The sequence below is a fragment of the Streptomyces sp. HB132 genome (assembly GCF_016909575.1).
Taxonomy (GTDB): domain Bacteria; phylum Actinomycetota; class Actinomycetes; order Streptomycetales; family Streptomycetaceae; genus Streptomyces.
The window spans coordinates 1-54963 of the sequence record NZ_JAFBGA010000003.1 but is presented as its reverse complement, the minus strand read 5'-3'; the positions used below and the strand labels follow the sequence as shown (position 1 = coordinate 54963).

Sequence of the window (54963 nt, the reverse complement as noted above, 5' to 3'; positions counted from 1 at the left end):
CCCCACACCAGGGCCCCCACGACGGCGTCGGAGGTGTTCTCGGCGACGGACTCCACCACCGCGCGGGCGATCCCGGGCCCGTCCAGTGCCTGGGGGTCCCGGCCGCACAGATGCGGCAGCCGCTCCCGGGCCAGCTCGATGTCCCCGGCGGCCAGCGCCCCGCCGACGGCACGCGCCTCGCGGCCCAGTGACGTGCCCCCGACGACGGACCAGGTGGCGGCGGCGGTCAGCGCCACGGCGGCGGCGGGACGGTTCCGTACGGCACGGGCGGCCAGCGCTGCGGCGCCCGTGGCGCCCCCGGCGCAGACCAGCGTGTGCAGGGCGCCCCAGCCGCGGTGATCGCGCCACAGCCGGTCCTCGGCACCCGCCGCGGCGCGCCCGAAGGCGGCCACGGGATGTCCCCGCCGGGGATCACCGAGCAGCAGGTCGCCGATCAGACCGGCGGCGGCGCCGTACGCGAAGATGCGGTCGGCTCGCACGGTTCAGCCGGCCGTCGCGCCTCGAAGGACCTCAGGGGCAGGTGGTGCAGCGACCGACGCAGGGCAGCCCGACATGGCGTATGTCCTCACTCAGGGTCCGCGCCCTGGTTCGACGTGACCGGCGACGAGAGTCTCCTGGCTTCCGGATCCGCAGTTCCTCCGGCCTTCCAGTCCGCTGCGGCGGACCGTGACTTCCGTGTGGAGGCTGCTCCCCGGTGACAGTGGCGGGACCGCGCCGGATTCGCACCGGCTTCCTCTTCTGTCGCCGTAATGGCTCCGGCAGTCCACCATGCTCCGCGAACGCCCGTCAACCTGCCGTTGACCTGCGAGGCTTCGGTGTGCCCGGACGCACACCGGGCCGGACACACACGTGGTGTGTCCGGCCCGGTGCGTGCCCGTGAGGTCAGGCGACGATCAGATAGATCCCGTACGCGACCGCGGCCACGCACAACCCGAAGCAGGCGTACGCGCCGACGCGCGCCGGGGCGTGGGAACCGCCGCCGCCCTGAGCCGTCGGCACCTGCTTGGCCAGGCCCAGGATGCCGAGGGTGAAGAGGCCGACGAGCGCGACGGTGATCACGAGGCTGACGCCGAAGACGGAGGCCAGAGCTGCCCAGTCGATGTTCATGCGGATCTGTCCTTACACCGTGGCCGGTCGGGCCGGGTCGGTCTGGGGGTCGGCCGGGGCGTGGATCGTGGTCTTGAGGTCCGTGTCCGCCAGGCCGACGGGCGGCGGGCTGACAGCCGCGATGGCGGTCGTGACGACGCCCGCGGGCTCGTTGACGTTGGTGTGGTCGACCGGCTTGCGGCGCGACAGCAGCCAGATGGCGGCGGAGCCGCCCACGAGCACCGCGGCCACCACGGCGACACCCCAGGGCCCCTGCTTCGTCAGGAACTCGGCCCCCGCACCGACCAGGCCGGCGGCAGGCAGCGTCAGGCCCCAGGCGATGAACATCCGGGTGGCGGTGGACCAGCGGACCACGCCCCCCTTGCGCCCGAGCCCCGCACCCATCACCGCGCCGGAGCAGGACTGCGTGGTCGAGAGGGAGAAGCCGAGGTGCGAGGAGGCCAGGATGACCGTGGCCGCACTCGTCTGGGCGGCGAATCCCTGCGGCGGACGCAGGTCGGTGAGGCCGCTGCCCATGGTGCGGATGATGCGCCAGCCGCCGAGGTAGGTGCCCAGCGCGATCGCGATACCCGCGGAGGCGATGACCCAGACCGGCGGGTTGGAACCGGGGGCGAGGACGCCGCCGGTGACCAGGGCCAGGGTGATGATGCCCATGGTCTTCTGCGCGTCGTTGGTGCCGTGGGCGAGCGAGACGAGACCGGCCGAGGCGATCTGCCCGGCGCGGTAGCCCTTGGCGGTCGACTTCAGCTGGGCCTCGTCCGTGATCTTCCGGTTGAGGCGGTACGTCAGCCTCGTGGCCAGCAGCGCGGCGACACCGGCCACCAGCGGAGCCGCGATCGCGGGCAGCAGCACCTTCGTGACGACGGTGCCGCCGTCGATCGAGGACCAGCCGGCCGACATCACCGCGGCGCCGATGAGACCGCCGAAGAGAGCGTGGGAGGAACTGGAGGGCAGACCCACCAGCCAGGTCAGCAGATTCCACAGGATGGCGCCGACGAGAGCCGCGAAGATGACCTCGGTTCTGAGGCCGTCCTCATTGATGATCCCGCCGGAGATCGTCTTGGCGACCTCGACGGACAGGAACGCGCCGACCAGGTTGAGGACGGCGGACATGGCCACCGCTGTCTTGGGCTTGAGAGCGCCGGTCGAGATGGTGGTGGCCATCGCGTTGGCGGTGTCGTGGAAACCGTTCGTGAAATCGAACACGAGAGCTGTCACGACCACAATCGCAAGCAGCAGCGTGATGTGTTCCATTTACCCAGGCAATCGTTCGACGTCATTGGCACGTGGAACGTAAGCAACCAGGGTGAACGGAAGATGAACTGGGCAGGGCGGCATGGTGACCCCAACCGCGTGTGCCGGTTCCGCTTGTGTGCGCGGTGGGTGGGTCGGACCTCCGCGGCCGGTGCGAGGCCCGGCTCCCGTCCCGCGCGGGCGGCTCCGGCGGCGACCGGTGCGCTGCACCGGCGAGACATGGGTCACGTGCCCCTAGGATCCCCGCATGACCGACGAGCACAGAGACGCGATCGAACAGGCATGGGACGGTGTCGTCGCGACGGCCCGGCGGACCGCGGCGGACGGCCTCGTCGTCGGCACCTCGGGCAACGTGTCGGCCCGGGTCGGCGACATCGTCCTGGTCACCCCCAGCGGGGTGCCCTACGACCGGCTCGGCCCGGCCGACGTGGTCGGCGTCGACCTCGAAGGACGTCAGGTACTGGGCGACCTGGCCCCGACCAGCGAACTCCCTCTCCACCTCGCCGTCTACCGGGGCAGCGACGCCGCCGCCGTCGTCCACACCCACGCCGTGCACGCCACGGCCGTCTCCACCCTCGTCACCGAGGTGCCGCTCATCCACTACGCCGCCGCGATGCTCGGCGGCCCCGTCCGTACCGCCCCGTACGCGCTCTACGGGACGCGGGAACTCGCCGACAACATGCTGGCCGCCCTGCGCGACCGCACCGGCTGCCTGCTGCGCAACCACGGCACCGTCACCCACGGGCCCACCCTCGACGAGGCCTACGACCGCACCGCCCAGCTCGAATGGATGTGCAGGCTCTGGCTCACCGCGAGCTCCGTGCCCGGCCACCGGCCGGCCCTCCTCACCCCGGCCCAGCTGCGCGACGTGCAGGAGGCCCTGAAGGGGTACGGCCAGCCCGGCTGAGCCCCGGCGCCGCACCGTACGGCCGACGCCCACTGGCCGACGACGCCGCCGCCCGGGACACTGGAGCCGTGCGCCCGGCAACAGTGGCGGCAGTGGCCGCAACCTCGATCCTCGGCGTCGGCGCGGCAGCGGTCGCCGCCGGCCGCTACGCCAGCGACGCCGCCCTCGGGGCGCCCTCGCAACGCCCCTTCCCGGCCGACCGCCGTCTCACCGTGCACGCCACCGCGGCCGGGCAGGTCACCCTGACCCGCTCCTTCCCCGCGCTGCGTCCCGGCACGTACGGACTGGCCGGCCGAGGCGTCCACGCGGTGGTCGGCCCGGTGGTCGCACAGCAGGGGGACGACGCGGCCTCCGCCGACACGGTCGTACGCCGGCTGGACCGCGTGACCCTGGGCAGCCTGCAGCCGGGTGCCAGGGTCCGCCTCACCCCCGAACTCCACCGCGGCGATCCGCTCACCGCGCTCGGCCTCGCGTACAAGGAGGTCGAGGTCCCCGGTGAACTCGGCGCCCTGCCCGCGTGGTTCGTGCCCGCAGCCCGCGACACCTGGGTGATCACCGTGCACGGCCTCGGCACCACCAGGGACCACCCCCTGAACGTGCTGGGGTTCCTTCACGCCCAGCAGTTCCCCGTGCTCGACGTGTCCTACCGCGGCGACGCGGGCGCCCCGCGCTCCCCGGACGGGCTCACCCACCTCGGCGAGTCCGAATGGCGCGACCTCGACGCGGCCATCCGCTACGCCGTGCGCTACGGGGCCGAGAACGTCATCCTGCACGGCTGGTCGTCCGGTGCGTCGATGGCCCTGCACGCGGCCGTCAACTCCGCGCTCCGCGACCGGGTCAGCGGTCTCGTCCTCGACTCCCCGGTCCTGGACTGGAGGACCACCCTGCGGGCCCTCGCCTCGGCCCGGGGCGTCCCCTCCGCGCTGCTGCCCCTCGCCGTCCGGGCCGCCCAGGGCCAGACCGGGCTGCACGGCGCCCCGCTCCTGGACACCTCGGTGCCGACGGCCCTGCACGCCCCCACCCTGATCGTCCACGGACCCGACGACGCGCTGGCCCCGTGGCAGCAGTCCCGGGAACTCGCGGCACGCCGGCCCGACCTGGTGACCCTGCACTCCGTACCGCAGGCTCCGCATGCGGCGATGTGGAACGCGGATCCGGCCGGTTACGAAGAGGCCCTCAGGCGCTTCCTCACGCCCCTGATGTGAGCTGATGGCCCGGAACCACCCGGTTGGTGCCCCCGTCCCGAAGCCCCGCGAATCCCGGTGACACGGCTTCCGTTTGGGCTTTCGGCCCGTCAGAGGCAAGACTGCTCCTCGTGACGTCCCGTACCCCGCGCGACTCCAGGCTGCGACTTGTCCGCCCGCGACCCCAGGCGACCGCCCGCAAGGCAGTGACGACCCGGCGCACCAGGCCGGCCCCCCGGCCACCCGAGGGCACCCCGCCCCCGGCGGAACTGGCGCGCCAGGCCAGGGCCGTACTGGCCGACGCCGTCCGGATCGCCCACTGGGCCGCGGACGGGACGAGCGCCGGCTCCGCCCCGCTCGCCGCCCCGGCCCTGGAGCGGGCCGCCGCCGCGCTCCATCTGTCCCCGGCCCAGGTGCGGGCCGGCTGGGACCGGGCCAGGCTGGCCGGACTCATCGAGATGCACGGCGACACCGCCCGCCGCGGCTGGCGGCTGCGCGCCTGGGACCGCGACGACTCCGCCGTGCTCCGCGGCTGGGTGGCGCTCTTCGACGCCTGGTCGCTCGTCCACGCCTCACCCGAAGGCGTCGAGGCGACCGCCGTGGCGGAAGCCGTCGAGGCAGTGCCCCAGGTGCTCTCCCTCCTCCAGCTCTCGGCGGGCGCGGTCACCGTGCCCGCACTCCTCGACCTGCTCGGCCAGCGCGTCGCGGAACTCCACGACGAGCGGTGCGAGGTTCCGTACGGGCCGCAGGAGCAGCCCGCCCCCGTCGGCGGACGACCCGCCGACCTGAACGCGCTGCTGCTCGACTGGGCCCTGGAGGGCCTCGCCTCCGTCGGCGCACTCACGCTCGGCGAGGGCCTCGCCACACTCACCCCGCTGGGCAACTGGGCGGTCTGGGTCAAGCTGGAGCAGATCTGCGTCGCCGCCCAGAGCCCGGCCGGCAACATCGAGCAGTCCGCGGCCGACATGCTGCTCGGCTGCGCGCGGCTCACTCCCGGTCCTGCCCGCGCCGAATACCGGGCCTGGCTCGCCGCACGCCCCGTCGGCAGCGCCGTGGCCGAACTGCTGGCCGTCGCCCGCGGCGAGGACGCCCTGCTGCGCGGCCTCGCCTTCGAGGCACTGCGCGTCGTGGGAGCCCCGGCGGAGCCCGTCGTCCGTTCCGTCGTCACCGAGGCGTCGCTGCGCCCCTACGCCCTGCTCTGGCTCGCCGAGTACGAGGGCACCGACCCGGACGACGCCCAGGACGTCCTCAGCCGTGAGGAGGCCACCTGGCTCTGGGTCGACACCGCCGCGGCCGTGGCCGACCACGGCGAGACCGGGCTGCTGGTCCGTCATCTCGACTCCGCCGTCCAGGGCACGGTGCCCGCGCTCCTGGACGAGGTACGGGCCGTCGGTCATCCGCGGACCGTCCAGGTGCTGGTCGCCCTGGCCGCGGCCCACCCGGACCCGGCCCTGGCCAAAGCCGTGCGCCGCGCGGCCTTCCAGGTGCACACCGGCGGGGTGTGAGCCGTGCGGGCCGCGCGGTGACCCGTGCGGGACCGTGCCGTCCCGGGGGCGCTCAGCCCGAGGACCCCGGGGCGTACGTACCGAAGCTCCACACGTTGCCCTCGGCGTCCCGCGCCATGTAGTCGCGCGAGCCGTAGTCCTGGTCGGTCGGCGGCATCAGGATCTCCACGCCGTGCTCCACCGCCCGGGCGTGGTGGGCGTCCACCTCGTCCACCACCACGTACACCCCGGCCGGCCCGGCGCCCGCCATCGCCTCGGCGAAGACGCCCCGGCCGCCCTTCGACCCGAGCATCACCCTGCCGTCGCCGCAGGACAGCTCGGCGTGCAGGACGCTGCCGTCCTCTCCCTCGTACACCGCTTCCTCGGTGAAGCCCAGGGCCTGGGTCAGCACCCTGATCGCCGCTTTCGCGTCGGCGTACAGAATCGTCGGAAAAACCGTGGGGACGTCCTTCGTGCCCGCCATCGCGCTCACCCTCTCCGCACACACACCGTGCCGATGTGATCTCCGTCTCGCTTCTCCATCGAGTATCGGCCGGGTCGCAGGGGGATGCCCGGCGGCGTGACGTGGCCGTGGGTGCCCTCGCAGGGCTCCCGTGGGCCGTGAGCATGCGGAAAAGCCGGTGGACGCCGCCAGTAGACTGGGTCCCATGGCAATTCTCCTTGTGCACTAGACGGCGTCGAGTCGTGAGTCCGCTGTCCCTCCGCCGTCCATTCCGCCCTGGAGTATTTCCGTGATCACCGCTTCCGGTATCGAGCTGCGCGCCGGCGCCCGCATCCTCATCGAGTCCGCCTCCTTCCGTATCGCCAAGGGCGACCGCATCGGCCTGGTAGGCCGCAACGGCGCGGGCAAGACCACCCTCACCAAGTGCCTGGCGGGTGAGGGGACGCCGGCCGGCGGCACCATCACCAACAGCGGTGAGGTCGGCTACCTCCCGCAGGACCCGCGCACCGGCGACCTCGACGTCCTGGCCCGCGACCGCATCCTCTCGGCCCGCGGGCTCGACGAGATCCTGCGCAAGATGCGGGAGAACGAGGAGCGGATGGCGAACGGCAAGGGCGCCACCCGCGAGAAGGCGATGAAGCGCTACGAACGCCTGGAGACGGAGTTCCTCACCAAGGGCGGATACGCCGCCGAGGCCGAGGCCGCCACCATCGCCGCCGCGCTGAGCCTGCCCGACCGGGTGCTCGGCCAGCCCCTGCACACTCTCTCCGGTGGTCAGCGCCGCCGTGTCGAGCTCGCCCGCATCCTGTTCTCGGACGCCGACACCCTGCTCCTCGACGAGCCCACCAACCACCTCGACGCGGACTCGATCGTCTGGCTGCGCGACTACCTGAAGACGTACCGCGGCGGCTTCATCGTGATCTCCCACGACGTCGAGCTCGTCGAGACCGTGGTCAACAAGGTCTTCTACCTTGACGCCAACCGTGCGCAGATCGACATCTACAACATGGGCTGGAAGCTCTACCAGCAGCAGCGCGAGGCCGACGAGAAGCGCCGCAAGCGCGAGCGCCAGAACGCCGAGAAGAAGGCCGCGTCCCTGAACTCCCAGGCGGACAAGATGCGCGCCAAGGCGACCAAGACCGTCGCCGCGCAGAACATGGCCAAGCGGGCCGAGCGTCTGCTCTCGGGGCTCGAGGCCGTGCGGGTCTCCGACAAGGTGGCGAAGCTGCGTTTCCCCGAGCCGTCCCCGTGCGGCAAGACCCCGCTGATGGCCGAGGGACTCTCCAAGTCCTACGGCTCGCTCGAGATCTTCACAGACGTGGACCTCGCCATCGACAAGGGCTCACGCGTCGTCATCCTCGGCCTCAACGGTGCGGGCAAGACCACCCTGCTCCGGCTCCTCGGAGGCGCAGAGAAGGCCGACACCGGTCAGATCATCGAGGGCCACGGCCTGAAGCTCGGCTACTACGCCCAGGAGCACGAGACCCTGGACCCGGAGCGCACCGTCCTGGAGAACATGCGCAGCGCGGCGCCCGACCTCGATCTCGTCGAGGTCCGCAAGACGCTCGGTTCCTTCCTCTTCTCCGGCGACGACGTGGACAAGCCCGCCGGAGTGCTCTCCGGCGGGGAGAAGACCCGGCTGGCCCTGGCGACGCTCGTCGTCTCCTCCGCCAACGTGCTGCTGCTCGACGAGCCGACGAACAACCTCGACCCGGCCAGCCGCGAGGAGATCCTCGGAGCGCTGCGCACGTACAAGGGCGCCGTCGTACTCGTCACCCACGACGAGGGCGCGGTCGAGGCGCTCCAGCCGGAGCGCATCATCCTGCTGCCCGACGGGGTCGAGGACCTCTGGGGTGCGGACTACCGGGACCTGGTCGCCCTCGCCTGACCCGCGGGAGGTCCCCTCCGATGCGGGACCCGGTGATCCAGTGCGTCTGGATCATTCGGCCCATCGGTGATCCATCATCTGGATGAGCGGGTCTCGTACCCCGGCGCGGCGCCCGGCGGATGCCTGCCGGGCGCACTCATTTTCCGATGCCCCCTCCCGCACGGCCCTGACCTGCCGGTATGTCCCGCAGATCGTCCGGCGCGGCCCCGACACCCCTTGGAATGCCTGACTCCGCTTGTGTCGGAGCGCTTCGGGATGCGGAATCCGGTCGTACGTACCTTGCCGAATGGGTGGCCAGGAAGCCGGGGAGGGGTGATCATGAGAGTCCAGAGCGCACTTCCTTGAGGAGGCACGGGTGGCCGAGACTCTGAAGAAGGGCAGCCGGGTAACCGGCGCCGCGCGTGACAAGCTCGCGGCAGACCTGAAGAAGAAGTACGACTCCGGTGCGAGCATCCGGGCGCTGGCCGAGGAAACAGGCCGCTCCTACGGATTCGTCCACCGGATGCTCAGTGAGTCCGGAGTCACTCTGCGGGGACGCGGCGGAGCGACTCGCGGCAAGAAGGCCGCTTCGGCCTGACGGCGGGGCGGCGGTCACGGACCGGCCCAGGCCGGCCCCGGGGCTCACCGGAACACGGGGTGGCCACCCGGCCGACCGTCAGGTCGTCCGGGTGGTTACTGTTCAGTTACTTGCCAGTAAGTGCTGACTGCACCCGATCCGGAGGCGCTCCATGACCTCGCTCGACTCTGTGCTCGACAAGGACGGCGTACGGCTCACCGTCGATGACGCGGTTGCCACGGTGACGCTCACCAATCCGGCCAAGCGCAACGCTCAGTCTCCCGCTCTGTGGCGGGCGTTGGCGGAGGCCGGACGGGCGCTCCCCGGCAGCGTGCGGGTCGTCGTGCTGCGTGGCGAAGGCAAGTCCTTCTCCGCGGGACTCGACCGGCAGGCATTCGCACCCGAGGGATTCGACGGCGAGCCGTCCTTCATCGACATGGCGCGTGGCTCGGAGGCCGAGCTCGAAGCGATCATCGCCGAGTACCAGGAGGCCTTCACCTGGTGGCGCCGCAACGACATCGTGTCGATCGCGGCCGTCCAGGGGCATGCGATCGGGGCCGGCTTCCAGCTCGCCCTCGCCTGCGACCTGCGGATCGTCGCCGAGGACGTGCAGTTCGCCATGCGCGAGACCAGCCTCGGTCTCGTACCCGACCTCACGGGCACCCACCCCCTCGTCAACCTCGTGGGGTACGCCCGCGCGCTGGAGATCTGCGCCACCGGCCGCTTCGTGCACGCGGAGGAGGCCGAGCGCACCGGCCTCGCCAACCTCGTCGTCCCCGCCGACCAGCTCGACGCGGCGGGGCACGACCTGGCCGCCGCCCTGCTCGCCGCCCCGCGCGACGCGGTCGTCGAGACGAAGGCGCTGCTGAGCGGCGCCCTCTCGCGTACGTACGAGGAGCAGCGCACCGCCGAGCGGGCCGCCCAGGGCCGCCGGCTCCGCGACCTCGCCGGCCTCGCCGACTGAGCCACGGCCAGCGCACCCCGCCCCTCACCGGACGGTGAGGGGCGGCCTCATGCCCGGTCGACAACGGCAGTGACCAGCACGGCGACCGTCGGGCCGCCCTCGACGGCGTCGGCCACCGCCCCGCGCACCGCCTGCGCCACATCGAGGGCCCGGTGGTCCCCGGCCGTCGCGACCTCGACCCGGACGTGACCGTCGGTGTGCTGGACGGCGCTGCCCAGCACCCGGGTCAGCGAGACGACGCCCGGAACGCGGGCCGCCGCGGTCCCGGCGGCCCCGTCCGGTTCCGCCGCCCGGAGCTCGGCGGCCGGCTCGGCGGCCGGCCGGGCCTCCTCCTCCAGCAGATCCGTCACCCGCAGGTCCACTTCGTCGATCACCAGTCCGAGCCGCTGGGCCGCCGCCGTCAGCAGGGCCGTGCGCAGCGCCTCCGCGGTGGCGGGCAGCGGCCGCCGTGCCGTCGCGGAGAAACCGGCCTCGATCCGCAGCGGCCCGGGTGGCAGCGCACTGGGAGGCCCGGGTGCGACCGGCTCCTGGACGTGGTCCGTGTCGGCCGGGGCGATCCGGAGCGTCCCCAGCACGGCCCCCGACCCGGCCGCGGCATCCCGCAGCACCGCCGCGGCCGCCCGTTCGGCGATCCACGAACAGTCGGAGGGGCCGCCCAGAGGGAGCAGCCTGCCCAGGCCGAGCCGTTGGCGTACGGCAGCGGTCCATCCGTCGGCCCCGTGCGGGCTGTCAGCCGTTGTCATTGCTCCACCCTGCCCCATCCACGGCGCGGGACCGGGCAAGCGCACTTAATGTGGGCCACGGAAGTTCAACCCGCCCCGAAGGGAAGAGCGGCGATGACCGAGAGCCCGCAGCAGAACAGGCCCGACAGCCCCGGTGCCGCGTCCCGTGGTGACGACGGCAGGCAGAACCAGCTCACCAAGCGTGGTGGGGGACCGCCCGCCACCCGTGGACGCACCACCATCGCCGACGGTGTGGTCGAGAAGATCGCCGGAATGGCGGCACGGGACGTCGTCGGGGTCCACGCGATGGGCAGCGGCCTCTCCCGGACCTTCGGGGCGGTGCGCGACCGTGTTCCCGGCGGCAAGTCGGTGAGCCGGGGCGTCAAGGCGGAGGTCGGCGAGTCGCAGACGGCCCTCGATCTGGAGATCGTCGTCGACTACGGAGTGGCGATCAGCGAGGTGGCCCGCGACGTGCGCGAGAACGTCATCGCGGCGGTCGAGCGGATGACCGGCCTCGAGGTCGTCGAGGTCAACATCGCCGTGAGCGACGTCAAACTGCCCGACGAGGACGACGACGAGGGCGAGTCCGAGACACGCGTCCAGTAGGTACCTCCCGCGCGGCAGTTGAGGAGCACACGATGAGCATGGCTGTGGTCGGCCTGGTGGCCGGCATGGCGCTCGGTTTCGCCGGGTACTTCGGCGGTTTCGGGGCCTTTCTGCTGGTGGCCGCGCTGGGCGCGGTCGGCTTCGTAGCCGGCCGCTTCCTGGACGGCGACCTGGAACCCGGCGACTTCTTCCGGAGTCGCGAGCGCGGCGACCGACGACGGTGACGGGCGGAACAGGCCGGGTCGACCCCGCGGAGCGCGGGCAGACCCGGATCGCCGACCGGGTCGTCGCGAAGATCGCCGCGCAGGCGGCGAAGGAGGCGGTCGACGAGCGGCCCGAGGACGCCGCCCCACCGCGCGCCACCGTCACGGTGCACAACGACACCGCCCGCGTGCGGGTCAGCCTCGATCTCGCCTACCCCTGCGACATCGGCCGGCAGTGCGGGTCGGTGCGTCGCCGTGTGGCCGAGCGGGTAAGAGCACTGGCGGGGATGGAGGTGCCCGAAGTGGCGGTCCAGGTCGAACGGCTGCATCTGTCGGGAGCGGGCACCGCACCGGAGGGGAGCATCCGATGAATGAGCCCCAGGACCCGGAGAACAGCACGCGGCGCCTGCCCACCGTCGAGGCGGCGCCCGCGGGCGGCGTGCTCGAGATGGACCAGTCCGCCTCGGGCTCGACCTACGAACCCGGCCCCGTGCCGGACGGGGCGGGCGGCAGGGCGGGCCGCTTCTGGTCGGGGCGCCGGATTCCCGCTGCGCTGACCGCCCTGGTCGTCCTCGGCGGAGCGGGAATTCTGCTCTACGACATCGCCGCCGTACGGGCCGACCATCCGGCCATGCAGTGGCGGCGCTCCGTCGCCGACGACCTGGCGAGCCGTCACCTCGACGACGTATGGGTCCTCGCGGGGTCGGCGTTGGCGGCCGCGCTCGGCCTCTGGCTCCTCCTCCTGGCTCTCACCCCCGGGCTGCGCGCACTGCTCCCGATGAGCCGCCGGCACCCGGGTGTACGGGCCGGACTCGACCGGACCGCCGCCGCCCTGGTCCTGCGCGACCGGGCCGTGGAGGTGGCCGGTGTGCAGTCGGTACGGGTGAGGATGAGCCGTCGCAAGGCGACCGTACGGGCGCTCTCGCACTTCCGTGAACTCGACGACGTCAGGGCCGATCTGGACACCGTCCTGTCCACGGCCGTCAGCGAACTGGGCCTCGCGCGGCCGCCCGGCCTCTCCGTGCACGTGCGCCGGCCGGCGAAGAAGGGGTGACCCCGTGATCAAGACCGTCAACCGGGTCCTGCTCGGCCTGGCAGGGCTGGTCCTCGTCGTCGTCGGCGGCGCCGTACTCGCGACGGGGCTCGGCCTGTCCGTGCCCTCCTGGTGGCCCTGGGACGGCACGGACGACGTGCTGCTCAGCAAGGGTGACCGGACCAAGTGGAGGGACGAGGGCTGGTGGTGGCCCGCCGTCATCGCGGCCCTCGCCGTCCTGGTGGTCCTCGCACTGTGGTGGCTCCTCGCCCAGCTGCGCCGCGGGCGCCTCGCCGAGGTGCTGGTCGACAGCGGCGACGGGGAGGGCGCAGTCCTGCGCGGCAGGGCGCTGGAAAGCGCCCTCGGTGACGAGGCGGGCACCCTGGACGGGGTGTCCGACGCCAAGGTGACGCTGACCGGCCGACGCACCGCCCCGAGGGCCCGGGTCCGGCTGATGATGGAGCCGCACGCGGCCCCGGGGCTGGCGTTGAGAGGGCTCTCCGAGGGGGCGCTGACCCACGCGCGGACCTCGGCAGGGCTGGAGGAACTGCCGGCCGAGGTCCGTCTGAAGGCGGTCAAGCACCGTGCGGAGCGGGTGAGCTGACGGGGCGCCCGGAGCGGCGGCGTCAGAAACCGTGCCGGGCGCCGCCGTCGACGGGCACCATGATGCCCGTCAGATACGAGGCGGCAGGGGAGAGCAGGAAGGCCGAGGTCTTCCCGAACTCCTCCGGGGTGCCGTAACGGCGCAGCGGGATGCGCGCCTCGTTGGCCGTACGGGACGCCTCCGCGTCACCGGACAGGGCGTCGAGCTCGCGCACCCGGTCCGTGTCGATGCGGGACGGGAGCACGCCGACGACCCGGATGCCGCGCGGGCCCAGCTCGTCGGCGAGGGACTTGGCGAAGCCGGCGAGGCCGGGGCGCAGCCCGTTCGAGATCGTCAGACCGGCGATCGGCTCGTGCACCGACCCGGACAGGACGAAGCCGATGACGCCGCCCTCGCCGAGCGACTCGGCCGCGGTACGCGCCAGACGCACGGCACCGAGGAAGACCGACTCGAACGCCGACTGCCACTGGTCGTCCGTGTTGTCGGCGAGGAAGCCCGGCGCGGGGCCGCCGACGCTGATCAGAATGCCGTCCAGCCTGCCGAAGCGTTCCTTCGCGGAGTCCACCAGCCGTCGGGCTGCCAGCGGGTCGGCGTTGTCCGCGGCGAGTCCGACCGCGTCGGGGCCCAGCTCGGCGGCGGCCTCGGCGGCGCTCCTCTCGTCACGGCCGGAGATGATCACCTTCGCACCGTCGGCGGCGAGAGCGCGCGCGGTGGCGTTGCCCAGCCCGCGGGTCGCGCCGGTGACGATGTACACACGGTCCTTCAGTCCAAGATCCATGGCCCTATCCTGCCAAGTCCTCCCCGGCGAGGTCGACCGCGCTGTTCACCAGACCGACGTGGCTGAACGCCTGCGGGTAGTTGCCCAGCTGGCGCCCCGCCACCGGGTCGTACTCCTCGGCCAGCAGCCCCACGTCGTTGCGCAGGTCCAGCAGCCGCTCGAAGAGCGCCTCGGCCTCCCGTCTGCGGCCCGTCCGCAGCAGGGCGTCGACCAGCCAGAACGAGCACGCGAGGAACGCCCCCTCGTCGCCGGGGAGACCGTCGACCGACGGGCCCTCGGTGCTGTAGCGGCGGATCAGGCCGTCGTGGGCGAGCTCGTCCCGCACCGCGTCGACCGTCCCGACCACCCGCGGATCGTCGGGCGGCAGGAAGCCGGTGCGCACGATGAGCAGCGTCGAGGCGTCCAGCTCCCGGGAGCCGTAGTACTGGGTGAAGGTGTTGCGCACGGGGTCGTAGCCCTTCTCGACGACCTCCGCGTGCACGGCGTCCCGCATCGCCCGCCACCGGTCCGCGTCGCCCGGCAGACCGGGGTTCTCCTCCAGGGTGCGCACCGCACGGTCGGCCGCGACCCAGGCCATCACCTTGGAGTGGACGAAGTGGCGGCGCTCGCCGCGCACCTCCCAGAGGCCCTCGTCCGGCTCGCGCCAGGTGGACTCCAGGAAGCCCAGCAGACTGAGCTGCAGATTCCAGGCGTGCGGCTTGTCGTCGAGCCCGGCGGCCCGAGCCACCCTGAGCGAGTCGATGACCTCGCCGTACACGTCGAGCTGCCGTTGCCGCACCGCCGCGTTGCCGATGCGGACCGGGGCGGAGTTCTCGTAGCCGCTCAGCCACGTCAGTTCCGACTCTGGGAGTCTGCGCTCCCCGGCGAGCCCGTACATGATCTGGAGGTCCGCCGGGTCACCTGCCACCGCCCGCAGCAGCCAGTCCCGCCAGGCTGCCGCCTCCTCCACGTAGCCGGCCGAGATCATGGCGCCCAGGGTGAGGGTGGAGTCCCGAAGCCAGCAGTAGCGGTAGTCCCAGTTCCGTACGCCGCCGATCTCCTCCGGCAGTGAGGTCGTGAGGGCCGCCACGATCCCTCCGGTGGGGGCGTACGTCAGTGCCTTCAGGGTGATCAGTGAGCGGAGTACCGCGTCCCTGTGCGGGCCGTGGTAGGTGCACTTCGCCGACCACTTCGCCCAGTCGCTGAGGGTGTGCTTCAGCGACTTGTGAGGGTCGATCAGCTTCGGGCGGGGGGAGTGCGAGGGGTGCCAGGTGAGTACGAACGCCACGGACTCGCCCTCGGCGACCGTGAAGGAGGAGCAGGTACTGAACTGCTGCCCCCACGTCTTGACCGGGGGCTCGCTGCGCAGCCAGACGGAGTCGGGGCCGGCGACGGCCACCCGGTGGCCGTGCGAGCGGCGCATCCACGGGACGATGGAGCCGAAGTCGAACCGCAGCCGCAGGACGGAACTCATGTCGACGCTGCCGCTGACGCCCTCGACGATCCGCATGACGTCGGGCGACTTGTCGCGCTGCGGCATGAAGTCGATGACCTTGACCGTCCCGGTCCTGGTCTCCCAGAAGGTCTCCAGGACCAGGGAGTCGTCCACGTAGGCGCGCCGGGTGCAGACGTCCGTGCTGTCCGTGTTCTGGGGGGCGATGCGCCAGTGTCCGTTGTCCTCGTCCCCGAGCAGCGCCGCGAAGCAGGCGCCCGAGTCGAAACGTGGCAGACACAGCCAGTCGACAGAACCGTTCCTGCCGACCAGGGCGGCGGTCTGGAGATCGCCGATGATGGCGTAGTCCTCGATACGTGGGGTCACGCTCTGGCGTCTTCCCGAACCAGGGCTCCGCTAAGCAGCGAAACCGGTGCGAACAGAACGGGCGTGACCGCCGTCAGGCGCTCGCCGGTTCCGGCTGAGCCGCCGTCCCGCTCTCCTCGGCCGCCTCTTCGCGGTCGCGCTTCTCACGGCGCACGAGGATGACCCAGCCGACGGGTACGCCGGCGGCGAAGAGCCACCACTGCACGGCGTAGGCCATGTGGGGGCCGATGGAGCCGTCGTCGGGGGCGGCGATCGTCTCGGGGCTGCCGTCGGCGGGCGCGGGGTCCGTCAGCTCGAGGTATCCGCCCAGCACGGGACGGCCGAGCAGATCCGACTGCTGGGAGCTGTTGATGAGCATCACCTGGCGGTCGGGCAGACCGTTGAGGTCCTTGATGCCGCTGGCGCTCGTCGTCTCGTCCGCCTTGAGCCGGCCCGCGACGGTGACCTCGCCGCCCGGCGGCGCGGGTACCTCGGGGAAGGCCTGCTGGTCGTCCGCTGCCGGGACCCAGCCGCGGTTCACCAGGACGGTGCCGCCGCCCTTGAGGTCGAACGGGGTCAGTACCAGTACGCCGATGCGCTCGTCCTGCGAGGTACGGCGGCGTACGACCACCTCGTGCACGGTGTCGAACGTCCCCGTGGCCGTCACGGCACGCCAGTAGTCGGAGCGGGGGACGGTGTGCCCGGGAGAGGTGAGGCGGGTGACGGGGACCGGGTCGGCCTCGAGGTTCCGCGTGATCAGCGCGTTCTGCTCGACCCGGTGTTCGTGCCGGTGGAACTGCCAGAAACCCAGCTCCACCATCGTGGGGATCATGACGAGGACGAGGAGGGTGAGGATCACCCACTGCCGGGTCAACAGGAAGCGGTACACCCCATGACCGTACAACCGGGGCCATGGGGTGCCGCACGGCGGGTCCCCCGGTGCGGACGGGGCGGCCCGTCACACTTTGTCCACGATGCCCGCCCTTCCCTCGGCTCGGGCGCAGTGGCCGCCGCAGTACCAGTGGCCGTCGACCTCGACGCCCTGGCCGATGACCTGGACCCGGCAGTGCTCACAGATGGGTGCCATGCGGTGGATGGCGCAGGAGAAGCAGTCGAAGACATGCACGGCGCCCTGCGCGTGCACCTCGAAGGACATCCCGTAGTCGTTTCCGCAAACCTCGCAACGTGCCATGCGCCACAGGGTGGGGCGCCCGGCGGCGGCGGACGAGCCGATGGCGGGTGAATCGCCGCCGGTTCACTCCGATGACGGTGACGGCTTCGGCACGGTGGTCCCCCTGGCCGGTGCCACGTCACGCAGCAGATGGGTGAAGGCGCTCTCCTCCAGGACCGGGGTGCCGAACGACTTCGCCTTCACGGTCTTGGACGTCGCCGAGTCCGGGTCGTTGGTGACGAGCAGACTCGTCAGCCGCGACACGCTCGTCGCCACGTGCAGGCCCGCCTCCACGGCGCGGTCCTCCAGGAGCTCACGGTCGATGGAGGTGTCCCCGGAGAAGGCCACCCGCATGCCCTGCATGAGAGGTTTGTCCGACTCGTAGCGGCCGGGGTTCGGATACGGACACGCGGGGCGCTTACGGGCGGGACGCCAGCTGCCCTGACTCTGCGACGGCCGGTAGCCGGCGCGCGGGACGACCGGGGAGTCGTACCACTCCGTCAGCGGGCGGCACTCCAGCAGAGGCAGCCGCACCCCGTCCCGGGCCGCCGCGTGCAGGCTCGGCCGGAACGCCTCGGCCAGCACCCGCGCGTCGTCCAGCGCGTGGTGGGCGCGCTGCTGCACCACTCCGAAGTGCGCGGCCAGCGACTCCAGCTTGTGGTTGGGCAGGGGGAGCCGGAGCTCCTTGGCGAGCGCGATGGTGCACAGCCGCTGCTCCACGGGTGCGGTGACTGCCGCCCGTGCGTACTCCCGGGCGATCATCGACCAGTCGAACGCGGCGTTGTGCGCGACGAGCACCCGGCCGGCGAGCCGCTCGGACAACTGCGCCGCGACCTCCGGGAAGAGCGGCGCGCCCTCCAGGACGTCGCTGGTCAGCCCGTGGATCCACACGGGGCCGGGATCGCGCTCGGGGTTGACCAGCGTGTACCAGTGGTCCTCTACATCACCTCTCGCGTCCAGCCGGTACACGGCAGCGGAGATTATCCGGTCGTCGCGGGCGAGTCCGGTGGTCTCCACGTCGACGACCGCGTACCCCTGGGGATACGCGGCCGGCCACGGCGCTGCGGTCTGACGGTCGTCGAGCATGGTCACAGAGAATACGGGCCGGGACCGACAGCGACCTATCCGGGCACCTTCGGGGGGTGAACCCGGACGAGGCGTCGCGGAGTTGACCGCGGCGCCGGAAGCGCGGGTCGGGCAGGCGCGCGTGCACAGCGCGGTGAGACGCTCGCGGGGTGACGGACACACAGGCGCACGACGAACCACACGGAAGCGGGCTCGGCACCCGGCTCAACTGGCTGCGGGCCGCGGTGCTCGGTGCCAACGACGGGGTGGTCTCCACCGCCGGACTCGTCGTCGGCGTGGCAGGGGCCACCGGGAGCAGGTCGACCCTGCTGACGGCGGGCCTGGCCGGGCTGTTGGCCGGCTCCATGTCGATGGCGGCGGGCGAGTACGTGTCGGTGTCGACCCAGCGCGACTCCGAGGAGGCGGCGCTCGCGACGGAGAAGCGGGAACTGGAGGAGACCCCGGAGGCCGAGCTCGCCGAGCTGACCGGGCTGCTGGAGGAGAAGGGGCTCAGCCACCGGCTCGCGCGGGAGGCCGCGGTCCAGCTCACGAAGCGCGACGCGCTGCGCGCCCATGCCGAGGTCGAGCTGGGTATCGACCCGGACGAACTGACCAACCCGTGGCACGCGGCGGGGGCGAGCTTCCTGGCCTTCACGGTGGGCGCGCTGCTTCCCCTCCTGGCCATCGTGCTGCCCCCGACCTCACTGCGGCTGGCCGTCACGGTGGTGTCGGTGCTCGCGGCCCTGGCGCTCACCGGCTGGTGGAGCGCGCGGCTGGGTGAGGCGGCGGTGGGACGTGCGGTGCTGCGGAACATGGCCGGGGGAGCGGTGGCGATGGCGGTGACGTACGGGGCGGGGGCACTGCTGGGGGCCGCGGGGGTGTGAGGGCGGCCGACCCCGGCCCGCTGCCGACCCCGGCCCGCGGCCGGCAGCGGGCCGGCGGCCGCCTGGTGGCGGCCCGGGGATCGCCGCAACATCCCTCTCCGGAAAGCGCGTTCCTCCTTGTGGGGGACGTGCGTGGCGGAAATCCGAGCACGGAGCTCTTGGTGGAACCCACCAAACACTCATGACGCCACGTCTCACATACTTGTCGGTAACAACATCTATGCCCGGCGCCATGAGCGGCCCTACGGTGCTCGCATGGAGCCGAACCTGCCCGATGTCGTGCTGTGGTCGATCCCGGCCTTCGTCCTGCTCGCCGTCCTCGAAATGGTGGTCCACCGGCTTCACCCGGACGAGGACGCCGCCGGGTACGAGGCCAGGGACGCCGCCACCAGCGTCACCATGGGGCTCGGCAGCCTGGCCTTCGACCTGCTGTGGAAGATCCCCGTCGTCGCGATCTACGCCGCGGTCCACGAACTCACGCCGCTGCGCGTCCCCGTCCTGTGGTGGACGGTCCTGCTGATGCTGCTCGCACAGGACTTCTTCTACTACTGGTCCCACCGGGGCCACCACGTCATCCGGATCCTCTGGGCCTGCCACGTGGTCCACCACTCCAGCAGGAAGTTCAACCTCACGACGGCGCTGCGCCAGCCCTGGACCTCCCTGACCGTCTGGCCGTTCTACGTACCGCTCATCGCCTGTGGAGTCCACCCGGCCGCGCTCGCGTTCTGCTCCTCGGTGAACCTCGTCTACCAGTTCTGGGTGCACACCGAACGCATCGACAAGCTGCCCCGGCCCTTCGAGTACGTCCTCAACACCCCCTCCCACCACCGGGTGCACCACGCCTCCCAGGGCGGATACCTCGACCGGAACTTCGGCGGGATCCTGATCGTGTGGGACCGGCTCTTCGGTTCCTTCACCGCCGAGACCGAGCGGCCCGTCTTCGGCCTCACCAAGAACATCGCCACCCACAACCCGCTGCGCGTCGCCACGCACGAGTACGCAGCCATCGCCCGCGACGTACGGGCGGCCGCCACCTGGGGTGAGCGCGCGGGCCGGGTGTTCCGGGGGCCGGGCTGGCAGCCGTCGGACAGCGGCACCTCCGTGCCCCTTCCCGCCCCGGCGCGGCGGGGTGCCTCCCCGGAGCGCACCGTATGACGCCCGGTGCCGGTGCGCCCCGGTTCGTGCGTCCGCTGCTCGTCGCCTTCCTGTCCGTCGCGGCCGTCCATCTGACTGGGCTCCTCGTCGGTGTCCCCGTCGTGCACGTGGCGACCAAGCCGCTGCTGATGCTGCTGCTCGCCGCCTACGCCGCCGCCCGCGGCGGCTCCCGGCTGCTGATCGCCGCACTGCTGTGCGGCTGGGCGGGGGACGTGCTGCTGATGCCCGACGCGGAGCCCGCGTTCCTCGCCGGGATGGGCTTCTTCGCCGCCGGCCACGTCTGCTATCTGCTGCTCTTCGGCAGCGCCCCCGTGCGACCGGTCAGCGGCCTCGTCTACGCCGCCGTGCTCGTGGCCTTCGTCGTGCTCCTGTGGCCCGGGCTGCCGGACGGACTGCGCGTCCCGCTGACCGGATACAGCCTTCTGCTCACGGCCATGGCCTGGCGGGCGGGCACCCTCGGACGGTGGGCCGGAGCCGGGGGCGCGCTCTTCCTGCTCTCCGACGCGCTGATCGCCACCGGCATCGCGGAGTGGCCGCAGCTTCCCGCCCACAACTTCTGGATCATGCTCACCTACATCGCGGCGCAGTACCTGCTCACGCAGGGGGCGCTCACCGTACGCACGGATTCCACCGGCGCCGCCCCTGGGGCGTACCGTGGGAGGCGTATCAGAATCTGAGACGAACGAGGACCCCCACGCATGCGCGCCACAGTGATCCACGCCCCCCACGACATCCGTGTGGAGGAGGTGCCGGACGCCACGGTCCAGCAGCCCACCGACGTGGTCCTGAGGGTGCTGCGGGCCTGCATCTGCGGCAGCGACCTGTGGGCCTACCGCGGCGAATCGGCCCGGCAGCCCGGCCAGCGGATCGGCCATGAGTTCCTCGGCGTCGTCGAGGAGGCCGGCTCCGGGGTCAACGGCTTCGCCGTGGGCGACCTCGTCGTGGCCCCGTTCGTCTGGTCCGACGGCACCTGCGCGTACTGCGCCGAAGGGCTCACCACCTCCTGCGCCCAGGGCGGCTTCTGGGGTTCGGTCGGTTCCGACGGCGGCCAGGGGGAGGCCGTCCGTGTGCCGTTCGCCGACGGCACCCTGGTCAGGCTCCCGGCGGCGGCCGCGTCCGACGACCGGCTGCTCACCGCGCTCCTGGCCCTCTCCGACGTCCTCGGCACCGGACACCACGCCGCGCTCGGCGCGGGCGTGAGGCCCGGCAGCACCGTCGCGGTCGTCGGTGACGGCGCGGTCGGCCTGTGCGGCGTCATGGCGGCCAAGCGCCTCGGCGCCGAGAGGATCATCGCTCTGGGCCGCCACCGGGCCCGCACCGACATCGCCCGCGCGTTCGGCGCCACGGACGTCGTCGCCGAACGCGGCGAGGCCGCCCTCGCGGCCGTACGGGAGCTGACCCGGGGCGAAGGCGCCCACGGGGTGATCGAGGCGGTCGGCACCGAGCAGTCGATGCGCACGGCCATCGACATCGTCCGCGACGGCGGTTCGATCGGTTACGTCGGAGTCCCGCACGGCAGCGGCACCGGGGTCGACCTCGGCGCCATGTTCGACCGGAACATCGCCCTGCGCGGCGGCGTGGCCCCCGTGCGTACGTACATCCCGGAACTGCTCCCCGACGTGCTGGACGGCACGATCGACCCGTCGCCGGTCTTCGACCTGTCGGTCGGGCTGGACGGGGTGCCGGGCGGCTACAAGGCGATGGACGAGCGCACGGCGCTCAAGGTCCTCATCAAGCCGTAGCGGTACGAGGGAGGGGCCGGGGACAGCTGTCCCCGGCCCCTCCCTCACTTCTTACCTGCGGACCGCGTCCAGCGCGTCCACGACACCGGCTCCGTAGAAGCCGTTGTAGTTCTTCCCGCCCTCGCAGACGGCGTCGACGGTGCCGTCACCGTCGATGTCGTACGGCGCGCCGCACGCGGTGGCGTCGGCCTGGTGCGTGAGCAGGGCCTTCACCCCGGCCGCCGAGGCGCGCGGGTGGGTCGACTTGATCAGGGCCGCGACGCCCGCGACGTGCGGGGAGGCCATCGACGTACCGGCCTTGTAGCCGAACTTGCCGCCGGGCAGCGTCGACAGGATCAGACCGTTGTCGGCGGGCGCTTCCGGCGCCTGGTAGCGCGTCGAGTCGCCGCCCGGGGCGGCCACGTCGATGACCCCGAGACCGTAGTTCGAGTAGGAGGACTTGAGGTTCTTCGCCCCGGTCGCGGAGACCGTCACGACACCCGGCACCATGGTCGGGATGTCGGGGCAGGCGCTCGGGTCGACCGTGCGGGTGACCGGCGTCGTGTCGTTGGGGCTCGTGGTGTCCTCGATGGCGTCGAGGGCCAGGTCGTGGTCGGAGTTTCCGGCCGCGGCGACGTTGACGACGCCCTTGCCCTCCGCGTAACGGGTGGCGCGGGTGACCGCCTCGACCAGGGCGCCCTGGTCCGGGTCGTTCTTGCAGTTGAACAGCCACGGGTCGGTGTAGTAGCTGCTGTTGGTCACGTCGACGCCGTGCTCGGCGGCCCAGACGAAGCCGCAGACGACGGCCTCGGTGTAGAAGAAGCCGGCCGGCGTGGACACCTTGATGCCGGAGACCTTCACGCCGGGTGCGACGCCGGTGACGCCGGTGCCGTTCTTCGCCGCGGCTATGGTGCCCGCGACGTGCGTGCCGTGGTCGCTCTCGCCGGCCGCGGGCCGCCAGGCGCCGTCCGTGGTGTCCGGGGCGCCGGACACACAGTTCACCGATGCCTTGCGGTCGAAGTTCGGCGCCAGGTCCGGGTGCGTGTCGTCGACACCCGTGTCGATGACGCCGACCGTGACCTTGCTGCTGCCGAGCGACTTCTGGTGCGCCTTGTCCGCCTTGATGGCCGGAAGGTCCCACTGCAGGGGCTCCAGCGGGTCCTGGCCCGCCACCGCGTCCTCGGACGCCTCCCGCGCCTGGGCGGCGGTGAGGGGCTGCTCGACCCCGATGTCCTTCGTGGCCTGCGGGACGATCGGGCTGGTGCGTGTGGCGCCCGCAGACTGGACGCCCTTGGCCTTGCGGATCGTCGCGCCGAAGTCCGGGTTCTGCGAGTGGACGACGATGACGCCGATCTTGTCGTAGGACGTCACGACGGTTCCGCCGGCCGCGGATATCGCCTTCCGCACCTGCTTGACCGTGCCGTGACCCGCCCGCGTGTTCACGACGTACGACAGCTGGGGGCCGTCCGCCGCGACGGCCGCCGGCTCGCCCGCGGGTGCCGCGGCCGCGGTCCCCGTCGGGAGGAAGCCGAGCGAGGCCGTGAGCGCCAGTCCGACGGGCAGCGCGAGTACGCGAGTCCGTCTGGATGCCAGATGAGCCATGGGTTCTCCACATCATCCGTGCCGGTATGGCCGGACACCGGTGTGTCCGGTCCGGTACATGACGAGTGAAGTTATCGCTGATCTTCCCGGTGCGACAACGAATACGGGCAAGTGAGTTCGAGGTGTGACCTGTGGGAGTCGCGTCCACGCGAGTCGGCCGGACAAGAACGAACCTGCGGTGAACCGCTTCGCCACGCTCTCCGTGCCGTTGCACAGGGAGTCGTGCATCCAACCCCACACCAGCCGGCAACGCAGAGGACTCCCCGTGAAATCCACCGTTCCCACCACCGCATCCGCGTCGCGAGGAGAGTCCGTGGCCACCGAAGCACCGCCGCCCCAGAGCCCTGAGGGCGGCAGTCCCGTCCAGCCCACGACCGAGGCGTGGCTCGAGGCGCAGAACAGTGCGGAGTTCACCGAACTGCGCCGATCCCACCGCTCCTTCGCCTTTCCGCTGACCGTCGGATTCATTGCCTGGTACCTGCTGTACGTACTGCTGTCCAGCTACGCCGACGGCTTCATGAGCAAGGTCGTCTTCGCGAACTTCAACGTCGCCTTCGTGTTCGGCCTCGCCCAGTTCGCCACCACGTTCCTCATTGCCTGGTTCTACTCGCGCCACGCCACCAACAAGCTCGACCCGCAGGCGGCGGCCATCAAGTCCCGTCTGGAGGCCGACGCATGAGCGCCGCGTACGCATCACAGGCCGTGAGCCAGCTCGCCGCGTCGTCGACGACCGAGCACAGGCCGCTGATCATCACCCTTTTCGCGATCTTCGTCGCGGCGACCCTGGCCATCACCGTCTGGGCCGGCCGGCAGACCAAGAGCGCTTCGGACTTCTACGCGGGCGGACGGCAGTTCACCGCCTTCCAGAACGGCCTCGCCGTCTCCGGTGACTACATGTCGGCGGCGTCCTTCCTCGGCATCGCCGGCGCCATCGCGCTCTTCGGCTACGACGGCTTCCTCTACTCCATCGGCTTCCTCGTGGCCTGGCTCGTCGCCCTGCTGCTCGTCGCCGAGCCGTTGCGCAACTCCGGCCGCTACACCATGGGCGACGTCCTCGCCTACCGGATGCGCCAGCGGCCTGTGCGCACCGCCGCGGGCGTCTCCACCATCGTCGTGTCGATCTTCTACCTGCTGGCCCAGATGGCGGGCGCAGGAGTACTCGTCTCGCTGCTGCTCGGCATCACCAGCGACGCGGGCAAGATCCTCATCGTGGCGCTGGTCGGCGTGCTGATGATCGTCTACGTCACCATCGGCGGGATGAAGGGCACCACCTGGGTGCAGATGGTCAAGGCCGTGCTGCTCATCGCGGGCGCGCTCCTGATGACCCTGATGGTGCTGTGGAAGTTCGACTTCAACGTCTCCGACCTGCTCGGCACCGCCGCGGAGAAGAGCGGACACGGCGCGGCGTTCCTGGAGCCCGGCCTCAAGTACGGCGCCACCGACGTGTCGAAGCTGGACTTCATCTCGCTCGGTATCGCGCTCGTGCTCGGCACTGCCGGACTCCCGCACATCCTGATCCGCTTCTACACCGTGCCGACCGCCAAGGCCGCCCGCAAGTCCGTCAACTGGGCCATCGGCATCATCGGCGCCTTCTACCTGATGACCATCGCCCTCGGCTTCGGCGCCGCGGCGCTCATCGGGCCCGAGGAGATCACGGCGAAGAACCCGGCCGGCAACGCCGCGGCACCCCAGCTGGCCGAGTACCTCGGCGGGGTGGGGACCACCGGGGGCGCCATCATGCTCGCGGTCATCTCCGCCGTCGCCTTCGCCACGATCCTCGCCGTCGTCGCGGGCCTCACCCTCGCCTCCTCGTCCTCCTTCGCCCACGACATCTACGCCAACGTGATCCGCAAGGGGAACGCCACCGAGAAGGAGGAGATGAAGGCGGCCCGCTGGGCCACCGTCGCGATCGGCGTCGTCTCGATCGCACTCGGCGCCATGGCCCGCGACCTGAACGTCGCGGGACTCGTGGCCCTGGCCTTCGCGGTCGCCGCGTCGGCCAACCTGCCGACCATCCTCTACAGCCTCTTCTGGAAGCGCTTCACCACCCAGGGCGCACTCTGGTCCATCTACGGCGGTCTGGCCTCGTCCGTCGTCCTCGTGCTGTTCTCCCCGGTCGTCTCCGGGAAGGCCAGCTCGATGTTCCCCGACGTGGACTTCGCCTGGTTCCCCCTGGAGAACCCCGGCCTCATCTCCATCCCGCTGGGCTTCCTGCTCGGCTGGATCGGCTCGGTCATCTCCAAGGAGGAGCCCGACAAGGGCAAGTACGCCGAACTCGAGGTCAAGTCCCTCACCGGCACCGGAGCCCACTGACCCCACCGCCGCGCCTGACGGGCCCCGTCGTAGAGACCTACGACGGGGCCCCGTCACACCTCGTGTCAACCGAGCCCCCTCGATGTCACAGGTCTCGCGTAGTCTCGGAGGAGTCAGACCGCAACCGCGGACACCACCGGGGGAGGGGGCCCAAAGTGCTCATCGACACCTATGGCCGGGTCGCCACCGACCTGCGTGTCTCACTGACCGACAAGTGCAATCTCCGTTGCACCTACTGCATGCCCGAAGAAGGCCTGCAATGGCTTGCCAGGAACGACCTGCTCAGTGACGACGAGATCGTCAGGCTCGTCCGCATAGCCGTCACCGATCTCGGCATCACGGAGGTCCGCTTCACCGGCGGCGAGCCGCTGCTGCGTCCCGGCCTCGTCTCCATCGTGGAGCGGTGCGCCGCCCTGGAGCCCCGTCCCAGGATGTCGCTCACCACCAACGGCATCGGACTCAAGCGCACCGCGGCCGCCCTGAAGGCGGCGGGTCTGGACCGGGTGAACGTCTCCCTGGACACCCTGCGCCCCGACGTGTTCAAGACGCTCACCCGCCGCGACCGGCACAAGGACGTCCTCGAAGGCCTCCAGGCCGCCCGCGAGGCAGGGCTCACCCCCGTCAAGGTCAACTCCGTACTCATGCCCGGTCTCAACGAGGACGAGGCCCCCGAGCTGCTCGCCTGGGCCGTGGAGAACGACTACGAGCTGCGCTTCATCGAGCAGATGCCACTCGACGCCCAGCACGGCTGGAAGCGGGACGGGATGATCACCGCCGGTGACATCCTCGCCTCGTTGCGTACGCGCTTCACGCTCACCGACGAAGGTGACGAGGAGCGCGGATCGGCCCCCGCCGAGCGCTGGACCGTCGACGGCGGTCCGCATCGCGTCGGCGTCATCGCCTCCGTGACCAGGCCCTTCTGCGGGGCCTGCGACCGCACCCGGCTCACCGCCGACGGGCAGGTCCGCACCTGTCTCTTCGCCCGCGAGGAGACGGATCTGCGTGGAGCGCTGCGCTCGGAAGTGCCGGACGAGGAGATCGCCCGGATCTGGAAGCTCGCGATGTGGGGCAAGAAGGCCGGATCCGGACTCGACGACCCCACCTTCCTGCAGCCCGACCGCCCGATGTCAGCGATCGGCGGCTGAGGACTCCCACTCCGCCAGTGTCACGACGTCCTTGAGGAAGCCGCGCACACCGAGGAACGAGGAGAGGTGCTCCCGGTGCTCGTCGCAGGCCAGCCAGGTCTTGCGGCGCTCCGGGGTGTGCAGCTTCGGGTTGTTCCAGGCCAGCACCCACACGGCGTCGGTGCGGCAGCCCTTGGCGGAGCAGACGGGCGCGCCGGTCGCGCTCTCGGCGGAGGTATCGGGGAAGTTCACGCCCTCAACCCTAACCTCGCGCTCCGGTGCGGCGGTCTGCGCCGGCCGCCGGCCGTAAGGGCTGCCCGCGCCCGTTGAGCAACCAGGTCCATCGAGGCATCCCCGCCGGAGAATGGCGACGCCGGGCAGCCACGGGGGGAGCTGCCCGGCGTCGGTCCGTCGCTCCGACGGGGGATGCGGAGCGCTCACGAAGTATGGCACGGGGGCAGGGGTCCGATGCAACGGAACGTCATGATCGATCCGGTCTCTCCCGGCCCGGGGAGTGCGGCCGCTCAGTCCGCGGGCCGCGGCTCGCCCGCGCGGCCGGAGGCACCTGGCTCGGGAGCCGGTTCCGCCGGAGCCGCGCCGAGTGCCGGCCGCATCGGCACGGGCACGAAGGTCGAGGGGAGCGAAGGGGCGTTCTCGCGCCCGGCGTTGGCGATGACGACCGCGACATAGGGGAGCAGAACGCCCAGCGCGAGCCCCACCACCGCCACATGCCTCTCGATGTTCCACAGGGTCGCGGCCAGCACCACGGAGACGGTGCGCACGGACATCGAGATGATGTAACGCCGCTGCCGGCCGCGTACATCGTCGGCGAGGCCCTGCCGGGCGCCCGTGATCCGGAAGACCTCCGTGCCGCTCCGCTTTCCCATGGTCGCTCCACCGCCAGATCTCCGTGCCGGACTTCTCCGAACCGCGCCGGCTCACTACGGTACGCCCGGCTTCCGGCGTATTCGAGACCGGGGCGAGCCCGCCCGCACCACGTGGGACCGCGGTCCCACGTACGGCCCTGTCCGGCATGCGTCGTACGTTCCCCAGGCCAAGACTGGGCGGACGTGCGCACACCGCGCCACACGAGGAGGCGACATGAGTTGGTTGTGGGCAATCATCGTGGGCTTGGTGCTGGGTGTCATCGCCCGGGCGATCCTGCCGGGCAAACAGGACATCCCGCTGTGGCTGACGGTGGTGTTCGGCATCCTCGGCAGCATCCTCGGCAACGCCGTCGCGACCTGGATCGGAGTCAACGACACCAAGGGGATCGACTGGATCCGGCATGTGCTGCAGCTGATCGGCGCCGTGGCCGTCGTCGGTGTCGGCGACATGGTCTGGCAGTCCATCAGGGGCAACAAGGGCAAGACCCGGAGAACCTGATCCGGATGTGAGACAGCACCGCGGCCGGCCACGCGAGACGCGTGACCGGCCGCGGTGCTGTTCCCGTCGGCGTCAGCCGGCCGTCACCTCGACGGCCGCCAGGTTCTTCTTGCCCCGGCGCAGCACCAGCCAGCGCCCGTGCAGCAGCGCCTCGGCAGCCGGGGCGCTCTCGCCGTCCGTGACCTTCGCGTTGTTCACGTAGGCCCCGCCCTCCTTGACCGTGCGGCGGGCCGCCGACTTGCTGGCGGAGAGTCCGACCTCGACCAGGAGGTCCACCACCGGGCCCAGCTCGGCGACCCGGGCGTGCGGCACCTCGGACAGGGCGGCGCTCAGCGTCGCCTCGTCCAGCTCGCCGAGCTCGCCCTGGCCGAACAGCGCCTTCGACGCCGCGATGACCGCCGCGCACTGCGCGCCGCCGTGCACCAGCGTCGTCAGTTCCTCGGCCAGCGACCGCTGCGCCGAACGCGCCTGAGGGCGCTCCTCGGTCAGCTTCTCCAGCTCCTCGAGCTCCTCGCGGCTCTTGAAACTGAGGATGCGCATGTACGTCGAGATGTCCCGGTCGTCCACGTTCAGCCAGAACTGGTAGAACGCGTACGGCGTCGTCATCTCCGGGTCGAGCCAGACGGCCCCGCTCTCGGACTTGCCGAACTTGGTGCCGTCGGCCTTCACCATCAGCGGCGTCGCCAGCGCGTGCACCTGGGCACCCGGCTCCAGCCGGTGGATCAGGTCGATGCCCGCGGTGAGGTTGCCCCACTGGTCGCTGCCGCCCTGCTGGAGGGTGCAGCCGTAGCGCCGGTACAGCTCCAGGAAGTCCATGCCCTGGAGGAGCTGGTAGCTGAACTCCGTGTAGCTGATGCCCTCCTGCGACTCCAGCCGGCGGGCCACCGAGTCCTTGGTGAGCATCTTGTTGACCCGGAAGTGCTTGCCGATGTCCCGGAGGAACTCGATCGCGGACAGACCCGCGGTCCAGTCCAGGTTGTTCACCATCGTGGCGGCGTTCGGGCCCTCGAAGGTGAGGAAGGGCTCGATCTGCCCGCGGAGCCGCTGGACCCACGCGGCGATGGTCTCCGGGTCGTTCAGCGTGCGCTCCGCGGTCGGCCGCGGGTCACCGATCTGGCCGGTCGCCCCGCCGACCAGGGCGAGCGGCTTCAGCCCGGCGAGCTGGAGCCGGCGCATGGTGAGCACCTGCACCAGGTGACCCACGTGCAGACTCGCCGCGGTCGGGTCGAAACCGCAATAGAAGGTGACCGGGCCGTCCGCGAGAGCCTTGCGCAATGCGTCCTCGTCGGTGGACTGGGCGAACAGCCCACGCCACTTCAGCTCGTCGACGATGTCCGTCACGGTCGTTTCTCTCCTCTGAGCGTTCGATTGGTCGTCCGGCCAGTCTATGGGGGTCATACGCCCCGGCTGACCGAGCTCATGTGGAAGTCCGGGATGCGCAGCGCGGGCATCGCGGCACGGGTGAAGTAGTCGCCCCATTCGCGCGGCAGCGTCCTCTCCGTACGGCCCGCCTCCGACGCCCGGGACAGCAGCCCGACCGGCGACTCGTTGAACCGGAAGTTGTTCACCTCGCCGAGGACCTCGCCGTCCTCCACCAGATAGACCCCGTCCCGGGTCAGCCCGGTCAGCAGCAGGGTCGCCGGATCCACCTCCCGGATGTACCAGAGGCACGTCAGCAGCAGGGCCCGGCCGGTCGTCGCGGCCACCATCTCCTCCAGCGAGCGGTCTCCGCCGCCGTCCAGGACGAGGTTGTCCATGGCCGGGGCGACGGGAAGACCCGTCAGCCCCGCCGAGTGCCGGGTGGTGGTCAGCCGCTGCAGCTTGCCGCCCGCGATCCAGTCCGTCGGCGCCAGCGGCAGCCCGTTGTCGAAGACGGATCCCCCGTCCCCGGACGCGTGGGCGATCAGGAACGGCGCCGACTCCAGCCCCGGCGCGTACGGGTCGCTGCGCAGGGTGAGCGGCAGTTCGGAGAGCGACTCCCCGACGCGCGTCCCGCCACCGGGCCGCGAGAAGACCGTCCGGCCCTCCGCGGCGTCCCGGGCCGAGGCCGACCAGTACTGGTAGATCAGCAGATCCGCCACCGCCGTCGGCGGCAGCAGCGTCTCGTACCTGCCTGCCGGCAGCTCGATCCGGCGCTCGGCCCAGCCGAGCCGCCGGGCGAGTTCCGCGTCGAGCGCCGCCGGGTCGACGTCCTTGAAGTCCCGGGTCGCCCGGCCCGCCCAGGCGGACCTGGTCCGGTCGGGGGACTTGGCGTTCAGTTCCAGGGTCCCGTTCGGCTGGTCGTGGCGCAGCCGCACCCCCGTCGACGAACCCAGGTAGGTGGAGGTCATCTCGTGGTTCGCGAAGCCGTACAGCTCGCGGCCGCCCGAGCGGGCCCGCGCGAAGGCGTCGCCGAGCGCCGGGGCGAAGTCGGCGAAGACGTCGGAGCCGGTCTCGGCCGGCGGTTCCGTGAAGTCGGCGGACACCGGGACCCCGGAGACCAGCGGCTGCGCGTCCTCGGCCGGCCCGGCACCACGCGCCGCGGCCTCGGCGGCCCGCACGAGGGGTTCCAGGTCGTCGGCGGTGACGGCCGAGCGGGACACCACTCCGGAGGCCGTTCCCTCGCTGCCGTCCACCGTGGCGATCACGGTCAGGGTCCGCCCCCGGGTCATCCCGTTGGTGGTGAGCGTGTTGCCGGCCCAGCGCAGATTGGCGGAGGAGTTCTCGTCCGCGATGACCACGCAGCCGTCGGCGGTGGACAGCTCCAGTGCGCGCTCGACGATCTCGTACGGCTTGCTGACGCGGCTCATCGCCCGCCCTCCTGCGTCGTGTTGAGGATGTTCACGCCTCGGAAGAGGGCGGAGGGGCAGCCGTGCGAGACGGCCGCGACCTGACCCGGCTGGGCCTTGCCGCAGTTGAACGCGCCGCCCAGGACGTAGGTCTGCGGACCCCCGGCCTTCTCCATCGAGCCCCAGAAGTCCGTCGTGGTCGCCTGGTACGCCACGTCCCGGAGCTGGCCCGCCAGTCTGCCGTTCTCGATCCTGAAGAACCGCTGCCCGGTGAACTGGAAGTTGTAGCGCTGCATGTCGATCGACCAGGACCGGTCGCCGACCACGTAGATGCCGCGCTCCACCCCGCCGATCAGGTCCTCCGTGGAGAGCCCGCCCGGATCCGGGCGCAGCGACACGTTCGCCATGCGCTGGACGGGGACGTGCGCCGGCGAGTCGGCGTACGCGCATCCGTTGGACCGGCCCAGACCGGTCAGCTTCGCGATCCGCCGGTCCGTCTGGTAGCCCACCAGCGTGCCGTTCCTGACCAGGTCCCAGGACTGCGCCTCGACGCCCTCGTCGTCGTACCCGACGGTCGCCAGTCCGTGCTCGGCGGTGCGGTCACCGGTCACGTTCATCGCGGGGGAGCCGTACGCCAGCTTCCCCAACTGGTCGAACGTGGCGAACGACGTCCCCGCGTACGCCGCCTCGTAGCCCAGCGCCCGGTCCAGCTCGGTCGCGTGGCCGATCGACTCGTGGATGGTCAGCCACAGGTTGGACGGGTCGACCACCAGGTCGTACGTCCCCGCCTCGACACTCGGCGCCCGCATCTTCTCCGCCAGCAGCTCCGGGATGCGCTCCAGCTCGGCGTCCCAGTCCCAGCCGGTACCCGTGAGGTACTCCCAGCCGCGGCCCACCGGGGGAGCGATCGTCCGCATCGAGTCGAACTCACCGGTCGCGGAGTCGACGGCCACCGCGGTCACCTGCGGATGCACCCGTACCCGCTGCTGGGTGGTGACGGTGCCTGAGGTGTCCGCGTAGAACTTGTTCTCGTGGACCGTCATCAGGGAGGCGTCCACATGGGCGACGCCATCGGCCGCCAGCAGCCGCGCACTCCACTCGGCGAGCAGCCCGGCCTTCTCCGCGGCCGGGACGTCGAAGGGGTCCCGCTCGTACGCCGACACCCAGCTCCGCTCGCCGTGCACCGGCTCGTCCGCCAGCTCGACCCTCTCGTCGGAACCCGCCGCCGCGATCACCTTCGCCGACAGCTTCGCCATCGCGACGGCCTGCGAGGCGACCTTCGCCGCCGCGTCCATCGTGAGGTCCACGCCGGACGCGAATCCCCACGCCCCGCCGTGCACCACCCGGACCGCGTACCCGGTGTCGGTGGTGTCCGACGTGCCGGACGGCCGGGCGTCCCGCAGCCGCCAGGAGGCGCCGCGCACCCGCTCGAACCGGAAGTCCGCGTGCACGGCGCCGAGCGCACGGGCGCGGGCGAGCGCCGCGTCGGCGAGGGCACGGAGCGGCAGGGCCAGGAACGACTGATCTACCTCGTGGGCCACGAAGGGCTCCCCTTCTCTCTGAGTACCTCGGAGTGAACCATGCAACGGCACGGCTCCGGTCGGCTACACGTTTCCCGGGCCGCCCGCCGTCGAGCAGCCCCCGCCGCCCGGCGGTACACGGTCGGATCCGCTCGAGCGCCCTTGTGGTCGCAGCATCGACGTGCGATTTCGCCGGCTGTCGGTCTCCGGCGGGCCGGCGGTCGCGCCCGGCCGACGTTCAACTGTGCCGCCCCCGCCGAGGGCTGGGGAGACGGTGCGTGGTCGGGAGGGGGATCTGCCTCCGGCCACTGCGCACGGTGCTGTGGGGCCGACCGCCCCCGTGGCCCTCGACCGGGCGCTTCCGGGCCGGTCGTTCTGTAGGGATCCGACAGTGGCGGCCCGGCGGCGCTGTCAGAGGCCGATTCCCTGGTTGAGGGGTGGTACCGATAGGTTTTTGGATGTACCAGACCGCCAAGGAAAGGGTGATCCGTTGAGCCGCTCGGTTCTCGTCACCGGAGGAAACCGGGGCATCGGCCTCGCCATCGCCCGCGCCTTCGCCGACAGCGGCGACAAGGTCGCCATCACCTACCGCTCGGGGGAGCCGCCGCAGGCGCTCGCCGAGGCGGGTGTCCTCGCGGTCCGGTGCGACATCACCGACACCGAGCAGGTGGAGCAGGCCTACAAGGAGATCGAGGAGAAGCACGGCCCCGTGGAGGTGCTGGTCGCCAACGCCGGTATCACCAAGGACCAGTTGCTGATGCGGATGTCCGAGGACGACTTCACGTCCGTGCTCGACACCAACCTCACCGGCACCTTCCGCGTCGTCAAGCGGGCCAACCGCGCGATGCTGCGCGCCAAGAAGGGCCGTGTCGTCCTCATCTCCTCCGTCGTCGGCCTCCTCGGCTCGGCCGGACAGGCCAACTACGCCGCGTCCAAGGCGGGCCTCGTCGGCTTCGCACGGTCGCTGGCCCGTGAGCTCGGCTCGCGGAACATCACGTTCAACGTCGTCGCACCCGGGTTCGTCGACACCGACATGACCCAGGCACTCACCGACGAGCAGCGCAAGGGCATCGTGTCCCAGGTGCCGCTCGGCCGCTACGCGCAGCCCGCCGAAATCGCGGCCGCGGTGCGCTTCCTCGCGTCCGACGACGCGTCGTACATCACTGGAGCCGTCATCCCCGTTGACGGCGGATTGGGCATGGGTCACTGATCACCATGAGCGGAATTCTCGACGGCAAGCGCATCCTCATCTCGGGTGTGCTGATGGAGTCGTCCATCGCTTTCCACACCGCGAAGGTGGCCCAGGAACAGGGCGCCGAGGTCATCCTCACCGCCTTCCCCCGACCGACGCTGACCGAGCGCATCGCCAAGAAGCTTCCGAAGCCCGTCAAGGTCATCGAGCTCGACGTGACCAACGACGAGCACCTCGACCGGCTCGCCGGCCTCGTCAAGGACGAGCTCGGCTCGCTGGACGGCGTCGTGCACTCCATCGGCTTCGCGCCGCAGGACGCGCTCGGCGGCAACTTCCTGAACACCCCCTTCGAGTCGGTCGCCACCGCGATGCACGTCTCGGCGTTCTCGCTGAAGTCGCTGGCCATGGCCTGCAAGCCGCTGATGGCGGAGGGCGGTTCCATCGTCGGCCTCACCTTCGACGCGCAGTTCGCCTGGCCCCAGTACGACTGGATGGGCCCGGCCAAGGCCGCGCTGGAGGCCACCTCCCGCTACCTCGCCCGTGACCTGGGCAAGGACAGCATCCGCTGCAACCTGATCTCGGCCGGGCCGCTCGGCTCCATGGCCGCCAAGTCCATCCCGGGCTTCGGCGAGCTCGCGGACGTCTGGAACCACCGTTCGCCGCTGGAGTGGGACATGGCCGACCCGGAGCCGGCCGGCCGCGGTGTCGTCGCGCTGCTCTCGGACTTCTTCCCGAAGACGACGGGCGAGATCATCCACGTCGACGGTGGCGTGCACATGATGGGTGCCTGACCCGCTCAGCCGAACGACGGCCGCGTACCCCCGGCAGGGGTACGCGGCCGTCGCGCGTGTCGACCCGCTCTCCCGGTCCTCGAGTCGAAAAGATGGCCGTCCCACCGCAGAATGTGTTGGAACCGGACTTTTGGTCGGGCTGTGGGGAGGAGATCGTTGTGCGCTCCACACGTCGCCGAACCTGGTCCCTGCTCGCAGCAGCGGCCGTCGTCGCGGGGCTCCTGACCCCGGTGGCCGTGAGCGCGGCCAACAGGGCGGGAAGCGAGTCGACGCCCCTCGCGCCGAAACCGGAGCCCGCGGGGGCGGAATGCCGCACCTCGGTCGAGGGATCCCGGGTGGTCGCCTTCTGCCACAACCCGTACCCTGCGACCGATCTCGTCCAGCTGCACACGGAGTGCGCGCGGTGGTGGGACGTCGACGCCGACGGAGGAGCGGTCGCGGTGCAGCCCGGGCGGACGGTCAAGCTCGAGGACCGCTGCTGGAAAGAGGTCGGCTCGGCCTGGGTCAGCCACTCGGTGTCCTAGCGACTCGGTGTCCTGGCCACCGACTCGGGGGCTCCCTCCCCCAAGTGGACGTTACACACTGTGACGATAATTCCCGGGGGTGCGCCAGGAGGGCCATTGGGCGTAAATCAAGACACTATCCGTGACGTGGTGCGGCGTGTCGGGCACATCTTGGCCAACAACCCTGCTTGCGGCGCCGCACGACATTCCTCGTGACCGGGTGTCCGCAACACACGCCCCGAAGGAATGGCATGCTCACGCGTAGATCCCTCGTCCGATCCGCCCGGGTACTCTGCATCGGTACCGCGGCCACGCTCGTCCCCATCGCCCTGGCTCCCGCCGCCTCGGCCGCCACGCTTCCCGTGGCGTGCAGCGAGACCGCCCTGCGGAACGCCATCGACACGGCCAACGGCACCCCCGTCAGTGACACGCTCAACCTGGCGCCTGGCTGCACGTACCGGCTGAACACGGAACTGCCCGCCATCACCACGCCGATCGTCATCAACGGCAACAGCGCCACCATCACCCGTCAGTCGGGGACGTTCCGCATCCTCACCGTGAACGGCGGCGCTCTGACTGCCCGAGCGGTCATCCTCAGCGATGGCGACGCCACGGGCAGCTCGGTCGCGACCGGGGCCGGCGGTGCCGTCGTCGTCACCGGCAACGGCAGTCTGAACCTCAACGCCGCCGTCATCCGGAACAACCACGCCAACTTCGGCGGTGGCGTCAGTGTGTTCAACGGCTCCCGGGCCCAGATCAACGCGAGCGTCTTCACTGGCAACAGTGCGTCCGTGAACGGCGGGGGCCTCGTCAGCGACAGCACGGTGACCGTCAACGCCTCACAGTTCAGGGCCAACACGGCAGGCAACGTCGGCGGCGGCATCGCCAACATCGGAACGCTGACGGTCGGCGCCAGCAACATCGTGAACAACACAGCGCCGAACGGCGGCGGCGGCCTCGCCAACGGAGTGCCCGCTGCCAGCGGTGGTACCTCCACGCTGACGGCCAGCAACATCAGCAACAACTCGTCCGGCGGTACGAACCCCGGTGGCATCTACAACAACGACGGCACGGTGAACCTGCGCGCCAGCCGGGTCGCCGCCAACACGCCGAGCAACTGCCTCAACAGCCCGAGCCCGGTTCCCGGCTGCATCGGCTGATCCTCGTCCCCTCCCACCGGCTGTCGCGCGGTGCACCGCGCGAGCCTCCGCGGGTTCACGACTCGCGCGGCGTCGGGTGCCCGAGCCGCGTTCCACAGCGCGGCGGAGGCACCCGACCGCACTCCCCGCACACGTCCCGCGCCCGACGGCCGCGACCGCCCGCACCCGTGCGTTACGCCGCCCCGGCGGGCCCTCTCAGACCCGCTCCCGCAGGCAGTTCAGCGCGTGGGCGGCCGCCTCGGCGGCTGCCGTCTCCGCGTCGCCCGCCCGGATCGCCTCCACCAGCCGTGCGTGGTCCATGAGCTCCTCGGGCCCCAGCTCCGGGCCCACGTCGTCGCGCAGACAGTCCCGGAGCAGGTCGTTCAGATCGGCATAGAGCTCGGTCAGCACGTCGTTGTGCGAGGCGGCGACCACAGCGAGGTGCAGGGTCGCGTCCGCGGCCACGAACGCCTCCGCGTCCCCGGACGCCCACACCGCCTCGCGCCGTGCCATCAGCGTGTCCAGCTGCCGCAGGTCCCGGTCCGTCCGCCGCAGGGCGGCGAGCCGGGCGGCCGAGGACTCCAGCGTGGAGCGCAGCTCGGCGACGTGCCGGGGGTCGGCGTCCGCGAACCGGCGTTGCATCACCCCGGCCAGCTCGCTGGTCGCCACCACATAGGTGCCGGAACCCTGACGGATGTCCAGCAGCCCGTTGTGCGCCAGGGCGCGCACCGCCTCGCGCACCGTGTTGCGGGCCACCCCGAGCTGCTCGACCAGCTCGGGCTCGGTGGGGATCCGTGAGCCCACGGGCCACTCGCCCGCGGTGATCTGGTTCCTCAGCTGGGCAATCACCTGGTCGGCGAGAGCCGAACGCCGCGTGGACGTCAGCGCCATGGTGCTCCTTGCTCGTGTTCCGGAAGGGCGGTCCAGTTCCGGAAAGGGGGGTCCAGGCGGTGCGGGCCCGCCGGACGCCACCCCGATCGTCCCAGGGTGAGACCACGACTGGACAGTCAATCATCCCATGATTCTATGATGGGGTTCATGCGTCACGACGAGACCCGGACCCTGAGCCCTCCCACCACCGGCACACCGACGCCCGAGAAGCCCGCGCCCGGGCCTTCTCCCTGGGTGCTGCGGATCGTCACCGTCGGCCTGGTTCTCGCCGCGCTCAACCTCCGCCCCGCGATCACCAGCCTCGGGCCCCTCCTCGAAGAGGTCCGGGACGGACTGCACATGAGCGGCAGCGTCGCCGGCGTCCTCACCTCCGTGCCGCCGCTCTGCTTCGCACTGTTCGGCTTCACCGCGCCCCGGCTGGCCCGCCGCTTCGGTCCCACAGCCGTCGTCTGCGCGGGCATGGTGGCCATCACCGCCGGTCTGCTGCTGCGCCCCTTCCTGGGCGGTACCGCCGGGTTCCTCGCCGCCAGTGCCCTCGCGCTGATGGGCATCGCGGTCAGCAACGTCCTGATGCCCGTCATCGTCAAGCGCTGGTTCCCCGACCGGGTCGGCACCGTCACCGGCCTCTACTCGATGGCCCTGGCCCTCGGCACCGCCCTGGCAGCCGCCCTCACCGTGCCCCTGACGGACGCCCTGGGCGGCAGCTGGCGTACCGGGCTGGCTGTCTGGGCCGCCCTGGCCGCGGTCGCGGTCCTGCCCTGGATCCCGTTCCTCAAGGACCGTCGCGGCACGGCCGGACAGCCCGCGGGAGCCCCCGCCCCACCCGTGCTCCGTATCACCCGGAGCCGCACGTCCTGGGCGCTCGCCTGCTTCTTCGGGCTCCAGGCCACGGCCGCGTACATCACGATGGGCTGGATGCCGCAGATCTTCCGCGACGCGGGGCTGCCGGCCGGAACCGCCGGTGTCCTGCTCGCCGTGACCATGGCCATGGGCGTCCCCCTCGCCTTCGTCATCCCCCGGATCGCCTCCCGGCTGCGGACGCAGGGGCCGATCGTCCTCGTCCTCAGCGGATGCGGCCTCCTCGGCTACGCGGGCCTCTACCTGGCCCCGGCCGGCGGCGCCTGGCTCTGGGCACTGCTCCTGGGCATCGCCAACTGCGCCTTCCCGCTCGCACTCACCATGATCGGGATGCGCTCACGGACGGGCGCCGGAGTGGTGAGGCTCTCCGCCTTCGCGCAGTCCACCGGCTACCTGCTCTCGATCCCAGGCCCGCTGCTGGTCGGCGTGCTCTACCAGCACAGCGGCGGCTGGGGCCTTCCCCTCGCCCTGATGGCGTGCCTCCTCGTGCCCCAGACGGTCGCGGGAATGCTCGCAGGACGGGACCGGACGATCGAGGACGAGTGCTGAGATGCGAGACTGTGCGCATGCCAGTGCTCGATCCGAATCCCCAGAACGGCCAGAAGAAGCTCCTCCTCGTGTTCGGGACGATGCTCCTCATCTCCGTGGTCATCGGCGTGATCGCCACGATCGCCTCACCCTGACCTACCGCCCCCCCCGGCTCTCTTCGAGGGTGGGGCCTGCCCCCCGTCCCCTAGGGGGCCAGGTTCAGGGTCGAGTGGGTGGGCCGCCGGATGGGGCCGGCGCCTGCCGGCCCGTAGGTTCTGGGTGACACAGCCGAGGACCCACGGAGGCGGACATGCCGGCCCGTACGCACACCCGGACCCACCGCCCCGACACCGTCGATGTCCGGTTGCCGTGGTGGGCGGTGGCGCTCCCCGCCCTCGCCTTCGCCGCGCTCCTCCTGCTGATCGTGGAACCCGGCCAGGCACACGCGACGGCCGGCGACCCCGCGATCGGGCGGCTCCTCGAGCGCGTCCTGGCGCTGCTGCCCGCCTGACCGGCCCCGCACACACTCCGGCCCCGTCACGCACCCCGGCATACGAGCACGTCAACACCCTGCGCCCGGAGGCGCGATTCGTGCGAAGCTGAGATGCATGAGCGCCGATACACCTCGCAGGATCGTCCTTCTCAGGCACGCAAAGGCGGAATGGTCGCAGCAGTCGGACCACGAGCGGCCACTGGCGGAACGGGGCCGGAAGGACGCCCCCGTCGCCGGCCGCAGGCTGGCCGACTCGGGAACCGCCTTCGATCTGGCTCTGTGCTCGACCGCCACCAGAACCCGTGAGACCTGGAAGCTGGCGGTCCACGAGTTCGCGCAGCGCCCCAGGACCGTGTACGAGGAGAGGCTGTACGAGGCCTCCCTCGGCGAGCTGATCGCCCTGTTCGACGAAACACCCGACGACGTACGGAATCTGCTGGTCATCGGCCACAACCCCGGCATGCACGGTGCCGCGGACGCCCTCTCCGGCGGGGCCGAGGGCGACGCCCTCGCCCGCATGACCAGGGACGGCTTCCCGACCGCGGCCTACGCCGTCGTCGAGTTCTCCGGCTCCTGGAAGAGCCTGGAGCACGGGGCGGGCAAACTCGTCGAATACTGGACGCCGAACGACTGACCGACGACGTGCGAAGGGGCGCCGGCACACGATGTGTGCCGGCGCCCCTTCCGGTCGCACGGACCGGGCCGCTCAGTCCACCAGACCGTCGGCGGCCTCGACCTCTTCGCGGGTGATCCCGAGCAGATACAGCACGGTGTCCAGGAACGGTACGTTCACCGCGGTGTGGGCGGCCTCGCGGACGACCGGCTTGGCATTGAAGGCGACACCGAGTCCCGCCGTGTTCAGCATGTCCAGATCGTTCGCGCCGTCGCCGATCGCCACCGTCTGCGAAAGCGGCACCCCCGCCTGCTCCGCGAAGCTGCGCAGCAGCCGGGCCTTGCCGGCCCTGTCCACGATGTCGCCCACGACCCGGCCGGTGAGCTTGCCGTCGACGACCTCCAGTGTGTTGGCGGAGGCGAAGTCGAGCCCGAGGCGCTCCTTGAGGTCGTCCGTGACCTGGGTGAAGCCCCCCGAGACCACACCCACTTGGTAGCCGAGCCGCTTCAGTGTCCGGATCAGGGTGCGGGCACCGGGGGTCAGCCGTACCTCTGCCCGCACCTTGTCCACCACGGACACGTCCAGCCCCGCCAGCAGCGCGACGCGTGCGTGCAGGGACTGCTCGAAGTCGAGCTCGCCGCGCATCGCCTGCTCGGTCACGGCCGCGACCTCGGACTCGCAGCCCGCGTGGGCCGCGAAGAGTTCGATGACCTCGTCCTGGATGAGCGTCGAGTCCACGTCCATCACGACCAGCCGCTGCGCCCGGCGGCTCAGCCCGGCCGACATGACGGCGATGTCGACGCCGATTCCCGCGGCCTCCGTCGCCAGCGCGGTCCGCAGCTCCTCCGTCCCGGTGCCGGACACCGCGAACTCGACTGCGGTGACGGGGTACTTGGCCAGGCGGAAGATCCGGTCGATGTTGCCGCCGGTGGAGGTGATCCTGGCCGCTATGACCGCCGTGGACTCCGCGGTGAGCGGGTGCCCCAGAACGGTCACGTGGGAGCGGCCGTAGCCGCGCGGACGGTTGTCGCCCGTGCCCGAGATGATCTCGGCCTGCAGCTTCAGCGACTCCGCCCAGCTGTGCACGGTCGCCCTGAGGTCACCCTCGGTCGTACCGCCGGGGTCCGGCGAGGTCACCAGGGCACACAGGACGATGCGGCCACGGGTGACCACCTGTTCGATGTCCACGACGTCGACGGCGTAGGCGGCCAGGGTGTCGAAGAGGCCGGCGGTGATACCCGGCCGGTCCTTCCCGAAGATCTTGACGAGAAGAGTGGGGGCGTCCGTGCCGCGAGGAGACCCGGGGGACTCAGGAGACCGAGGTGGCTGAGGTGCGCTCATGGTGGTCCCACCGTATAGGGCCGCGGGGCGAGCTCCGAAGCCGTCCCGAGTGGCGGACGGCCGCCGGCCGCCCGCCGCCGGGGACGCCGCCCCGGTGGGACGGTGCCCCGCTTGGGATGCTCAGGACCCATTTCTCCCGGCTCGGCACAGGGGGTGCCGGGCCTCCGCGCCCTCTTCACACCGCCCGGCTTTCCGTTACGGGACCGCTCCTGGAATAGTTCCCCACGATGTTCAGCATCCCTAGGCTTCCTGCGACGGGGGCGGCTCGGGGGACGACTAGTGGGGCGCGGAGTGCCGGAACTCGTACTGGAATTGAATGGAAGGACCTGGGCGCTCGATCCGTCCAGGTCGTACACCCTCGGACGTGATCCGCAGGGCGACCTGATGGTCGACGACGCAAGAGTGTCGTGGCGGCATGCCACGATCAGCTGGAACGGCCGCGGCTGGTCCATCGAGGACCACGGAAGCACGAACGGCACCTACGTCCAGGGCCGGCGCATCCAGCAGATGGAGATCGCCCCGGGGACATCGGTCCACCTGGGCAACGCCACCGACGGGCCGAGGCTGAGCGTCACCGCCCCGGCGGGCGCCGGAGTCCAGGGCGGGCAGCCGGCGGGAGTGCAGAAGGCGCCCGCGCCCCCGGTGCAGCACGCGCAGCAGCCCCCGGTGCAGCAGCCGCAGCAGCACGGCGCCGCAGGCTGGCCCGGTGGTCCCGCGCAGCAGCAACAGCAGGCGGCCTGGCAGCAGGCACCTCAGGCGCAGCAGCCTCCGGTCCCGCACCAGCAGGGCCACGCGGGCCCGGCCGGAGCGGGCGGGCACGGCGGCGCGGCGGGTGCTCCGCCCGTCTACGGGGACCGCAGCCCGACCACCTTCCACCAGCTCGACCTCGGCCGGGTCATGCGCATCGGCCGCGCGCTGGAGAACGAGCTGGTCGTCTCCGACCTCCAGGTCTCGCGCCTGCACGCCGAATTCCGGGCGACGCCCGACGGTCGCTTCGAGATCCGTGACCTCGGGTCGCACAACGGCACATACGTCAACGGTCAGCCGCTCAGCAAGTCCGGCACCGCGCTCCTCGGCCCGAACGACATCGTCGGTGTCGGGCACTCGACCTTCCGGCTGGTCGGGGACCGGCTGGAAGAGTTCGTCGACACCGGTGAGGTCTCCTTCTCCGCCCGCCACCTCACGGTGACGGTCGACGGCGGCAAGGACATCCTCAAGGACGTCTCCTTCGGCGTCCCGGAGAAGTCGCTGATCGCCGTCATCGGCCCCTCGGGCTCCGGCAAGTCCACCCTGCTCAAGGCGCTCACCGGCTACCGGCCCGCCAACCAGGGCGACGTCCTCTACGACAACCGGAACCTGTACAAGCAGTTCGCCGAGCTGCGGCAGCGCATCGGCCTGGTCCCGCAGGACGACATCCTGCACAAGGAACTCACGGTCACCAGGGCTCTTCGGTACGCGGCCAAGCTGCGCTTCCCCGCGGACACCACCGAGACCGAGCGCACCGCCCGGATCCACGAGGTCCTCGCCGAGCTCAAGCTCGACATCCACAAGGACAAGAAGATCACCTCGCTCTCCGGCGGACAGCGCAAGCGCGTCTCGGTCGCCCTGGAGCTGCTGACCAAGCCGTCGCTGATCTTCCTGGACGAGCCGACCTCGGGCCTCGACCCGGGCATGGACCGCGACGTCATGCAGCTGCTGCGCGGCCTCGCCGACGACGGCCGTACGGTCCTCGTGGTCACGCACTCCGTGGCCGAGCTGGCCATCTGCGACAAGCTCCTGGTGATGGCTCCCGGTGGATCCGTCGCCTACTTCGGCCCTCCCGAGGAGGCGCTGAACTTCTTCGGCTACACCAGTTGGGCCGACGTCTTCTCCGCGTTCGAGAACTACCGCGACTACGACTGGGCGGGCCGCTGGCGCGGCTCGCAGCACTACCAGATGTACGCCGCGGACATCGACGCCGTCGCCCCGCAGTCCGTACACATGCCCCCGGCGCAGCAGATGCGCCCGCCGAAGCCCTCGGGCTGGGCGGCCCAGCTGTGGACGCTGATGCGCCGGTACGTCTCGGTGATCGCGTCCGACAAGGGCTTCCTGCTCCTGATGGTGCTCCTGCCGGCCGTTCTCGGCGTCGTCAGCGTGGTCATCCCGGCGGAGTTCGGCCTGGCGGAGCCCGATCCGCCCTCCCGGTTCAACGGCAAGGCCGGGACCATCATGCTGATCCTGGCGGTCGGCATGTGCTTCGCGGCCGCCGCCAACTCCGTACGAGAACTCATCAAGGAGCGGGTGATCTACGAGCGGGAACGGGCCACCGGCCTCTCCCGTTCCGCCTATCTGCTGTCCAAGGTGATCGTCCTCGGCGTGATCACCGCCTTCCAGGGCGTGATCATCTGCGGGATCGGCTTCTCCACCCGGGAGCTGCCGGAGGAGGGTCTGTTCATGCCCCCCGCGGTGGAGGTCTGCCTGTCGATCATCGTGCTGGGCTTCACCTCGATGATGTTCGGTCTGCTGATCTCCGCGCTGGTGAAGACCGCAGAGAAGACCATGCCGCTGCTCGTGATGTTCGCGATCGTCCAGGTCGTCTTCACCGGCGTGCTCTTCCAGGTCTACGGCTCACCGGGTCTGGAGCAGTTCGCCTGGCTGATGCCGTCGCGCTGGGCGGTCGCCGCGGCGGGCACCACGCTGGACCTCGCCCACCTCATGCCGCCGTGGGACCCCGAGAAGCCGACCGACCTCGACCCGCTCTGGGAGCACACGGCCGGTCAGTGGGGGATCAACATCACGGTGATGCTGGTGATGAGCGCCGTTCTCTTCTTCGCGGTCTCGCGGATGCTGCGCCGCCACGAGCCCGAGGTCATGCGCAAGTAGCGCGCCCCGATCCGGCCGGTCCCGGAAACGCCCGAGGGCGGCAACCCCGTGGGGTGCCGCCCTTCGGCATGTGCCGGCCGGTCTCGCGACGCTGCGGACCGGCAGGTCAGCTCTGCCAGGCCATGCTCGGTGTGTGGCTCAGTACGCGCTGTCGACGTTGTCGATGGAGCCGTACTTGTCCGCCGCGTAGTTGGCGGCCGCGGTGATGTTGGCGACCGGGTCGTACTGGTCGTGCTTGGTGCCCTTGACGTGGTAGAAGTCGAAGGTCGGCTTGATGACCTGCAGCAGGCCCTTCGACGGGACGCCGTTGATCGCGTTGATGTCCCAGTTGTTGATGGCCCGGGGGTCACCGCTGGACTCGCGGATGATGTTGCGGTGCAGACCCTCGTACGTGCCGGGGATGTCCTTCTTGTTCATGATGGAGAGAGCCTCACGGATCCAGCCGTCCAGGTTGTTCGCGTAGACCGGCTTGCGGTCGGCGGCACGGCTGGCCTTCTTGGCGGAACGCTTCTTCGCGTCGGCCTTGGCCTTCGCGGCGGCCTTGCTCTTGGCCTCGGCGACGGCCTTGGCCTTCGCCTCGGCCTTGGCGGCGGCCTTCTTCTTCGCGTCGGCCTCCTTGGCCTTGGCCGCGTCGGCGGCCTTCACCAGCTGCTGGGCCGTGGAGTTCTGCTCTATGCCGTGGGCCTTGAGGCTCTTCGCCTGCGAGCCGGTGTAGGCGACCGGCGCGGCGGCCGAGGCGGCCTGCGGCTCGGTGGTGGCCGAGGCGTCGTCGGGGACGAGCGAGAAGGCGAGAGCGGCGGCGGCCAGGGTGGAGACCCCCGCGACGGAGAGCTTCTGCGCCTTGTTGAGGCGACGGCTACGGCTGGAGATGCGGGACACGGACATACAGTCGTACCTCTTCGAATAGCAGGGGTCCTCGGCGAGGACGCGGACGGAAGAGCCGGAGGCATCTCCGTCGGGGACAGATGCAATTCTTAGCGCCAGCAAAATGGCCTGGCAAAGGTGTGACGTACGAAGCCGGGTAGTTGGAGGGGGCCTGCTTCATTCCTCCTTGTCCGGTTTGAACCTCGATAACTTGCCCGTTTTGGGCAAACTATCCTTCTTCGTAAGTGACGTGGGTCCTATGCCTGGGCTCACACGGGGACCCCTCGGTGCTCACGAGAAGTTGCTCCTGCGATGCGGAGCGTAAGGGGCTTTCCGGGCGGTGGGTCCGAGGTGCGGGTGCCCGGGACCGCAGGTGCGCGGACGGGAGGCCCTAGGTCCGAAGCCCCGCCCGCAGGCGGTCCCCGGCCCGATACGGCGGCGGTACCCCCGCCGGTACGGTGAGCGCATGAGTCATCGCCCACCGACGGGCCTAGCCGCTGTCAGCGCCGCACTTCTCGCCATGAGCCGGCACCTGGAGGTGGGGGACGTCCTCAAGACGATCGTCGCCTCCGCCCGGGAGCTCCTCGACGCCGAGTACGCCGCACTCGGCGTGCCGGACGATCACGGAGGCTTCGCCCAGTTCGTCGTCGACGGGGTCAGCGACGAGCAGTGGAAGGCCATCGGCCCGCTGCCCCGCCAGCACGGCATCCTCGCGGCGATGCTCCACGAGGCGAAGCCTCAGCGGCTCGCGGACGTCCGTGAGGACCCCCGCTTCGAGGGATGGCCCGAAGCCCACCCCGACATGTCCGACTTCCTCGGCCTGCCCGTCCAGGACGGCGAGGAGACGATCGGTGCCCTCTTCCTCGCCAACAAGCGCTGCCCCAGGCCCACGGGGGGCTGCGGATTCACGGAGGAGGACGAGGAACTCCTCGGGATCCTCGCCCAGCACGCTGCCATCGCCCTCACCAACGCCCGGCTCTACGAACGCAGCCGTGAGCTCACGATCGCCGAGGAGCGCTCACGGCTCGCCCACGAGCTGCACGACGCCGTCAGCCAGAAGCTCTTCTCGCTCCGGCTCACCGCGCAGGCCGCCGCAGCCCTCGTCGACCGCGACCCCGCACGCGCCAAGGGCGAGCTCCAGCAGGTCGCCACCCTGGCCGGGGAAGCCGTGGACGAGCTGCGGGCGGCCGTCGTCGAGCTGCGTCCCGCCGGCCTCGACGAGGACGGACTGGTCGCCACCCTCCGTACCCAGATCCAGGTCCTGGACCGGGCCCACGACGCCCGGGTCACCTTCGAGAGCACCGGGGTGCGCGCGCTGCCCGCCGCCCAGGAGGAGGCCATGCTCCGGGTCGCGCAGGAAGCCCTGCACAACGCCCTGCGCCACGCGGACGCGGAACAGGTCGCGGTCACCCTCGCCCGGCGCGCCTCCGCCACCGTGCTGCGGATCGCCGACGACGGCCGCGGCTTCGACACCCACGCGGTCCGGGACGCCGGGCGTCATCTGGGCCTCGTCTCCATGCGGCACCGGGCCGGAGACGTCGGTGGCCGGCTGACCGTCGACTCGGAGCCCGGCGAGGGAACCACGATCCGGATGGAGATCCCCTGTGGCTGACAAGATCATCAAGGTGCTGCTGGTCGACGACCACCAGGTGGTCCGCCGGGGACTGCGTACGTTCCTCGAGGTCCAGGACGACATAGAGGTCGTCGGCGAGGCGTCGGACGGGGCCGAAGGCGTCGCCAGGACCGAGGAGCTGCGGCCCGACGTGGTCCTGATGGACATCAAGATGCCGAACACCGACGGGATCGAGGCGCTGCGCAGGCTCAGGGAGCTGGAGAACCCCGCCAGGGTGCTGATCGTCACCAGCTTCACCGAGCAGCGCACGGTCGTGCCCGCCCTGCGGGCGGGAGCCTCGGGCTACGTGTACAAGGACGTCGACCCGGACGCCCTGGCCGGCGCCATCCGCTCGGTGCACGCCGGCCACGTCCTGCTCCAGCCGGAGGTCGCCGACGCGCTGCTGGCCCGGGACGTCACGGGCAACGGCACGGGGCGGGGGAGCACCCTGACCGACCGCGAGCGGGAGGTGCTCGGACTGATCGCCGACGGCCGCTCCAACCGGGAGATCGCCCGGGCGCTGGTCCTGTCGGAGAAGACCGTGAAGACCCATGTCTCGAACATCCTGATGAAGCTCGATCTCTCCGACCGGACTCAGGCCGCACTGTGGGCGGTCAGGCACGGAGCGGCGGGCTGAGCGCTGTCGGACAAGCTGATGGTTCCACTTCGGGCAGGATTCATACTGTCGGGTGTTCGGCACCCGTACGGCGCACCCTCCTGTGCGTGACGGCGTTCTCCATGTGCTGCGGCGATCGGCCGCAGCACACGAGGAGGAGCCTGAAGTGAAGAACCTGAAGAAGGCCGCAGCCGTCACGATGATCGCGGGTGGGCTCATCGCCGCCGGTGCCGGAGCCGCCTCGGCCACGGGCCACGGCGGCGCCGGTGCGCACGGCCAGGCCGTGGGCTCCCCGGGCGTCGTCTCGGGCAACCTCGTCCAGGTTCCCGTGAGCGTCCCGGTGAACGTGGTCGGCAACACGGTCAACGTGGTGGGCCTGCTCAACCCCGCCTTCGGCAACCTCGGCCTGAACGGCTGACCGACGCCTCGCACCCGGTCCCGGGGAGGGCCCGGGCCGAGCCCTCCCCGGGACCGGGACGCGGGACGACGGCGCGGGCCCCCGCCGTCGTCCCGCACGCAGCGCCGCTCTCCTACGCGGAGGGCGGCTCCGGCCCGAACCCGTACGTGTTACCGCCAACGCTCTTCGACGTACGCGTTGTACGCCGCGACCTGCGCCCGCCTGGCCACCCGCTCCACCGGCCGCAGCGCCTCGCTCCGGGCCGCGATCTCGGAGGCGCTCACCGCGCCGCCGTGCCCGTTCTCATGGGCCACCGACACCAGCAGCCCCACGCGCTGCGCCAGCTCCAGCACCCGGACGGCCCGCGGCGGATAGCCCGGAGCCAGCACCTCGCGCCCCCTCTCCGCCCGCACCCGGTAGGCGTCCACCGCCGCATCCGCGACAGGGCCGGAGCCGGCGACGTCGAGCCGGGACAGCACCGCCGTCGCGTCCCGCAGCGCCTCGGCGAGTTCCCGCTCCGCCTCACCCAGCGACGGCACATCGGCGGGCGGCGCCTCCCGTACGGGCAGACAGCGCCAGGTCACCTCGACGTGGAGATCCCCCGCGGGCCCCACCTCGGTCACGTCCGGGACGAGCCCGTACGGCGCCCCGGAGGTGACCACCGCCTCCTCCGCCTCCAACGCCCGTGCGTTGAAGTCCGGCGGCCCACTGAGGCCCAGCGGATGGCCGGGCACCGGCAGCGCGACCCGGAAACCCGTCGCACCCAGCCCCCTCAGCCGTCCGAGCGCCAGCGTGAGCCCGACGGGCCCCGCCTCACCCGGCAGGCCCTCGACGCGGTGCACCGCGTCGTCGCCGACGATCGCGAGCGCCGCGTCGTCCGGTGAGACAAGTCCGGCCAACAGTGCGTTTCCCCATGCGGCAAGCCGCCCTGAGCGTGGTTCCGAAAGCATGGGAACAGCCTAGGGAACAGCCCCAGGGCCTGAGCACTCCCCGGGTGGCGTAGGTTTTCCCTGGGAGCTGTGCCCACAGGCACGCGACGATCTCGACACTGTATGGGGAGACAACGCGCCATGAGCGATGTACTGGAGCTGGTGGACGTATCCGTGGTCCGCGACGGACGCGCTCTGGTGGACGACGTCTCCTGGTCGGTCAAGGAGGGGGAGCGCTGGGTCATCCTCGGGCCGAACGGCGCCGGCAAGACCACTCTCCTGAACATCGCCTCCAGCTACCTCTTCCCCAGCACCGGCACGGCCAAGATCCTCGGCGAGCGGCTCGGCGGGGTCGGCACCGACGTCTTCGAGCTCCGTCCCCGCATCGGCATCGCCGGTGTGGCCATGGCCGAAAAGCTCCCCAAGCGCCAGACCGTGCTGCAGACGGTGCTCACCGCCGCGTACGGCATGACCGCCACCTGGCACGAGGACTACGAAGCCGTCGACGAGGAGCGGGCCCGCGCCTTCCTCGACCGCCTCGGCATGACCGGTTTCCTCGACCGCAGGTTCGGCACGCTCTCCGAGGGTGAGCGCAAGCGCACCCTCATCGCCCGCGCGATGATGACCGACCCCGAGCTGCTCCTCCTCGACGAGCCCGCCGCCGGGCTCGACCTCGGCGGCCGCGAGGACCTGGTGCGTCGTCTCGGCAGGCTGGCCCGCGACCCGTACGCGCCCTCCATGGTCATGGTCACCCACCATGTCGAGGAGATCGCCCCCGGTTTCACCCACGTCCTGATGATCCGGCAGGGCAAGGTGCTCGCCGCAGGCCCCATGGAGACCGAGCTCAGCTCCCGCAACCTCTCCCTCTGCTTCGGGCTGCCGCTCGTCGTCGAGCACCACGGAGACCGCTACACCGCCCGCGGACTGCCCCTCGGCCAGTAGGCGCACCAAGGCCAACCTCATCGGCACCCTGTCGGGAACGGCACCCGCGGTCCTACGATGAACAGGTGGACATCGACGCGTGGGTGTGGTGGCTGATCGGCGCGGTGGGACTGGGCATCCCCCTCGTCCTGACCGCGATGCCCGAATTCGGGATGTTCGCCGTCGGAGCGGTGGTCGCGGCTGTCGTCGCCGCCCTCGGCGGTGGCATCGTCGCCCAAGTCCTGGTCTTCGTCCTGGTGTCGGTGGCTCTGATCGCGGTCGTCCGCCCGATCGCGGCCAGACACCGTGCGAGCCAGTCCCCGCACGCCACCGGCATCGACGCCCTGAAGGGCCGTCAGGCCGTCGTCCTGGAGCAGGTGTCCGGCAGCGGAGGGCGCATCAAGCTCGCCGGCGAGGTCTGGTCGGCACGCTCCCTCGACGGCGACCAGGTCTTCGAGCCCGGCCGCCAGGTCGACGTCGTCGACATCGACGGTGCAACGGCCGTCGTCATGTGAGCGAACCGGTCACACGGCAGGCAACAGTCTGCCAAACTCGAAGTCGATCATCATGAGACCGTAACCGTCATAAAAGATGCGACCGTTCGACCTCGATCACCGCGATCCGTCGGCAACCGAAGGGCACGAGGCACACGATGCAACCGATCATCATCGTCCTGATCATTCTGGTGGTGCTCGTCTTCATCGCCCTGATCAAGACGATCCAGGTCATCCCGCAGGCCAGTGCCGCCATCGTGGAGCGCTTCGGCCGCTACACCCGCACGCTCAACGCCGGGCTGAACATCGTCGTCCCGTTCATCGACTCGATCCGCAACCGGATCGACCTCCGCGAACAGGTCGTCCCCTTCCCGCCGCAGCCGGTGATCACCCAGGACAACCTCGTCGTCAACATCGACACGGTCATCTACTACCAGGTGACGGACGCCCGCGCCGCCACGTACGAAGTCGCCAGCTACATCCAGGCGATCGAGCAGCTCACCGTCACCACGCTCCGCAACATCATCGGCGGCATGGACCTTGAACGGACCCTCACCTCCCGCGAGGAGATCAACGCCGCGCTCCGCGGAGTCCTCGACGAGGCCACCGGCAAGTGGGGGATCCGCGTCAACCGCGTCGAGCTCAAGGCCATCGAACCGCCGACCTCCATCCAGGACTCGATGGAGAAGCAGATGCGCGCCGACCGCGACAAGCGCGCAGCCATCCTCACCGCCGAAGGCATCCGGCAGTCCGCGATCCTCACGGCCGAGGGCGAGAAGCAGTCCGCGATCCTGCGCGCCGAGGGTGAGGCCAAGGCGTCAGCCCTCCGCGCAGAGGGTGAAGCCCAGGCCATCCGAACGGTCTTCGAGTCCATCCACGCCGGAGACCCGGACCAGAAGCTCCTCTCGTACCAGTACCTCCAGATGCTCCCCAAGATCGCGGAGGGTGACGCCAACAAGCTCTGGATCGTGCCCAGCGAGATCGGCGACGCGCTCAAGGGCCTCAGCGGCGCCTTCGGCAACCTCGGCGGCGGTGCCCCCGGCTTCAACACCGGTACGGAACGCAGGGAGCAGCCCCCGGTCGAGTGACCGGGGAACACCTTCGTGCATGATCAGTGAGGCCCCTCGACCTTCATGGCGGGGAGGCATCACTGACCATCGAAGGAGATGGCCTTGTCCATCTGGGAAATGCTCGCCGTCTTCGCGGCCGGGGCCGCGGCCGGGACGATCAACACCATCGTCGGGTCCGGCACGTTGATCACTTTTCCGGTGCTGCTCGCCACCGGTCTGCCACCGGTCACCGCGACCGTGTCCAACGCGCTCGGACTGATCCCGGGCTCGATCAGCGGCGCGATCGGCTACCGCGCGGAACTCGCCGGCCAGCGCCGCCGGATACTGAAGCTGAGCGTCGGCGCCCTGATCGGGGGTCTCACCGGGGCCACCCTGCTGCTGGCCCTTCCCTCCACGGCGTTCGAGACGATCGTCCCCGTGCTGGTGGCTCTGGCACTCGTCCTGGTCATCCTGCAGCCCCGCATCAGCCGGGCGGTCCAGCGCCGCCGAGACCGCACCGGCACCCCCGCCCGCCCCGACGGCGGGCCCCTCCTCTTCACCGGCCTGACGCTGGCCAGCGTCTACGGCGGCTACTTCACGGCGGCCCAGGGCATCGTCTACCTCTCCCTGATGGGCATGCTGCTCGATGACACGATGCAGCGCCTCAACGCCGTCAAGAACGTCCTCGCCGCCGTCGTCAACAGCGTCGCCGCGCTCTTCTTCCTCTTCGTCGCGGACTTCGACTGGACGGCCGTCGTGCTCATCGCGGTGGGTTCCGCGATCGGCGGCCAGATCGGCGCCAAGGTCGGCCGTCGGCTCAGCCCGGGCTTCCTGCGCGCGCTGATCGTCGTGGTCGGCACGGCGGCCATCGTTCAACTGGTGCTGCGCTGACGGAGACGAGCCCGCCCCCTCCGGGACTCCCCGTGCGAGGGGGACGGGCTGCTCATACGGTCGTCCGGGGCCTGCGAGGCGATCACGCCGCCGAGCGTCCCAGCCACTCCGGCAGAGCCGACCGGTCGCCGGCACCCAGCGCGAGCAGCATGGCGTCCGCCGGGGACGGCACGAACGGCTGACGCAGCAGCGGCATACCCGCCTGCTCGGGCGTCCGGGCAGCCTTGCGGTGATTGTCCTCGGCACACGAGGCCACCGTGTTCAGCCAGGTGTCCTGTCCCCCCTGGGCCCGCGGCACCACATGGTCCACGGTGCTCGCCCGTCGACCGCAGTACGCGCACCGGTGCTGGTCCCGTATGAGCACACCCCTTCTGGACCACGGAGCGTGTCTTCGGAACGGCACCCGCACGTAACGGCAGAGCCTGATCACCCGGGGCACCGGAATGTCCACGGCGGCACCGCGCATACGGAGCCCGGGATGCGACTGCTCGACGACGGCCTTGTCCTGCAGGATCAGGACCACCGCACGGTTGAGAGTCACTGTCGACAGCGGCTCGAAGCTCGCGTTCAGTACAAGTGTGTCCCGCATCCCGCCCACCTCCCGTGTGCCGCCCGTCTGTCGGCGGGCCCGGAACAACTCTGTCCGGGCGGACCGTGATGGACAACGCAATAAAAAGTGCCCTGCCCTGGTCTCTCCAAGACCAGGGCAGGGCAAACGGGAGGCGAACATTCAGCTTGCGGGGGCGGTGTACTCCCCGATCAGCTGCGCGCGCCCCAGCGTGTGGAACCGAAGATTGAACCCGACCACGGCGGGTGACGCGTCACTGTCCGGCCCGAGCTTCTCGGTGTCCACCGCGTACACGGTGAAGACATAGCGGTGGTTCTCACCGGAGGGAGGCGCGGCTCCGCCGAACTCCTTCGCGCCGTAGTCGTTGCGGGCCTGGGCGGCGCCCTCGGGCAGCCCCTCGAACGCCCCGCTACCCGCACCGGCAGGAAGCTCCGTCACGGACGCAGGGATGTCGAACAGCACCCAGTGCCAGAACCCGCTGCCCGTCGGCGCGTCCGGGTCGAAGCACGTCACCGCGAAGCTCTTCGTCCCGGCGGGGAAGCCCTCCCACCGCAGGTGCGGCGAGGTGTTGCCCGCCGCGAACACCTGGGCGTCCGCCAGCACGGCGCCCGGTGCGAGGTCCGTGCTCACCACGGTGAACGGGGGGACCTCCGGATGGAAGTCGTGCGGCAGCGGCGCCCTCTTCGGCTCGGTCACGTCAGCACCTCTCCTGATCGGCTCTGCGATGTCTTGCCACCGACCCTAGGGGTTGTCAGAGCCAGTTGCGCTGGCCGCCGACCTGGGCGAGCCACTGGTTGAGGTACGCGGACCAGTCCGTGCCCTGGTAGTCGTTCAGACCCACCTTGAACGCACGGTAGGAGTCGCTGCCCTCGCTGAAGAGCCCCGGCTTCTTGTCCATCTCCAGGACGACGTCCATCTCGCGGTCGTCCGCGACGAACGTCAGCTCCACCTGGTTCAGCCCCCGGTACTGCTGCGGCGGGAAGAACTCGATCTCCTGGTAGAAGGGCAGACGCTGGCGGGTACCGCGGATGTGGCCGCGCTCCATGTCCGCGCTGCGGAAGCCGAAGCCCAGCTGCCCGAATGCGTCCAGGATGGCCTGCTGAGCCGGCAACGGGTGCACGTTGATCGGGTCGAGGTCACCCGAGTCGAGGGCGCGGGCGATCTCCAGCTCCGTCGTCACCCCGATGTTCATGCCGCGCAGATGCTGCCCGGCGAACATGGTGATCGGCGTCTCCCAGGGAATCTCCAGGCCGAACGGCACGACGTGAACCGCGCCCGCCTTCACCTCGAAGGCGCCGCCGAGGCGCAGCTTGGTGAACTCGATGTCCTGCTTGGTCTCCTGGTCGGTGCCCTCGACCTCGACCCGCGCCTGCAGGCCCACCGAGAGGCCCTCGATCTGCTGGTCCACGGATCCGCCCTGGATCCGCACCTCTCCCTGGACGACCCCTCCGGGGACGACGTTGAGTTCGGTGAGTTCGGTCTCGACCGAAGCACCGCCGGCACCCATGCTCGCGAGCAGCCGCTTGAAGCCCATGTTTTCCTCCTTGGTCCTTCCCCTACATACGCGCCCTGACCGTAGCCGGTTCCCGTGGCGCCGAGCCCAGTACCCTCGGACGTCATGAACGAGGGCATGAACCGCACGCCGGTCACGCGGCACTTCTTCGACGGGCCCGTCCTGGAACCGGCGCCCGGAATCCCGGGCCGCGGACCGGTCCGTGACAGCTACGAGGGGCACCTCGACCCGGGGCTGACGGAGGGCGAGGCGTACGCGGGCGAGATCGCCCCCCGCTCCTGCGCCTTCCGTGGCCGGCCCACCCGCGGCAGCGGGCTGTCCGGTAGGCCGGCGCACCGTCACGTCCGGTCGACGAACGGAATGTCGAGCCGGTCAGCATGAACGTCCTGGATCTAGCCCGTCCCGCTGAAGAGGTCGCCCCCGAGCTGCTCGGCGCCGTCCTCACCCACGCGACGCCCGAGGGAACCGTGAGCATCACCGTCACGGAGACCGAGGCCTACGCCGGTACGGCCGACCCCGCCTCCCACGCCTATCGGGGCAGGACACCCCGAAACGCCGTCATGTTCGGACCCGCGGGACAGCTGTACGTCTACCGGTCCCACGGTCTCCACTGGTGCGCCAACGTCGTCACCGGAACGGACGGTGTCGCTTCGGCCGTCCTCATCCGGGCAGGCAGGGTCGTCGAAGGGGAAGAACTGGCACGCAAGCGCCGAGGGGCGAAGGTCGAGACCCCGCGCCTCGCGCGCGGCCCGGGAAACTTCTGCCAGGCGCTCGGCATCACGTCGGAGCACAACGGCGCAGCCCTGCTGACGGGTGCCTCGGTCGTGCTGTCCCAGGGCGAGCCGGTACCCGGTGCGCTCATCCGGGTCGGCCCTCGGGTGGGCGTGAGCAGAGCCCACGACTGGCAGCACCGTTTCCACCTCGCCGGAGATCCAACGGTCTCGGCGTACCGACTGAGCCCGAGAGCCAAGCCGGCCGGCGGAGCCTGAGCCGTTGAGCTACTGCTCCCTGCTCCCTGTTCCCGGCTCGTCGGCTAGCCTGCGCGGCACCGGGTGCGGGGACTCAGAAACACCGACGTGCCTGGTTGCCCACTCCACTGTCGACCAGATGCCGGACGGAGCTGACGTGGCCGCGGACAGACGTGGGGCGCCGCCAGTCCAGCAACGCTCTCCACTCGACCAGCCACGCAGCGGCTCGCGCAGGGACGTCGGCGGCAACGGCCCACCAGTCCTGACGCTTCCGGATCGGCGGCGAGCTCACGGTCAGGGCGTGCGGTGCCCAGGTGCCGCGCCACCACGCAACTTGACTCACCCCCGCTGTTTCCCTAATGTAGTCCGAGCCGCTTGAACGGATGCAGTGTTCATGGCGCGGTCCGTCGGACCGGGTCGAAGCATCGTGAGAGGGCCAACCACTACCTACGATTCACCCCTGGCGGGTGCAATTTCGGCATGCCGGAATCTGCCCGATCGGCTCGATTATGAGTCACCGAGGAAATCGGTTAACGTAGTGAACACGCCGAAAGGGAAACGCGAAAGCGAAGAACTGGAAAGCGAAAAAGCAGTGACCCGCTTCGGCCGGGAATCGGACACGAAAGAGTCTGATAGAGTCGGAAACGCAAGAACGAAGGGAAGCGCCCGGAGGGCCCCGGTGAAACGGGAC

General features: G+C 70.9%; 60 protein-coding genes and 1 riboswitch (1 of these 61 only partly in view). Of the genes, 37 read left to right on the top strand and 23 right to left on the bottom strand.

Annotation, left to right across the window (positions count from 1 at the left end; all coding sequences use genetic code 11):
• The 3 genes from JOC24_RS07950 to JOC24_RS07940 form a co-directional block, all read right to left on the bottom strand.
• A protein-coding gene (locus JOC24_RS07950) for a cobalamin biosynthesis protein (protein ID WP_205019419.1) crosses the window boundary here: on the bottom strand, positions 1-479 show its 5' portion. The gene continues 466 nt to the left of window position 1, outside the view; 479 of the gene's 945 nt are visible here — the first part of the coding sequence; the start codon lies at positions 477-479; its stop codon lies off the left edge, out of view.
• Positions 480-607: 128 nt separating this feature from the next.
• Positions 608-738: riboswitch (cobalamin riboswitch) on the bottom strand.
• 144 nt (positions 739-882) lie between these two features.
• On the bottom strand, positions 883-1107 hold the full coding sequence (locus JOC24_RS07945; RefSeq protein WP_205019418.1) for a hypothetical protein: 225 nt from the start codon (positions 1105-1107) through the stop codon (positions 883-885).
• A 12-nt stretch (positions 1108-1119) separates the two neighbouring features.
• Positions 1120-2361, bottom strand: coding sequence for an inorganic phosphate transporter (locus JOC24_RS07940; RefSeq protein WP_205019417.1), 1242 nt, complete (start codon positions 2359-2361; stop codon positions 1120-1122).
• Positions 2362-2608: 247 nt separating this feature from the next.
• Between JOC24_RS07940 and JOC24_RS07935 the strand changes: the two genes are divergently transcribed.
• From JOC24_RS07935 to JOC24_RS07925, 3 genes are all read left to right on the top strand, one after another.
• On the top strand, positions 2609-3268 hold the full coding sequence (locus tag JOC24_RS07935) for a class II aldolase/adducin family protein (RefSeq protein ID WP_205019416.1): 660 nt from the start codon (positions 2609-2611) through the stop codon (positions 3266-3268).
• Positions 3269-3336: 68 nt separating this feature from the next.
• The gene (locus tag JOC24_RS07930; protein WP_205019415.1) at positions 3337-4473 is read left to right on the top strand and encodes an alpha/beta hydrolase; all 1137 of its coding nucleotides are present in this window, start codon (positions 3337-3339) and stop codon (positions 4471-4473) included.
• A 185-nt stretch (positions 4474-4658) separates the two neighbouring features.
• Positions 4659-5957 carry a hypothetical protein gene (locus tag JOC24_RS07925; protein WP_205019995.1) on the top strand — a complete coding sequence of 433 codons (1299 nt, stop codon included), beginning with the start codon at positions 4659-4661 and terminating at the stop codon, positions 5955-5957.
• Positions 5958-6009: 52 nt separating this feature from the next.
• Here JOC24_RS07925 and JOC24_RS07920 read toward each other — a convergent pair whose 3' ends face one another.
• Positions 6010-6420, bottom strand: coding sequence for a VOC family protein (locus JOC24_RS07920; protein ID WP_205019414.1), 411 nt, complete (start codon positions 6418-6420; stop codon positions 6010-6012).
• A 268-nt stretch (positions 6421-6688) separates the two neighbouring features.
• On the opposite strand from JOC24_RS07920, the gene JOC24_RS07915 reads away from it, so the two are divergent.
• The 3 genes from JOC24_RS07915 to JOC24_RS07905 all read left to right on the top strand — a co-directional run bounded on the left by JOC24_RS07915 (position 6689) and on the right by JOC24_RS07905 (position 9807).
• On the top strand, positions 6689-8287 hold the full coding sequence (locus JOC24_RS07915) for an ABC-F family ATP-binding cassette domain-containing protein (protein ID WP_205019413.1): 1599 nt from the start codon (positions 6689-6691) through the stop codon (positions 8285-8287).
• Positions 8288-8642: 355 nt separating this feature from the next.
• Positions 8643-8864, top strand: a complete 222-nt coding sequence (locus JOC24_RS07910; RefSeq protein WP_006123601.1) for a helix-turn-helix domain-containing protein — start codon at positions 8643-8645, stop codon at positions 8862-8864.
• A gap of 151 nt (positions 8865-9015) precedes the next feature.
• Positions 9016-9807, top strand: a complete 792-nt coding sequence (locus JOC24_RS07905; RefSeq protein WP_205019412.1) for an enoyl-CoA hydratase/isomerase family protein — start codon at positions 9016-9018, stop codon at positions 9805-9807.
• A gap of 47 nt (positions 9808-9854) precedes the next feature.
• On the opposite strand, the gene JOC24_RS07900 is transcribed toward JOC24_RS07905, so the two are convergent.
• Positions 9855-10550, bottom strand: a complete 696-nt coding sequence (locus tag JOC24_RS07900) for a hypothetical protein (RefSeq protein WP_205019411.1) — start codon at positions 10548-10550, stop codon at positions 9855-9857.
• 93 nt (positions 10551-10643) lie between these two features.
• On the opposite strand from JOC24_RS07900, the gene JOC24_RS07895 reads away from it, so the two are divergent.
• Genes JOC24_RS07895 through amaP form a run of 5 tightly spaced genes read left to right on the top strand, consistent with a single transcriptional unit; the run spans position 10644 to position 12975 of the window.
• Positions 10644-11135 carry an Asp23/Gls24 family envelope stress response protein gene (locus tag JOC24_RS07895; protein ID WP_205019410.1) on the top strand — a complete coding sequence of 164 codons (492 nt, stop codon included), beginning with the start codon at positions 10644-10646 and terminating at the stop codon, positions 11133-11135.
• A 32-nt stretch (positions 11136-11167) separates the two neighbouring features.
• Complete coding sequence (locus JOC24_RS07890) at positions 11168-11359, top strand: hypothetical protein (protein ID WP_031099868.1); 192 nt, start codon at positions 11168-11170, stop codon at positions 11357-11359.
• Entirely contained in the window at positions 11356-11709 is a 354-nt protein-coding gene (locus JOC24_RS07885) for an Asp23/Gls24 family envelope stress response protein (protein ID WP_205019409.1), read from the top strand. Before JOC24_RS07890 ends, JOC24_RS07885 begins: the two co-directional genes overlap by 4 nt.
• On the top strand, positions 11706-12392 hold the full coding sequence (locus JOC24_RS07880; protein WP_205019408.1) for a DUF6286 domain-containing protein: 687 nt from the start codon (positions 11706-11708) through the stop codon (positions 12390-12392). The genes JOC24_RS07885 and JOC24_RS07880 overlap by 4 nt, the downstream gene beginning before the upstream one ends.
• Positions 12393-12396: 4 nt before the next feature.
• Positions 12397-12975, top strand: coding sequence for an alkaline shock response membrane anchor protein AmaP (amaP, locus tag JOC24_RS07875; RefSeq protein ID WP_205019407.1), 579 nt, complete (start codon positions 12397-12399; stop codon positions 12973-12975).
• 22 nt (positions 12976-12997) lie between these two features.
• Here amaP and JOC24_RS07870 read toward each other — a convergent pair whose 3' ends face one another.
• From JOC24_RS07870 to JOC24_RS07850, 5 genes are all read right to left on the bottom strand, one after another.
• The gene (locus JOC24_RS07870) at positions 12998-13753 is read right to left on the bottom strand and encodes an SDR family oxidoreductase (protein ID WP_205019406.1); all 756 of its coding nucleotides are present in this window, start codon (positions 13751-13753) and stop codon (positions 12998-13000) included.
• Positions 13754-13757: 4 nt separating this feature from the next.
• Entirely contained in the window at positions 13758-15551 is a 1794-nt protein-coding gene (locus JOC24_RS07865) for a glycoside hydrolase family 15 protein (protein WP_205019405.1), read from the bottom strand.
• A 73-nt stretch (positions 15552-15624) separates the two neighbouring features.
• Positions 15625-16419 carry an SURF1 family cytochrome oxidase biogenesis protein gene (locus JOC24_RS07860; RefSeq protein ID WP_205019404.1) on the bottom strand — a complete coding sequence of 265 codons (795 nt, stop codon included), beginning with the start codon at positions 16417-16419 and terminating at the stop codon, positions 15625-15627.
• A gap of 69 nt (positions 16420-16488) precedes the next feature.
• Positions 16489-16722, bottom strand: a complete 234-nt coding sequence (locus JOC24_RS07855; protein WP_073747930.1) for a hypothetical protein — start codon at positions 16720-16722, stop codon at positions 16489-16491.
• A gap of 63 nt (positions 16723-16785) precedes the next feature.
• Positions 16786-17793, bottom strand: a complete 1008-nt coding sequence (locus JOC24_RS07850; protein WP_205019403.1) for a DEDDh family exonuclease — start codon at positions 17791-17793, stop codon at positions 16786-16788.
• A 143-nt stretch (positions 17794-17936) separates the two neighbouring features.
• Here JOC24_RS07850 and JOC24_RS07845 point away from each other — a divergent pair, with 143 nt between their 5' ends.
• The 4 genes from JOC24_RS07845 (at position 17937) to JOC24_RS07830 (ending at position 21547) form a co-directional block, all read left to right on the top strand.
• Positions 17937-18650 (top strand): VIT1/CCC1 transporter family protein, encoded by a 714-nt coding sequence (locus JOC24_RS07845; RefSeq protein WP_205019402.1) that lies wholly within the window; start codon positions 17937-17939, stop codon positions 18648-18650.
• A 255-nt stretch (positions 18651-18905) separates the two neighbouring features.
• Entirely contained in the window at positions 18906-19805 is a 900-nt protein-coding gene (locus JOC24_RS07840; protein WP_205019401.1) for a sterol desaturase family protein, read from the top strand.
• On the top strand, positions 19802-20482 hold the full coding sequence (locus JOC24_RS07835; protein ID WP_205019400.1) for a lysoplasmalogenase: 681 nt from the start codon (positions 19802-19804) through the stop codon (positions 20480-20482). The genes JOC24_RS07840 and JOC24_RS07835 overlap by 4 nt, the downstream gene beginning before the upstream one ends.
• 21 nt (positions 20483-20503) lie before the next feature.
• A complete protein-coding gene (locus JOC24_RS07830; RefSeq protein ID WP_205019399.1) occupies positions 20504-21547 on the top strand; it encodes a zinc-dependent alcohol dehydrogenase family protein in 1044 nt (347 codons plus the stop codon).
• A gap of 51 nt (positions 21548-21598) precedes the next feature.
• Here JOC24_RS07830 and JOC24_RS07825 read toward each other — a convergent pair whose 3' ends face one another.
• On the bottom strand, positions 21599-23128 hold the full coding sequence (locus JOC24_RS07825) for a S8 family peptidase (protein ID WP_205019398.1): 1530 nt from the start codon (positions 23126-23128) through the stop codon (positions 21599-21601).
• 313 nt (positions 23129-23441) lie between these two features.
• Between JOC24_RS07825 and JOC24_RS07820 the strand changes: the two genes are divergently transcribed.
• The 3 genes from JOC24_RS07820 (at position 23442) to moaA (ending at position 26586) form a co-directional block, all read left to right on the top strand.
• Positions 23442-23807, top strand: a complete 366-nt coding sequence (locus tag JOC24_RS07820) for a DUF485 domain-containing protein (protein WP_205019397.1) — start codon at positions 23442-23444, stop codon at positions 23805-23807.
• A complete protein-coding gene (locus tag JOC24_RS07815; RefSeq protein ID WP_205019396.1) occupies positions 23804-25441 on the top strand; it encodes a solute symporter family protein in 1638 nt (545 codons plus the stop codon). Before JOC24_RS07820 ends, JOC24_RS07815 begins: the two co-directional genes overlap by 4 nt.
• A 155-nt stretch (positions 25442-25596) precedes the next feature.
• A complete protein-coding gene (gene moaA, locus JOC24_RS07810; protein ID WP_205019395.1) occupies positions 25597-26586 on the top strand; it encodes a GTP 3',8-cyclase MoaA in 990 nt (329 codons plus the stop codon).
• Here moaA and JOC24_RS07805 read toward each other — a convergent pair.
• Both JOC24_RS07805 and JOC24_RS07800 read right to left on the bottom strand, forming a co-directional pair.
• Positions 26569-26817, bottom strand: coding sequence for a hypothetical protein (locus JOC24_RS07805; protein ID WP_205019394.1), 249 nt, complete (start codon positions 26815-26817; stop codon positions 26569-26571). The two genes, moaA and JOC24_RS07805, sit on opposite strands and share 18 nt — an antisense overlap.
• A 272-nt stretch (positions 26818-27089) precedes the next feature.
• Positions 27090-27452, bottom strand: coding sequence for a DUF3099 domain-containing protein (locus JOC24_RS07800; protein ID WP_205019393.1), 363 nt, complete (start codon positions 27450-27452; stop codon positions 27090-27092).
• 214 nt (positions 27453-27666) lie between these two features.
• Between JOC24_RS07800 and JOC24_RS07795 the strand changes: the two genes are divergently transcribed.
• On the top strand, positions 27667-27951 hold the full coding sequence (locus tag JOC24_RS07795) for a GlsB/YeaQ/YmgE family stress response membrane protein (RefSeq protein WP_205019392.1): 285 nt from the start codon (positions 27667-27669) through the stop codon (positions 27949-27951).
• A gap of 72 nt (positions 27952-28023) precedes the next feature.
• Here the strand turns inward: JOC24_RS07795 and tyrS are convergent, their stop codons facing one another.
• From tyrS to JOC24_RS07780, 3 genes are read right to left on the bottom strand one after another with little or no spacing between them, the layout of a single operon-like run.
• Positions 28024-29292 (bottom strand): tyrosine--tRNA ligase, encoded by a 1269-nt coding sequence (gene tyrS / locus JOC24_RS07790; RefSeq protein WP_205019391.1) that lies wholly within the window; start codon positions 29290-29292, stop codon positions 28024-28026.
• Positions 29293-29345: 53 nt separating this feature from the next.
• On the bottom strand, positions 29346-30740 hold the full coding sequence (locus JOC24_RS07785) for a metallopeptidase TldD-related protein (protein ID WP_205019390.1): 1395 nt from the start codon (positions 30738-30740) through the stop codon (positions 29346-29348).
• Positions 30737-32260: a TldD/PmbA family protein gene (locus JOC24_RS07780; RefSeq protein WP_205019389.1), complete on the bottom strand. Its 1524-nt coding sequence runs from the start codon at positions 32258-32260 to the stop codon at positions 30737-30739. Before JOC24_RS07780 ends, JOC24_RS07785 begins: the two co-directional genes overlap by 4 nt.
• Before the next feature lie 469 nt (positions 32261-32729).
• On the opposite strand from JOC24_RS07780, the gene fabG reads away from it, so the two are divergent.
• The 4 genes from fabG to JOC24_RS07760 all read left to right on the top strand — a co-directional run bounded on the left by fabG (position 32730) and on the right by JOC24_RS07760 (position 35885).
• Complete coding sequence (gene fabG / locus JOC24_RS07775) at positions 32730-33449, top strand: 3-oxoacyl-[acyl-carrier-protein] reductase (RefSeq protein ID WP_205019388.1); 720 nt, start codon at positions 32730-32732, stop codon at positions 33447-33449.
• Between the two features lie 5 nt (positions 33450-33454).
• A complete protein-coding gene (gene fabI, locus JOC24_RS07770) occupies positions 33455-34222 on the top strand; it encodes an enoyl-ACP reductase FabI (protein ID WP_205019387.1) in 768 nt (255 codons plus the stop codon).
• Positions 34223-34380: 158 nt separating this feature from the next.
• Complete coding sequence (locus JOC24_RS07765) at positions 34381-34746, top strand: hypothetical protein (RefSeq protein ID WP_205019386.1); 366 nt, start codon at positions 34381-34383, stop codon at positions 34744-34746.
• A gap of 230 nt (positions 34747-34976) precedes the next feature.
• Positions 34977-35885 carry a hypothetical protein gene (locus tag JOC24_RS07760; RefSeq protein ID WP_205019385.1) on the top strand — a complete coding sequence of 303 codons (909 nt, stop codon included), beginning with the start codon at positions 34977-34979 and terminating at the stop codon, positions 35883-35885.
• Positions 35886-36080: 195 nt separating this feature from the next.
• Here JOC24_RS07760 and JOC24_RS07755 read toward each other — a convergent pair whose 3' ends face one another.
• On the bottom strand, positions 36081-36755 hold the full coding sequence (locus tag JOC24_RS07755; protein WP_205019384.1) for a FadR/GntR family transcriptional regulator: 675 nt from the start codon (positions 36753-36755) through the stop codon (positions 36081-36083).
• Between the two features lie 147 nt (positions 36756-36902).
• Between JOC24_RS07755 and JOC24_RS07750 the strand changes: the two genes are divergently transcribed.
• From JOC24_RS07750 to JOC24_RS07740, 4 genes are all read left to right on the top strand, one after another.
• Positions 36903-38162, top strand: coding sequence for a CynX/NimT family MFS transporter (locus JOC24_RS07750; RefSeq protein WP_239580029.1), 1260 nt, complete (start codon positions 36903-36905; stop codon positions 38160-38162).
• A gap of 17 nt (positions 38163-38179) precedes the next feature.
• A complete protein-coding gene (locus JOC24_RS33780) occupies positions 38180-38296 on the top strand; it encodes an SGM_5486 family transporter-associated protein (protein WP_086010434.1) in 117 nt (38 codons plus the stop codon).
• 155 nt (positions 38297-38451) lie between these two features.
• On the top strand, positions 38452-38652 hold the full coding sequence (locus JOC24_RS07745; protein ID WP_205019382.1) for a hypothetical protein: 201 nt from the start codon (positions 38452-38454) through the stop codon (positions 38650-38652).
• 97 nt (positions 38653-38749) lie between these two features.
• On the top strand, positions 38750-39268 hold the full coding sequence (locus tag JOC24_RS07740; protein ID WP_205019381.1) for a SixA phosphatase family protein: 519 nt from the start codon (positions 38750-38752) through the stop codon (positions 39266-39268).
• Between the two features lie 72 nt (positions 39269-39340).
• Here JOC24_RS07740 and serB read toward each other — a convergent pair whose 3' ends face one another.
• The gene (gene serB, locus JOC24_RS07735; protein ID WP_205019380.1) at positions 39341-40588 is read right to left on the bottom strand and encodes a phosphoserine phosphatase SerB; all 1248 of its coding nucleotides are present in this window, start codon (positions 40586-40588) and stop codon (positions 39341-39343) included.
• 279 nt (positions 40589-40867) lie between these two features.
• Here serB and JOC24_RS07730 point away from each other — a divergent pair, with 279 nt between their 5' ends.
• Complete coding sequence (locus JOC24_RS07730; RefSeq protein ID WP_205019379.1) at positions 40868-43450, top strand: ABC transporter ATP-binding protein/permease; 2583 nt, start codon at positions 40868-40870, stop codon at positions 43448-43450.
• Positions 43451-43588: 138 nt separating this feature from the next.
• Here JOC24_RS07730 and JOC24_RS07725 read toward each other — a convergent pair whose 3' ends face one another.
• Positions 43589-44335, bottom strand: a complete 747-nt coding sequence (locus JOC24_RS07725; protein ID WP_205019378.1) for a transglycosylase SLT domain-containing protein — start codon at positions 44333-44335, stop codon at positions 43589-43591.
• 445 nt (positions 44336-44780) lie between these two features.
• Here JOC24_RS07725 and JOC24_RS07720 point away from each other — a divergent pair, with 445 nt between their 5' ends.
• The 3 genes from JOC24_RS07720 (at position 44781) to JOC24_RS07710 (ending at position 46960) form a co-directional block, all read left to right on the top strand.
• A complete protein-coding gene (locus tag JOC24_RS07720; protein ID WP_205019377.1) occupies positions 44781-45926 on the top strand; it encodes a GAF domain-containing sensor histidine kinase in 1146 nt (381 codons plus the stop codon).
• Positions 45919-46563, top strand: a complete 645-nt coding sequence (locus tag JOC24_RS07715; RefSeq protein ID WP_205019376.1) for a response regulator — start codon at positions 45919-45921, stop codon at positions 46561-46563. Before JOC24_RS07720 ends, JOC24_RS07715 begins: the two co-directional genes overlap by 8 nt.
• A 145-nt stretch (positions 46564-46708) precedes the next feature.
• Entirely contained in the window at positions 46709-46960 is a 252-nt protein-coding gene (locus tag JOC24_RS07710; protein ID WP_205019375.1) for a chaplin family protein, read from the top strand.
• 149 nt (positions 46961-47109) lie between these two features.
• Here the strand turns inward: JOC24_RS07710 and JOC24_RS07705 are convergent, their stop codons facing one another.
• Positions 47110-47889 carry a hypothetical protein gene (locus tag JOC24_RS07705; RefSeq protein WP_205019374.1) on the bottom strand — a complete coding sequence of 260 codons (780 nt, stop codon included), beginning with the start codon at positions 47887-47889 and terminating at the stop codon, positions 47110-47112.
• A 120-nt stretch (positions 47890-48009) separates the two neighbouring features.
• Here JOC24_RS07705 and JOC24_RS07700 point away from each other — a divergent pair, with 120 nt between their 5' ends.
• From JOC24_RS07700 to JOC24_RS07685, 4 genes are all read left to right on the top strand, one after another.
• Positions 48010-48810, top strand: coding sequence for an ABC transporter ATP-binding protein (locus JOC24_RS07700; protein WP_205019373.1), 801 nt, complete (start codon positions 48010-48012; stop codon positions 48808-48810).
• Positions 48811-48875: 65 nt separating this feature from the next.
• Positions 48876-49304 (top strand): NfeD family protein, encoded by a 429-nt coding sequence (locus JOC24_RS07695; protein ID WP_205019372.1) that lies wholly within the window; start codon positions 48876-48878, stop codon positions 49302-49304.
• A 137-nt stretch (positions 49305-49441) separates the two neighbouring features.
• Positions 49442-50371: an SPFH domain-containing protein gene (locus JOC24_RS07690; protein WP_104790097.1), complete on the top strand. Its 930-nt coding sequence runs from the start codon at positions 49442-49444 to the stop codon at positions 50369-50371.
• An 84-nt stretch (positions 50372-50455) separates the two neighbouring features.
• Positions 50456-51223 carry a sulfite exporter TauE/SafE family protein gene (locus JOC24_RS07685; RefSeq protein ID WP_205019371.1) on the top strand — a complete coding sequence of 256 codons (768 nt, stop codon included), beginning with the start codon at positions 50456-50458 and terminating at the stop codon, positions 51221-51223.
• Between the two features lie 82 nt (positions 51224-51305).
• On the opposite strand, the gene JOC24_RS07680 is transcribed toward JOC24_RS07685, so the two are convergent.
• The 3 genes from JOC24_RS07680 to JOC24_RS07670 all read right to left on the bottom strand — a co-directional run bounded on the left by JOC24_RS07680 (position 51306) and on the right by JOC24_RS07670 (position 53325).
• Complete coding sequence (locus tag JOC24_RS07680; protein ID WP_205019370.1) at positions 51306-51812, bottom strand: HNH endonuclease; 507 nt, start codon at positions 51810-51812, stop codon at positions 51306-51308.
• A 141-nt stretch (positions 51813-51953) separates the two neighbouring features.
• Positions 51954-52487: a YbhB/YbcL family Raf kinase inhibitor-like protein gene (locus JOC24_RS07675; RefSeq protein ID WP_205019369.1), complete on the bottom strand. Its 534-nt coding sequence runs from the start codon at positions 52485-52487 to the stop codon at positions 51954-51956.
• Between the two features lie 55 nt (positions 52488-52542).
• Positions 52543-53325, bottom strand: coding sequence for a sporulation protein (locus JOC24_RS07670; protein ID WP_205019368.1), 783 nt, complete (start codon positions 53323-53325; stop codon positions 52543-52545).
• An 84-nt stretch (positions 53326-53409) separates the two neighbouring features.
• Here JOC24_RS07670 and JOC24_RS07665 point away from each other — a divergent pair, with 84 nt between their 5' ends.
• Together JOC24_RS07665 and JOC24_RS07660 are read left to right on the top strand one after the other, a co-directional pair.
• Entirely contained in the window at positions 53410-53685 is a 276-nt protein-coding gene (locus tag JOC24_RS07665; RefSeq protein ID WP_205019367.1) for a DNA-3-methyladenine glycosylase, read from the top strand.
• Entirely contained in the window at positions 53682-54293 is a 612-nt protein-coding gene (locus JOC24_RS07660; RefSeq protein WP_205019366.1) for a DNA-3-methyladenine glycosylase, read from the top strand. Before JOC24_RS07665 ends, JOC24_RS07660 begins: the two co-directional genes overlap by 4 nt.
• Positions 54294-54963 lie beyond the last annotated feature (670 nt).

Bases quoted from the DNA above. Each gene is read 5' to 3' on its own strand.
- JOC24_RS07945 (WP_205019418.1), bottom strand. From the start codon at position 1,107: ATGAACATCGACTGGGCAGCTCTGGCCTCCGTCTTCGGCGTCAGCCTC.
- JOC24_RS07940 (WP_205019417.1), bottom strand. From the start codon at position 2,361: ATGGAACACATCACGCTGCTGCTTGCGATTGTGGTCGTGACAGCTCTC.
- JOC24_RS07935 (WP_205019416.1), top strand. From the start codon at position 2,609: ATGACCGACGAGCACAGAGACGCGATCGAACAGGCATGGGACGGTGTC.
- JOC24_RS07920 (WP_205019414.1), bottom strand. From the start codon at position 6,420: ATGGCGGGCACGAAGGACGTCCCCACGGTTTTTCCGACGATTCTGTAC.
- JOC24_RS07905 (WP_205019412.1), top strand. From the start codon at position 9,016: ATGACCTCGCTCGACTCTGTGCTCGACAAGGACGGCGTACGGCTCACC.
- JOC24_RS07900 (WP_205019411.1), bottom strand. From the start codon at position 10,550: ATGACAACGGCTGACAGCCCGCACGGGGCCGACGGATGGACCGCTGCC.
- JOC24_RS07895 (WP_205019410.1), top strand. From the start codon at position 10,644: ATGACCGAGAGCCCGCAGCAGAACAGGCCCGACAGCCCCGGTGCCGCG.
- JOC24_RS07890 (WP_031099868.1), top strand. From the start codon at position 11,168: ATGAGCATGGCTGTGGTCGGCCTGGTGGCCGGCATGGCGCTCGGTTTC.
- JOC24_RS07880 (WP_205019408.1), top strand. From the start codon at position 11,706: ATGAATGAGCCCCAGGACCCGGAGAACAGCACGCGGCGCCTGCCCACC.
- JOC24_RS07870 (WP_205019406.1), bottom strand. From the start codon at position 13,753: ATGGATCTTGGACTGAAGGACCGTGTGTACATCGTCACCGGCGCGACC.
- JOC24_RS07855 (WP_073747930.1), bottom strand. From the start codon at position 16,722: ATGGCACGTTGCGAGGTTTGCGGAAACGACTACGGGATGTCCTTCGAG.
- JOC24_RS07840 (WP_205019401.1), top strand. From the start codon at position 18,906: ATGGAGCCGAACCTGCCCGATGTCGTGCTGTGGTCGATCCCGGCCTTC.
- JOC24_RS07835 (WP_205019400.1), top strand. From the start codon at position 19,802: ATGACGCCCGGTGCCGGTGCGCCCCGGTTCGTGCGTCCGCTGCTCGTC.
- JOC24_RS07830 (WP_205019399.1), top strand. From the start codon at position 20,504: ATGCGCGCCACAGTGATCCACGCCCCCCACGACATCCGTGTGGAGGAG.
- JOC24_RS07825 (WP_205019398.1), bottom strand. From the start codon at position 23,128: ATGGCTCATCTGGCATCCAGACGGACTCGCGTACTCGCGCTGCCCGTC.
- JOC24_RS07815 (WP_205019396.1), top strand. From the start codon at position 23,804: ATGAGCGCCGCGTACGCATCACAGGCCGTGAGCCAGCTCGCCGCGTCG.
- JOC24_RS07800 (WP_205019393.1), bottom strand. From the start codon at position 27,452: ATGGGAAAGCGGAGCGGCACGGAGGTCTTCCGGATCACGGGCGCCCGG.
- JOC24_RS07795 (WP_205019392.1), top strand. From the start codon at position 27,667: ATGAGTTGGTTGTGGGCAATCATCGTGGGCTTGGTGCTGGGTGTCATC.
- JOC24_RS07785 (WP_205019390.1), bottom strand. From the start codon at position 30,740: ATGAGCCGCGTCAGCAAGCCGTACGAGATCGTCGAGCGCGCACTGGAG.
- fabI (WP_205019387.1), top strand. From the start codon at position 33,455: ATGAGCGGAATTCTCGACGGCAAGCGCATCCTCATCTCGGGTGTGCTG.
- JOC24_RS07760 (WP_205019385.1), top strand. From the start codon at position 34,977: ATGCTCACGCGTAGATCCCTCGTCCGATCCGCCCGGGTACTCTGCATC.
- JOC24_RS07755 (WP_205019384.1), bottom strand. From the start codon at position 36,755: ATGGCGCTGACGTCCACGCGGCGTTCGGCTCTCGCCGACCAGGTGATT.
- JOC24_RS07750 (WP_239580029.1), top strand. From the start codon at position 36,903: ATGCGTCACGACGAGACCCGGACCCTGAGCCCTCCCACCACCGGCACA.
- JOC24_RS33780 (WP_086010434.1), top strand. From the start codon at position 38,180: ATGCCAGTGCTCGATCCGAATCCCCAGAACGGCCAGAAGAAGCTCCTC.
- JOC24_RS07745 (WP_205019382.1), top strand. From the start codon at position 38,452: ATGCCGGCCCGTACGCACACCCGGACCCACCGCCCCGACACCGTCGAT.
- JOC24_RS07740 (WP_205019381.1), top strand. From the start codon at position 38,750: ATGAGCGCCGATACACCTCGCAGGATCGTCCTTCTCAGGCACGCAAAG.
- serB (WP_205019380.1), bottom strand. From the start codon at position 40,588: ATGAGCGCACCTCAGCCACCTCGGTCTCCTGAGTCCCCCGGGTCTCCT.
- JOC24_RS07725 (WP_205019378.1), bottom strand. From the start codon at position 44,335: ATGTCCGTGTCCCGCATCTCCAGCCGTAGCCGTCGCCTCAACAAGGCG.
- JOC24_RS07720 (WP_205019377.1), top strand. From the start codon at position 44,781: ATGAGTCATCGCCCACCGACGGGCCTAGCCGCTGTCAGCGCCGCACTT.
- JOC24_RS07705 (WP_205019374.1), bottom strand. From the start codon at position 47,889: ATGCTTTCGGAACCACGCTCAGGGCGGCTTGCCGCATGGGGAAACGCA.
- JOC24_RS07700 (WP_205019373.1), top strand. From the start codon at position 48,010: ATGAGCGATGTACTGGAGCTGGTGGACGTATCCGTGGTCCGCGACGGA.
- JOC24_RS07690 (WP_104790097.1), top strand. From the start codon at position 49,442: ATGCAACCGATCATCATCGTCCTGATCATTCTGGTGGTGCTCGTCTTC.
- JOC24_RS07680 (WP_205019370.1), bottom strand. From the start codon at position 51,812: ATGCGGGACACACTTGTACTGAACGCGAGCTTCGAGCCGCTGTCGACA.
- JOC24_RS07670 (WP_205019368.1), bottom strand. From the start codon at position 53,325: ATGGGCTTCAAGCGGCTGCTCGCGAGCATGGGTGCCGGCGGTGCTTCG.
- JOC24_RS07665 (WP_205019367.1), top strand. From the start codon at position 53,410: ATGAACGAGGGCATGAACCGCACGCCGGTCACGCGGCACTTCTTCGAC.
- JOC24_RS07660 (WP_205019366.1), top strand. From the start codon at position 53,682: ATGAACGTCCTGGATCTAGCCCGTCCCGCTGAAGAGGTCGCCCCCGAG.